Below are 57,671 nucleotides of genomic sequence, written 5' to 3' on the forward strand. Positions count from 1 at the left end.
GGCCGAGCGCGGGGTTCTCCAGGGAGAGGACCAGGGCGTGGCCGATGTACTCGTCACTGGTGGCGCTGCTGCCGAGTTCGGCGGTGGCGAAGAGCTGCTGTCCCCAGTCGACGGGCACCCGGTAGAAGAGCGTCTGGCCGGGCCGGACGTCGGTCCGCCACTCGCCCTGTGTCAGCGAGGTGGCGTCGTGCACGCCGGAGCCGCCCTGGCGCGGCTGCGGGTCTCCCGCCGGCGGCCCGGGCGTGCCGGAGGCCCAGACCTCGGGGAGCTCGGTCGGTCCGGTCTTCTTCAGCACGGGCTCGGACGCGTAGCGGATCTCCAGTTCCCAGTCGTCCGTGCTCGCCTTCGACTCGCGCTCGACGAGGACGTAGAAGGCGCCGGCGCGCTGGCAGCTGGAGCTGTCGGGGTCGACGATGCGGCGGGCGTAGGCGGCGAGCGGGCGGGTGTACTCGCCGGAGGAGAAGTTCGCCTGCTGGTATCCGCATTCGGTGCCGGAGCCGTCCTGCATGCTCACCTTGAAGCCGTCGCCGTACTCGGCCTTGCCTCCGGCCTTGGGGACGGCCACGACGGAGACGTACGCGTTCTGCCGGTCGAGGTCGACCCGGTAGTAGACCTTGCCGTTCCTCTTGAGCGTGTCGCGGTAGGTCTGCCCGGTCTTCAGCTGCACGGCGTCCGAGCTCGAGGCGGCGCCCTGGACGCGCCGGGCCGAGCTGTCGAAGGTGTAGGGCGGGATCGCGCCCCCGGCGGCCGCGGCCGCCGTCTGCCCGGGGAGCGCCACGATCGCTCCCACTGCCGCGGTCGCCGTGATCAGGGCCCCCGCCCTCCGGCCGAGGCCGGCCTGCGTCTTCACGCGCTGCTCCTCTTCACTTAAGCAAGTCAGAAAATTGCTCAGGCAAAGCGAAGCCCCGGCCCGCTCTCGCGCGGCCGGGGCTTCACCCACAGACGGTTTTCGTCTCAGACACCGGAACCTGCGGGCACGGAGTCGGTCGCCTCCGTCCACAGATCCTGCTCGGCGCGATCCGCCTGGATCTGGCGGTACACGAGGAGCCCGCCGATGGCGGCCAGTGCGACCAGGAGAAGCTTCTTCACCGCGCGACCTCGTCTTTCGTTGACGTAGGAGACTTCTGACGCCCACTCTACACATCGACCGATACCGATCGGTGACCTGTACGAGGTTCAAACCTTTCAGAGCCCCCGGACAAACAAATCGACCCGGACGGAGGAACCGTCCGGGTCGATCGATACTGTGGGGCTAACAGGATTTGAACCTGTGGCCTCATCCTTATCAGGGATGCGCTCTAACCAACTGAGCTATAGCCCCGCCGCGCTCTGCGGTGTGTGTCCCGCGCGCTGACTCCTGAACATTAGCGCACAGGGGGGCCAGTCCCAAAATCGGTAACCGACCAGCCCCCTCGCAGGTCACTCGCCCGTCACTCGTCCTCGGCGAGCGTGAGCTCCACGCCACCGACGAAGCCGGCCGACAGGTTGTAGATGAACGCGCCCAGCGTCGCCAGCGCGGTCATCAGGACCACGTCGATCACGGCGATCACCGAGGTGAACATCAGCACCCGCGGCAGCGACAGGAACGACTGCAGGTCGAAGCCGTTGGACTCGTTCGAGCCCGTGGCCTCGCTGATCGTGCCGCCGACGGTCGAGAAGACGCCCATGGCGTCCATGACCATCCACAGCACCGCCGCGGCGACGATCGTGCAGATGCCCAGCGCGATGGAGAGCAGGAAGCTCACCTTCATCACCGACCACGGGTCGGCCTTGGCCACCCGCAGCCGCGCCTTGCGCGTACGGGGCGTCGTGCGGGCCCCCGTACGCGGCCGGCGCACTGCACCGGCCGTGCCGCCCGCCGTACCGCCCGACGCCGGAGCGCCGTACGCCTGCGGCGGGTGGTAGGGCGCCCCCGGCTGCTGCGCACCCGTGCGCTCGCCGGGCAGCGGCCCGTTGTAGGTCTCGTACGAGGGCTGCTGCCCCCGAGTGTCCGTCACCGCAACCCCCTGGGAGTCCGTGGCGGGGCCACGGGCGCCGTTCGCTCCAGCACCAGCAGAAGCTCCGGCAGCCGCCGATCCGGCGCCCGTGGCTCCACTCACGCTCTTACTCCTCGTGCTCCCCGGCCGAGGGCTCCGTGCCCTCGACTGCCTCGGTCTCGACCACGACGGTCTCGACCACCGCTGCCTCGGACGCCTCCACGGCACCCTCGGCGTCGACTGCCTCGTCGATGTCGTCGTCCTCGCTGCCGGCCTCGGCGTTGCGTGCGATGCCGACGACGGCATCACGCTTACCCAGGTTGATCAGCTGGACGCCCATGGTGTCACGGCCGGTCTCCCTGACTTCGTTGACTCGCGTACGAATCACACCGCCGGACAGCGTGATGGCGAGGATCTCATCCGTCTCCTCGACCACCAGCGCGCCCACGAGCGAGCCGCGGTCCTCCACGATCTTGGCGGCCTTGATGCCGAGGCCGCCACGGCCCTGGACGCGGTACTCGTCGACGGGGGTGCGCTTCGCGTACCCGCCGTCGGTCGCGGTGAAGACGAACGTACCGGGCCGGACGACATTCATCGAGAGCAGCTCGTCGTCAGCTCGGAAACTCATCCCCTTGACGCCCGAGGTGGCACGTCCCATCGGACGCAGCGCGTCGTCGGTGGCGGTGAAGCGGATCGACTGCGCCTTCTTGCTGATGAGCAGCAGATCGTCCTCGGCCGAGACCAGCTCGGCCCCGATCAGCTCGTCGTCGCTGCCGTCCTCCGTCTCCCGGAGGTTGATCGCGATGACACCACCGGAACGCGGCGAATCGTAGTCCTTCAGCGCGGTCTTCTTGACCAGACCGGCCTTGGTGGCGAGCACCAGGTACGGCGCGGCCTCGTAGTCGCGGATCGCCAGGATCTGGGCGATCTGCTCGTCCGGCTGGAAGGCCAGCAGGTTGGCCACGTGCTGGCCGCGGGCGTCCCGGCCGGCGTCGGGCAGCTCGTACGCCTTGACGCGGTAGACCCGGCCCTTGTTGGTGAAGAAGAGCAGCCAGTGGTGGGTGGTGGAGACGAAGAAGTGGTCGACGATGTCGTCCTGCTTCAGCTTCGTGCCCCGCACGCCCTTGCCGCCGCGCTTCTGCGAGCGGTAGTCCTCGGTCTTCGTCCGCTTCACGTAGCCACCGCGCGAGATGGTGACGACGATGTCCTCCTCGGCGATCAGGTCCTCGATGGACATGTCACCGTCGAAGGGCACGAGCTTGGACCGACGGTCGTCGCCGAACTTCTCGACGAGCGCGGCCAGTTCCTCGCTGACGATCCCGCGCTGGCGCTCGGGCGAGGCCAGGATCGCGTTGTACTCGTTGATCTTCGCCTGGAGTTCGTCGTGCTCGGCGACGATCTTCTGGCGCTCAAGGGCGGCGAGCCGGCGGAGCTGCATCTCCAGGATCGCGTTGGCCTGGATCTCGTCGATCTGGAGGAGGTCCATCAGGCCCCCGCGCGCGATCTCGACCGTGTCGCTGCGCCGGATGAGCGCGATGACCTCGTCGATCGCGTCGAGCGCCTTGAGCAGACCGCGCAGGATGTGGGCGCGCTCCTCGGCCTTGCGCAGCCGGAACTTCGTCCGGCGGACGATGACCTCGATCTGGTGCGTCACCCAGTGGCGGATGAACGCGTCGAGCGAGAGGGTGCGCGGCACGCCGTCGACGAGCGCCAGCATGTTCGCGCCGAAGTTCGTCTGCAGATCGGTGTGCTTGTAGAGGTTGTTGAGGACGACCTTGGCGACGGCGTCGCGCTTGAGCACGATGACGAGGCGCTGGCCGGTCCGGGACGAGGTCTCGTCGCGGACGTCGGCGATGCCGCCGACCTTGCCGTCCTTGACCAGGTCGGCGATCTTCTGCGCGAGGTTGTCCGGGTTGGTCTGGTACGGAAGTTCCGTGACCACCAGGCACTGGCGGTTCTGGATCTCCTCGACCTCGACGACCGCGCGCATCGTGATCGAGCCACGGCCGGTGCGGTACGCCTCCTCGATGCCCTTGCGGCCGACGACGAGCGCGCCGGTGGGGAAGTCCGGGCCCTTGATCCGCTCGATCAGCGCGTCGAGGAGTTCCTCGTGGCTGGCGTCGGGGTGCTCGAGCGCCCACTGCGCACCGGCCGCGACCTCGCGGAGGTTGTGCGGCGGGATGTTGGTGGCCATACCGACGGCGATGCCGGCGCTGCCGTTGATCAGCAGGTTCGGGAAGCGCGACGGCAGGACCGTCGGCTCCTGGTTGCGGCCGTCGTAGTTGTCCTGGAAGTCGACGGTCTCCTCGTCGATGTCCCGGAGCATCTCCATCGACAGCGTCATGAGCTTGCACTCGGTGTAACGCATGGCGGCGGCCGGGTCGTTGCCGGGGGAGCCGAAGTTGCCGTTGGAGTCGACGAGCGGCATGCGCATCGACCAGGGCTGGGCGAGGCGGACGAGCGCGTCGTAGATCGAGGAGTCGCCGTGCGGGTGGTACGTACCCATGACGTCACCGACGACGCGGGCGCACTTGTAGAAGCCCTTCTCGGGCCGGTAGCCGCCGTCGTACATCGCGTACAGCACGCGACGGTGGACGGGCTTGAGGCCGTCCCGTACGTCGGGCAGCGCGCGGGACACGATGACGGACATCGCGTAGTCGAGGTACGAGCGCTGCATCTCGGTCTCGAGCCCGACGGGCTCGATCCGCAGCACGGGCTCTTCTTCGGTGGTCCCGGTCGGGGTGGTTTCGTCGGCCATTGCTGGTCGTCAGTCCTTTCGTACGGTCAGCTGAGACCGACTCAGATGTCGAGGAAGCGAACGTCCTTGGCGTTGCGCTGGATGAACGAGCGGCGTGCCTCGACGTCCTCGCCCATCAGCACCGAGAACAGGTCGTCGGCCTGCGCGGCGTCGTCCAGGGTGACCTGGCCGAGTACGCGGTGCTCGACGTCCATGGTGGTGACGCGCAGCTCCTCGGCGTTCATCTCGCCGAGACCCTTGAAGCGCTGGATCGAGTCTTCCTTGATCCGCTTGCCGCTCTGCTTGCCCAGCTCGACGAGCGCGTCCCGCTCCCGGTCCGAGTACGCGTACTCGAAGTCGTCCCGGCCCCACTTGATCTTGTAGAGCGGCGGGCGGGAGAGGTAGACGTGCCCGGCCTCGACCAGCGGCCGCATGAAGCGGAAGAGGAAGGTCAGCAGCAGGGTGTTGATGTGCTGGCCGTCGACGTCGGCGTCCGCCATCAGGATGATCTTGTGATAGCGGAGCTTCTCGATGTCGAAGTCCTCGTGCACACCGGTGCCGAAGGCCGAGATGAGCGCCTGGACCTCGGTGTTCTGCAGGATCTTGTCGATCCGGGCCTTCTCGACGTTCAGGATCTTGCCGCGGATCGGCAGGATGGCCTGGTACATCGGGTTGCGGCCGGACTTGGCCGAGCCGCCGGCGGAGTCACCCTCGACGATGAAGATCTCGCACTTGGCCGGGTCGTTCGACTGGCAGTCGGACAGCTTGCCCGGCAGCGACGCCGACTCCAGCAGGCCCTTGCGACGGGTCAGGTCGCGCGCCTTGCGCGCGGCCACGCGCGCGGTGGCGGCCTGGATCGACTTGCGGATGATGTCCGCGGCCTCGATCGGGTTGCGGTCGAGCCAGTCGTTGAGGTGCTCGTAGACCGCCCTCTGGACGAAGGTCTTGACCTCCGTGTTGCCCAGCTTGGTCTTGGTCTGGCCCTCGAACTGCGGCTCGCTCAGCTTGACCGAGATGATCGCGGTCAGACCCTCGCGGATGTCGTCGCCCGTGAGGTTGTCGTCCTTCTCGCGGAGCAGCTTCTTGTCGCGCGCGTACTTGTTGATCAGCGAGGTCAGCGCAGCGCGGAAGCCCTCCTCGTGCGTGCCGCCCTCGTGGGTGTGGATGATGTTGGCGAAGGAGTACACGCCCTCGCTGTAGCCGCTGTTCCACTGCATCGCGACCTCGAGGGACAGGGCCTTGTCCTTGTCCTCCGCCTCGAGGTCGATGACGGTGGGGTGGACCAGCTCGCCCTTGCGCGAGTTGAGGTACTTCACGAAGTCGACGATGCCGCCCTCGTAGTGGTACTTCACCGTGCGCGCGGCTGGCTCGGCGGCGGCCTCGGCGTCCGGGTCGTCGGCGCCGACCGTGGCCTTGGCGGACTCGCGCTCGTCGGTGAGCGTGATCGTCAGGCCCTTGTTGAGGAAGGCCATCTCCTGGAAGCGGCGCGAGAGCGTCTCGAAGGAGTACTCGGTCGTCTCGAAGATGTCCGGGTCGGCCCAGAACGTGACCGAGGTGCCGGTCTCGTCGGTCGCCTCGTGCTGTGCGAGGGGCGCGGTCGGGGCGCCCATCTTGTAGTCCTGCGTCCAGCGGTGGCCGTCCGTCTTGATCTCGACGGAGATCTTGGTGGACAGGGCGTTCACCACGGACACACCGACGCCGTGCAGACCGCCGGAGACGGCGTAGCCGCCGCCGCCGAACTTTCCGCCCGCGTGGAGCACGGTGAGCACGACCTCGACGGCGGGCTTGCCCTCGGAGGCCACGATGCCCACCGGGATGCCTCGGCCGTTGTCGACGACGCGCACGGCGCCGTCGGCCAGGATCGTCACGTCGATGGTGTCGGCGTGGCCGGCCAGGGCTTCGTCGACCGAGTTGTCGACGACCTCCTGCACCATGTGGTGCAGACCGCGCTCGCCGGTCGAGCCGATGTACATGCCAGGGCGCTTGCGCACGGCATCCAGGCCTTCGAGGACCTGGATGTTGCTGGCGGTGTACTGGTTGTTCTCGTTGGGGTCGCCGGAATCGGCCACGAAGCGCCCTTTCTGGCACAGCACAGGCCGTTCTCCGGGCATACGGGAGCGGCTGCGTCGTTCGACTTGTTCCGCAGGGTGGCGGGATTGTCTCCCAGTCTACCGGTAGCGCCGACAGTCATGGGGGTTTGCCGGTGCCTGAGTCCGCATGTGCCGCCCTGAGCGGGAGCCAAACGACTCCCCATATCCGGACAGGGGCTTCAGAGCCCTCTGACGGCCACCCAGCGCTTCGACCCGTAGCGCGTTGTGGGGATGCCCGGCGCCCTCGTCGTGGGCATGCGTCGCACCGGGGCGGCGGGGGTCCCCGGACGGGGTCGGGAGAAGGGTGGGCACCGCGTCGGCCGCGCGGCGCCCTCTGCCGGAACCGGGCGCCGAGCGCGCGCTCCCCACGGCCGGGGAACCCGGCACTGCCGAGCGCCCGCTCCCCACGGCCGCGGAACCCGGCGCTCCAGGTCCTGTCGTCGTGGGGCAGGCGGGAGTTCGACGACAGGGTCTAGCCGTACGTGTCTCCGGGGCCGACGCTGCCGGGCGCCCTGAGGGGCCCGTACCCGCGCCGCGGCGCCCCCGGCCCCAGCACCTTGATCATGCGCACGGTGCCGTGACCGAGGTCCTCGTTGAGCCGCGCCACCAGCGTCGGCGCGAGCAGCCGCAGCTGCGTGGCCCACGCAGTGGAGTCGCACTGCACGGTCAGCACCCGTGCGTCGGGCTCGTCGTCGAACTTCACCGGTACACAGTGCTTGGCCAGGTCCTCGCCGACGATCTGCGGCCAGCGGCCCATGACCCCGCCGACCGCCGCGGGCGTCTCCCAGCCCCGCTCGGTGATCAGCCGGTTGATCGCGGCGCCGAGCGCCATCGGGTCGCGCCCGTCGGCGCGCGCGCCGGAGCGCAGGCCGCCACCGCGCCGGGCCTGCTTCTTCTGCTGGGCGGCGGCACCCTTGGCCTTCGCCTGTTCCTTGGCGGCGCGCAGCGCGACCCGTGCGAGATCCACGCCGGAGGGTTCGGGAACGGACGGCGTCGCGGGAGTATCCACAGGCTGGGGAAGGTTTTCCTCGCTCATACGCGTTCCACCGTCCCTCCGGCCACCCGGTACCGCGTCCCCGCGAGGACCGCCGGTACGTCGTCGTCCACGGCGGCCGTCACCAGGACCTGCTCGCCGCCCGCCACGAGCTCGGCGAGCCGCTCACGCCGCCGCGCGTCCAGCTCGGCGAAGACGTCGTCGAGGACGAGGACGGGCTCGTTGCCCTCGGACCGCAGCAGGTCGTACGAGGCGAGCCGCAGCGCCAGCGCGTACGACCAGGACTCGCCGTGGCTGGCGTACCCCTTCGCCGGCAGTTCGCCGAGCTTGAGGAGCAGCTCGTCGCGGTGGGGTCCGACGAGGGTGACGCCCCGCTCGATCTCCTGCTTGCGCACCTCGGCCAGCGCGGCGATCAGCTGCTCGTACAGCTCCTCGCGGGTGTGCCCGGTGCCCGGCGCGGAGGGCCGGTACTCCAGCAGAATCGGTCCGCCGCCGGGCGCGAGCTGTTCGTACGCCTTGTCCGTGAGCGGCTGCAGTACGGCGATCAGGTCGAGCCGCTGGGCGAGCAGCTCGGCCCCGGCCCGTGCCAGGTGCTGGTCCCAGACGTCGAGGGTGGACAGGTCCATGCCGCGGCCGCCGTGGCGGCGGGCCATCGCAGCGGACTTCAGGAGCGTGTTGCGCTGCTTGAGCACGCGCTCGTAGTCGGAGCGCACGCCCGCCATGCGCGGCGTGCGCGCCGTGATCAGCTCGTCGAGGAAACGCCGGCGCTCGCCGGGGTCGCCCTTCACCAGGGCGAGGTCCTCGGGTGCGAACAGCACCGTCCGTACGATTCCGAGCACGTCACGCGGCCTGACCTGCGAGGACCTGTTGATACGGGCACGGTTGGCCCGGCCCGGGTTGAGCTCGAGCTCGATCAGCTGGGAGCGCTCGCCCTGGGTGACGGCGGCGCGGACGACCGCGCGTTCCGCGCCCATCCGGACGAGCGGGGCGTCGGAGGCGACGCGATGGCTGGAGAGGGTCGCGAGATAGCCGACGGCCTCGACCAGATTGGTCTTGCCCTGGCCGTTCGCGCCCACGAAAGCGGTGACGCCCGGGTCGAGCGGGACCTCGACCCGGGCGTAGGAGCGGAAGTCGGCCAGCGACAGATGCGTGACGTGCATGGTTGGGCGCCGACCTTCTTCCCCCGGCGGCTGTGCACCGCGGGGTGCACAGCCTGTGGATTACTTCTTCGTCTCGACCGCGTGGCCACCGAACTGGTTGCGCAGCGCGGCGATCATCTTCATCTGCGGGGAGTCGTCCTGGCGGGAGGCGAACCGCGCGAACAGCGAGGCGGTGATCGCCGGCAGCGGCACGGCGTTGTCGATGGCGGCCTCGACCGTCCACCGGCCCTCGCCGGAGTCCGACGCGTAGCCGCGCAGCTTGTCCAGGTGCTCGTCCTCGTCCAGCGCGTTGACCGCGAGGTCGAGGAGCCAGGAGCGGATGACCGTGCCCTCCTGCCAGGAGCGGAAGACCTCGCGCACGTCGGTGACGGAGTCGACCTTCTCCAGGAGCTCCCAGCCCTCGGCGTAGGCCTGCATCATCGCGTACTCGATGCCGTTGTGGACCATCTTCGCGAAGTGGCCGGCGCCGACCTTGCCGGCGTGCACGGAGCCGAACTCGCCCTCGGGCTTGAGCGCGTCGAAGATCGGCTGGACCCTCGCGACGTCCTCGGCGGAGCCGCCGTACATCAGCGCGTAGCCGTTCTCCAGGCCCCAGACGCCACCGGAGACGCCGCAGTCGACGAAGCCGATGCCCTTGGCAGCCAGCTCCTCGGCGTGCTTCTCGTCGTCGGTCCAGCGGGAGTTGCCGCCGTCGACGACGATGTCGCCGGGGGAGAGCAGTTCGGCCAGCTCGTCGATGGTGGACTGGGTCGCGGCACCGGCCGGAACCATGACCCACACGACGCGGGGCCCCTTGAGCTTGCCCACAAGCTCCTCGAGGCTGTGGACATCGGCGAGGTCCGGATTGCGGTCGTATCCGATGACGGTGTGGCCTGCGCGGCGGATGCGCTCACGCATGTTGCCGCCCATCTTGCCGAGACCGACGAGACCGAGCTCCATCAGAGATTCCTTTAGCGTCGTGTGCGGTTTACCCGGATCCGAGCCTACGCCCGGACCCGGGTGCACACCTGTGGGGTCAGCCGCTCAGGCGATGCCCCGAAAAGACCGGCGTCGGCCGGCTCAGCCGCTGAGGCGCACCGGCATGATCAGGTACTTGTACGCCTCGTCCGCCTCGGCGTCCACGGCCGGCTTGCCGCTCAGCAGCGCCGGCTTGGTGGAGGTCGTGAAGGAGAGCTGGGCGACCGGGGAGTCGATCGCGCTCAGGCCGTCCAGCAGGAAGGTCGGGTTGAAGGCGATCGAGATGTCGTCGCCCTCGAGCTGCGCGTCGACGCGCTCCACAGCCTGTGCGTCGTCGCTGGAACCGGCCTCCAGGATCAGCACGCCCTGCTCGAAGCTCAGCCGGACCGGAGTGTTGCGCTCGGCCACCAGGGCCACGCGCTTGACGGCCTCGACGAACGGCGCGGTCTCGATGACCGCGACCGAGTTGAACTCGGTGGGGAAGAGCGTCCGGTACTTCGGCAGGTCGCCCTCGAGGAGACGGGTGGTGGTGCGGCGGCCCGCGCCCTCGAAGCCGATGAGGCCCTCGCCCTTGCCGGAGCCCGAGAGCGCCAGGGTGACCGTGTCGCCGCTCGTGAGCGCCTTGGCGGTGTCCAGGAGGGTCTTCGCGGGCACCAGGGCGACCGCGGAGGCGTCCGGGGACTCCGGCTTCCACAGGAACTCGCGGACCGCGAAGCGGTAGCGGTCGGTGGAGGCCAGGGTGACCGTGTCGCCCTCGATCTCGATGCGCACACCGGTGAGCACGGGCAGCGTGTCGTCACGGCCGGCGGCGATGGCCACCTGCGCGGCGGCGGAGGCGAAGACCTCACCGGGGACGGTGCCGGTCGCGGTGGGCATCTCCGGCAGCGCCGGGTACTCCTCCACAGGCAGGGTGTGGAGGGTGAAGCGGGAAGAGCCGCAGACCACGGTCGCCCGTACACCGTCTGTGGAAATCTCCACCGGCCGGTTGGGGAGAGCGCGGCAGATGTCGGCGAGAAGTCGGCCGGAGACCAGGACGGTGCCGTCCTCCTCGACCTCCGCCTCGACGGAGACACGGGCCGAGACCTCGTAGTCGAAGCTCGAGAAGCTCAGCGCGCCGTCCTCGGCCTTCAGCAGAAGGCCCGCGAGCACCGGAGCCGGCGGACGGGCCGGGAGGCTGCGGGCCACCCAGGCCACCGCCTCGGCAAGTACGTCGCGCTCCACCCGGATCTTCACCGGAACCGCCTCCTGCTTGTTGCTGGCTCTTCGTCGACTGCGGGAACCAGTCTGACGTACGCCGCCGACACTCGGTGCTGCTCGGGGTCAAGTCGCGACAAGAGCGCGCCGGAGCTCCGGCGCCGAGTTGTGCACAGGTCCCACTTCGAAGCGGATTCCTAGCTAACTCTATGTGGGAGTAGTAGTAGGGCCTGTGGAAACGGTGGATAACGTCGTTTTCGCAGGTCAGGCCCAGTTTTTTGTCCACCGCGCCTGTGGGTGGAGCCGGTGGACAACTGGGGTTCTCTGTGGACACCCGAAAGTTCTGCACACCCGGTACACAGGCCATGGGGAGTTCTCCCCAGCGCTGTCCCCAGCTTTACCCACGTTCCCCACAGCCCAACCGTCCTCCTTGGTGTGACGGCTTTCACTCGACGCGGTGAGAGGGGGTGATTCGTTGCCGAACAGTGGACAGGGGTGTGGAGAAGCTGTGGGCAACGGACCCCTCCCTGTGGGCAGCCGGTGGACAACCTTCGGGAGCTCCTGTGGACGAAAGCTCTGTCCACAGCCTGTGGAGATCTTTTACCAACAATTCCACAAGGGTCTGACCTGGGGTGATGATCTGTCAGCAGTCCGGCCTGTGGACACAATCCGGATAACTCGACAGTCCCCACCCTGTGGACGGGAGATCATCCCGCAATCTGTGGAGAACCCGCCACCGGAACGGAGTAATCGAACAGCCCGTCCCCCGGAAGGGGTCCCGGCGGGCGGTCGCGAGCGCTCCGGGAGGGCTCCGCGAGGGCTCTTGGAGCGCTCTTCGGCGTCTCCCGGCGCGCTCGCGACGGCTTTCCCAGGGTCCTGGGGACAGGCTTACGACGGCTCCAGGAGAACTCCGGGCGAGCCGGAAGACCTCGTCGGGACCGCGCGAAGGCCTGCCCGTCACCGTGCCCGGGGTCACCTCAGGGGTGCCTCAGGGGCGTCAGAGCCGCCTCACGGCCGCCTCAGGACGGCCTCGGAGCCGCGTCAGGGCCGGTGCTCAGAGTCGCCTCAGTGCCGACTCAGGGAGTCCCGGGGGTGCCGGGGAATGCGGGGAATGCCGAAGGGCGCCCCGGGAGGTGTCCCGGGGCGCCCTTCGGAGGTCGGCAGCAGCCGCCCGTCAGCCGTTCTTGATGCGGTTGGTGAGCTCGGTGACCTGGTTGTAGATGGAGCGCCGCTCCGCCATCAGCGCGCGGATCTTCCGGTCCGCGTGCATCACCGTCGTATGGTCACGACCGCCGAACTGCGCGCCGATCTTCGGCAGCGACAGGTCCGTGAGCTCGCGGCACAGGTACATGGCGATCTGCCGGGCCGTCACCAGGACGCGGCTGCGCGAGGATCCGCAGAGGTCCTCCACCGTCAGACCGAAGTAGTCGGCGGTGGCCGCCATGATGGCCGGCGCCGTGATCTCCGGCGACGAGTCCTCGCCGCCCGGGATCAGGTCCTTGAGGACGATCTCGGTGAGCCCGAGGTCCACCGGCTGCCGGTTGAGGCTCGCGAAGGCCGTCACCCGGATCAGCGCGCCCTCCAGCTCACGGATGTTCCGCGAGATCCGGGAGGCGATGAACTCCAGTACCTCCGGCGGGGCGTTCAGCTGGTCCTGCACCGCCTTCTTGCGGAGGATCGCGATACGCGTCTCCAGCTCGGGCGGCTGCACATCGGTGGTGAGGCCCCACTCGAAGCGATTGCGGAGCCGGTCCTCCAGGGTCACCAGCTGCCGGGGCGGCCGGTCCGAGGAGAGCACGATCTGCTTGTTGGCGTTGTGGAGGGTGTTGAAGGTGTGGAAGAACTCCTCCTGCGTCGACTCCTTGCTCGCGAGGAACTGGATGTCGTCGACGAGCAGGATGTCCACATCGCGGTAGCGCTTGCGGAAGGCGTCGCCCTTGCCGTCGCGGATCGAGTTGATGAACTCGTTCGTGAACTCCTCGGAACTCACGTACCGCACGCGCGTCCCCGGGTAGAGGCTCCGCGCGTAGTGTCCGATCGCGTGCAGCAGGTGCGTCTTGCCGAGGCCCGACTCCCCGTAGATGAAGAGCGGGTTGTACGCCTTCGCCGGCGCCTCGGCCACCGCGACCGCCGCCGCGTGCGCGAAGCGGTTCGAGGAACCGATGACGAAGGTGTCGAAGAGGTACTTGGGGTTCAGCCGGGCGTGCTGCTCACCGGGCGCGCCGGAGCCCTGCGCGGAGGAGGAACCGTGGCCGCCGCCCGGGCCGCCGCCCCCCGGACCGCCGGGCCTGGGACCGGGTCGGGCGCCGTGGTTCTGCGGGTCGGGCAGCTCGGCGCGCTCGGGCCGCTGCTGCTCGTAGCCGCGGGGCGGTTCGTCGTACCGCGACGGCCGGGACTGCTCGGGGCCGGTCGGGCCGGTGTACGGAGCCCGCTCCTGGTAGCCGCCCAGCCGCGGCTGCTGCCAGGAGAGGTCCTCCTGGGTGCGCGGCCAGGCGCCGGGGTCGGGGCGCTGCTGCGAGTAGTCCGGGTAGGCCGGGCGGGCGGTGGGCAGCCCGTCGTCGGGCATCGGCCGGTGGCCGTAGCCGCCGTCGTACTTCTCGTAGGGCTCGTGCTGCTGGCGCTCGTCGTAGCGGGGCTGCTGCGACTGCTGGAGCGGGGGCGCCGGCGGGGTCGGCTCGCCGACGGAGTCGTCGACGGTGATCGCGATCCGGATCGGGCGACCGCACTCACGGCTGAGGGTCTCGCTGATCAGCGGGGCGAGCCGGCCCTCGAGGACGCGCTTGCCCCACTCGTTGGGTACGGCGAGGAGCGCCGTGTCGGCGACCAGGGCGAGGGGCTGGCAGCGTTCGATCCACTGCTTGTCCTTGGGCTCGATCCCCTGCTGGCCCTCCGAGAGGAGATGCTCGAGGACGCGTGGCCACACTGCGGCAAGATCAGCAGGTACGTCAGCCACGGGGCACGCTTTCTCGCAGGTCCCACGATGGTGTGGTTCTCGGGGGACGGTGGGTCGATGTCCGTGAGGACGGACCCGTGAGGACAGGTAAGGACAGAACGGAAAAGAATGTGGAGTCCAACCACGGTAGTCGCGGCGGCTGACGTGGTTCAAGTTGTTGTCCACAGCCTGTGCACAATGGGAGGTGGCGACAGGTCGGTTTGACCGGATGGCGTAGCCGCGCGTACCGTAACCAGGTCGAGTTGTCGATGGCTGCTGCCGCCTGCCTCCGATGGGCAAAGATCACGGTCTGTGATCGTGAAGCGGTGCACTCGGGCGTATTGCGAGCTACTCGTGGGCGCACGGTGACAGCCAGGCGATGTCCCGCCATCTACGAATCATTTCTGGAGCCCCCGAGTGAGCAAGCGCACCTTCCAGCCGAACAACCGTCGTCGCGCCAAGACCCACGGCTTCCGCCTGCGGATGCGTACGCGTGCCGGTCGAGCCATCCTTGCGAACCGCCGTTCCAAGGGTCGCTCTGAGCTGTCCGCCTGATCCGCTTAAACAGGTCATGACGTGCTGCCTACCGAGAATCGGCTGAGGCGGCGCGAGGACTTCGCAACCGCGGTACGCCGAGGTCGCCGGGCTGGTCGCCCGCTCCTCGTCGTCCACCTACGCAGCGGTGCAACGAACCCGCACGCGCCTGGGGAGAGCGCTCCCCCGGCACGTGCGGGTTTCGTCGTGAGCAAGGCAGTGGGTGGTGCGGTCGTACGCAACCAAGTGAAGCGTCGTCTGCGCCACCTCGTCCGCGACCGGCTCACCGAGCTGCCCCCCGGTAGCCTGGTGGTCGTACGGGCGTTGCCCGGAGCCGGCGACGCCGAACACGCACAGCTGTCCCGAGACCTGGACGCCGCTCTTCAGCGGCTGCTGGGAGGGGGCGCGCGATGAAGTACCCGCTGCTGGCTCTCATCAAGCTGTACCAGTGGACGATCAGCCCGCTTCTCGGGCCCGTCTGCCGGTACTACCCGTCGTGTTCCCACTACGGATTCACGGCCATCGACCGGCATGGCGCGATCAAGGGCACAGCCCTGACCGCCTGGCGCATCCTGCGGTGCAACCCGTGGTCGCCCGGCGGCGTGGATCATGTCCCCCCGCGTAAGCGCCCCCGCTGGCACGAAATGCTGAGGAACGCGCTGCGCGGCGACAAGGGCGGGTCCACCGCCGAGACGAGCCCGGCCGCAGAGACCTCGCCCAATGCTCAAGGAGCCTGATTAGTGGACACGATTGCCAGTCTGTTCAGCTTCATCACCTGGCCCGTTTCCTGGGTCATCGTCCAGTTCCACAAGGTGTACGGGGCGATCTTCGGCCCGGACACAGGCTGGGCCTGGGGCCTGTCGATCGTGTCCCTTGTGGTGCTGATCCGGATCTGTCTGATCCCGCTGTTCGTCAAGCAGATCAAGTCGACCCGGAACATGCAGGCGCTCCAGCCGAAGATGAAGGCGATCCAGGAGCGCTACAAGAGCGACAAGCAGCGTCAGTCCGAAGAGATGATGAAGCTGTACAAGGAGACGGGTACCAACCCGCTCTCCTCGTGCCTTCCCATCCTGGCGCAGTCGCCGTTCTTCTTCGCCCTTTACCACGTGCTCTCCTCGATCGCCTCGGGCAAGGAGATCGGCGTCATCGACGGCCCGCTGCTCGCCAGCGCCCGTCAGGCCCACATCTTCGGTGCCCCGCTCGCGTCGAAGTTCACGGACTCCGCCGCCGAGGTCGCCGCTCTCGACGCCTCGCTGACCTCGGTCCGCATCGTCACCGCGATCATGATCGTCATGATGTCGGCCTCGCAGTTCTTCACCCAGCGCCAGCTGATGATGAAGAACGTCGACCTCTCGGTGAAGACCCCGTACATGCAGCAGCAGAAGATGCTCATGTACATCTTCCCGGTGATCTTCGCCGTCATGGGTATCAACTTCCCCGTCGGTGTCCTCGTCTACTGGCTGACCACCAACGTGTGGACCATGGGCCAGCAGATGTACGTGATCAACCAGAACCCGACCCCGGGCAGCAAGGCGCAGGACTCCTACCTCCAGCGCCTGCTGAAGAGCATCACGCAGCACGAAGAGGTCCGCGGCCGTCGCCGGAAGACCATCGTCAAGGTCATCGTCGCCAAGGGCAGCGACCGCAACGAGAACGAGCGCCGCTTCTTCGCGGGTCTGACCAAGGCCGGCTTCGCCGCCCAGGCCGACGGCACCGTGATCAAGAGCGACACGATCGTGGCCGACGCCGAGGGCGGTCCCGCCGCCAGGCGCCAGCAGCCCAAGCGCCAGACCAAGGCCCAGCGCCAGGCCGCCCAGCACGCCGCAGTGAAGGACTCCGAGGAGGCTTCCGAGCCGGCCGCCGAAGAGGCGCCGACCACCTCGCTCGAGAAGAAGCCCCAGGGTCCGGCCAAGACCGCCGCGAAGGAAGAGCCGAAGGGCGAGGCGCAGGGCGACAAGTCCGCGCGTCCCCGCGCCAACTCCGGAGGGTCCCGTCAGCAGGGCAAGTCCGGTCAGCGCAAGGGCCAGCAGCGGCCCAAGCACCCGTCCTCCAAGAAGTAGTCCTCGTCGAAGCAAGAAGGAGTCCATCCGTGACGGAAGGCACCACCTCCGCCGCCGCCGAGGGTGGCGACACCCTGACCCGCCTGGAGCAGGAGGGTGAGATCGCGGCCGACTACCTCGAAGGCCTGCTCGACATCGCCGATCTCGACGGCGACATCGACATGGACGTCGAGGCGGACCGGGCCGCGGTCTCGATCATCAGCGACTCGGCTCGGGAGCTGCAGAAGCTCGTGGGCCGCGACGGCGAGGTCCTGGAGGCGCTCCAGGAGCTGACCCGACTGGCCGTGCACCGGGAGACCGGTGACCGCAGCCGTCTGATGCTCGACATCGCCGGATTCCGCGCCAAGAAGCGTGCCGAGCTCGCCGAGCTGGGCGCCAAGGCCGCGGGCGAAGTGAAGTCCACCGGCCAGCCGGTCAAGCTGGACCCGATGACGCCGTTCGAGCGCAAGGTCGTGCACGACGCGATCGCCGCCGCCGGTCTGCGCAGCGAGTCCGAGGGCGAGGAGCCGCAGCGCTTCGTCGTTGTTCTCCCGGCCTGAACCCTCACGTAGTGTCGGCCCCGTCTGTTCGCAGGCGGGGCCGATCTTTGTCAGCCTGATAGTCAGCCACCACAGTGCGCCCGCACACGATGCGTGCGGTACGGAAGGACGGTTCCCGTGACGGAGGAAGCGGAGCTCCCCGAGGCTCCGGAGCAGGCCCGGACAGTCTTCGGTGAGTACTTCCCGGAGGCCGTACGGTACGCGGAGCTCCTCGCGGACGCGGGTGTGAAGCGCGGTCTGATCGGCCCGCGCGAGGTCCCGCGGCTGTGGGAGCGGCACCTGCTGAACTGTGCGGTTCTCTCCGAGGTCGTCCCCGAGGGTGTCACCGTCTGCGACGTGGGCTCGGGCGCCGGGCTTCCCGGTATCCCCCTGGCGCTGGTGCGGCCCGACCTGAAGATCACGCTCCTGGAGCCGCTTCTCCGCCGGACGAACTTCCTCCAGGAGGTCGTCGAGCTGCTGGGCCTCGACCATGTGACCGTGGTCCGTGGGCGCGCGGAGGAGATGATGGGCAAGATCACGCCCGTGCATGTGGTGACGGCCCGCGCGGTGGCGCCGCTCGACCGGCTGGCCGGCTGGGGAGTTCCCCTGCTGCGTCCGTACGGGGAGATGCTGGCGCTCAAGGGGGATACCGCGGAGGAGGAGATCACCGGGGCTCGCGCCGCGCTCTCCCGTCTCGGTGTGGTGGAGACCTCCGTGCTGCAGGTGGGTGAGGGGATCGTCGATCCGCTGTCCACGGTCGTCCGGGTGGAGGTCGGTGAGAGCCCGGGTGGTGTGCGGTTCGCGGCCAAGCGTGCCAAGGCCGCCCGGACGAGCAAGACCCGTCGGCGCCGCTGAGCGTCGCATTCGTACCATTTCGGAGTGTCGAACGGTCCCGGCCGGGCAGCAGGGGCATGGTGTTTCACGTGAAACGTCGCTCACTGCTGCAGGGGATCATCAGCCGCGGTCGCGCGGCTGCCACGCCCCGGGACCGTAGACCCCGCGTGAACCCGCCCGCGAGGGTTACGGAGATGTCCACAGAGGTGGATTCACCCACAGAACCACCGACCTCGCTGGTTCACGACCCTGAAAGCATGGCAGGCTCTCCTCATCGCGAGCCTGAAGCCGAGGAGAGTGAATCCTTGCGGTCCGACGCCAACATCGCGGGACCGATGACCGATCCGGTCCCCGGTCCCCGAACCGAATCGGTGGGGGAGGATGTTTCACGTGAAACGCCGCCCCCGATGGACGACACCCCCATTGGTCGTGCTGCCCAGCTGGCAGTAGAGGCCCTCGGTCGTGCCGGTGAGGGACTTCCCCGCCCGGCGCAGACGCGCGTGATGGTGGTCGCCAATCAGAAGGGCGGCGTGGGCAAGACGACCACGACGGTCAACCTTGCCGCGTCGCTCGCCCTGCACGGGGCCCGGGTCCTGGTCATCGACCTGGACCCACAGGGCAACGCCTCCACGGCGCTCGGTATCGACCACCATGCCGAGGTCCCCTCGATCTACGACGTTCTCGTGGACAGCAGGCCGCTCTCCGAAGTGGTGCAGCCGGTCATGGATGTCGAGGGCCTGTTCTGCGCCCCCGCGACCATCGACCTTGCCGGCGCGGAGATCGAGCTGGTGTCGCTCGTGGCCCGTGAGAGCCGTCTGCAGCGGGCGATCCAGGCCTACGAGCAGCCGCTCGACTACATCCTGATCGACTGCCCGCCCTCGCTCGGCCTCCTCACGGTCAACGCCATGGTGGCCGGAGCCGAGGTGCTGATCCCGATCCAGTGCGAGTACTACGCACTGGAGGGGCTCGGCCAGCTCCTGCGGAACGTCGACCTGGTCCGGGGGCACCTCAACCCGGCACTCCATGTCTCGACGATCCTGCTCACCATGTACGACGGCCGGACGAGGCTCGCCTCCCAGGTCGCCGACGAGGTGCGCACCCACTTCGCCGAGGAGGTGCTGCGGACCAGCATCCCGAGGTCCGTCCGCATCTCGGAGGCACCGAGCTACGGGCAGACGGTCCTCACCTACGACCCGGGCTCCAGCGGCGCCCTGTCGTACCTCGAAGCGGCACGTGAGATCGCCCTGCGGGGGGCCGCCGTGCACTATGACCCGCAGCACGCCCATGTCGGGCACCAGAACCACCAGCGCAGCATGTCGGAGGGGATCCAGTGAGTGAGCGACGTAGGGGATTGGGGCGTGGGCTCGGTGCGCTGATCCCCGCTGCTCCCCAGGAACGGCAGTCGCCGTCGGGTGGCGTGGGCGTGGCCTCGCCCGGTGTGGCCCCGGCCATGCCTTCGGACCGGGGGGTCGCGGCCGCGAAGCTGGCGTCCCTGCCGCAGAGCGCGCAGTCCCCGGAGTCGGCTCCGTCGTGGAACGACACCGAGCCGGTGGTCCGGCCGGAGCCCCCGGCGGGTGCCTACTTCACCGAGCTTCCGCTCGACGCCATCGTGCCCAACCGGCACCAGCCGCGTGAGGTCTTCGACGAGGACGCCCTGGCGGAACTCGTCGTCTCCATCAAGGAGGTCGGCCTCCTCCAGCCCGTGGTCGTGCGCAAGACCGACGGCGACGGCTACGAGCTGGTCATGGGTGAGCGGCGTCTTCGGGCGTCCAAGGAAGCGGGTCTTGAGCGGATCCCCGCGATCGTCCGGGACACCGACGACGAGAAGATGCTCCTGGACGCGCTCCTGGAGAACCTCCACCGCGCCCAGCTGAACGCGATCGAAGAGGCTCACGCCTACGAGCAGCTGCTCAAGGACTTCGGCTGCACCCACGATCAGCTCGCGGAGCGGATCGGGCGCTCGCGCCCGCAGATCTCCAACACGCTGCGACTGCTGCGGCTCTCCCCGCCGGTGCAGCGCCGGGTCGCCGCCGGAGTGCTCTCCGCCGGCCACGCGCGGGCGCTGCTCGGTGTCGAGGACCCGGAGGCCCAGGACAAGCTGGCGTACCGGATCGTCTCCGAAGGCCTCTCGGTGCGTACCGTCGAGGAGATGGTGAGCCTCATGGGCTCCGAGGAGCCCGACGGTGCGGTCAAGCCGACGAAGCCGCGGGCCGGTGGCCGGGTCTCGCCCGCGCTCACGGACCTCGCCTCCCGTCTTTCGGACCGCTTCGAGACCCGGGTGAAGGTCGACCTCGGTCAGAAGAAGGGAAAGATCGTCGTCGAGTTCGCCTCGGTGGAGGATCTGGACCGGATCCTGGCGACCCTGGCTCCTGGCGAGGGACGGGTCATGGACCAGAAGAACACCGAGAAGGGGGCGGAGGGCTGACGCCTTTCGCTGTCCAAGGCCGCTGAGGGCGGGCCGTGCTCCGGTTTCACCGGAACAGGGCCCGCCCTTTGCCTGTGAGCGGTGTCGTCCCGATCAGCCGATCGATACGATTCCAGAAGGCGTATCCGTGCTCGAACGCGAGGGAAGTGAGGCGCGGCCGTGGGGCGTCGGCTCGTACCGCTCACGCTGGACAACCTTCCGGATCTGCCCAAGCGGTGTCGCTCCTGCGTCTTCTGGGAGCTCGACCCGGTGAGCGGAGAAGCCGCGGTGAAGTCTGGGCGTCCGGAGGCGGAGAAGGAGGCCTGGATCTCGGGGGTTCTCCTGGAGTGGGGCTCGTGCGGCCGGGTCGTCTATGTCGACGATGTGCCGGTCGGCTACGTGCTCTACGCTCCCCCGGCCTATGTGCCGCGTTCCACCGCCTTCCCCACGAGTCCCGTGGCGGCCGATGCCGCGCAGTTGATGACGGCCTGGATCATGCCCGGCTATCAGGGCCAGGGGCTCGGCCGGATGGTCGTACAGACCGTGGCCAAGGATCTGCTGCGGAGGGGCTTCAAGGCCATCGAGGCGTTCGGGGACGCGCGGTGGAAGGAGCCGGCCTGTGTGCTGCCGGCCGATCATCTGCTGGCGGTGGGCTTCAAGACGGTGCGGCCTCATCCGTCGTTCCCCAGGCTGCGGCTGGAGCTTCGGACGACGCTCTCCTGGAAGGAGGACGTCGAGATGGCGCTCGACCGGCTTCTCGGCGCGGTCCAGAAGGAACCCGTCCTGCGCCCTCTGTAGCGTCGGGACAGGAAGTCGGCCCGCTCGGGACACGAGAACGGCCCGCCCCGGAAGGGGCGGGCCGTTCGTCGTTTCACGTGAAACGTTGCTTCTGTTTCACGGTTTCACGTGAAACAGAGCGGGAGCATCAGGCCTTCGACGGCTCGACGAAGCCCTCGAGGTCGCGCAGGATGGCGGCCTTCGGCTTGGCACCGACGATCGTCTTCACGACCTCGCCGCCCTGGTAGACGTTCAGCGTCGGGATGGACATGACGCCGTACTTGGCAGCCGTGGCCGGGTTCTGGTCGATGTTGAGCTTCACGATCTCGATCTCGCCGTGCTCGGCGGCGATGGCCTCCAGCGACGGGGCGATCTGGCGGCACGGGCCGCACCACTCGGCCCAGAAGTCCACCAGGACGGGCTTGTCGCTCTTGAGGACGTCCTCTTCGAAGGAAGCGTCGGTCACAGTCTTCAGGGCCACAGCGGCCTCCTTGATCTCGCGGGGTGTGGGGTGAGGAGAGACGGGGTCAGACCGCGGGGGTCTCGGCCAGCTTCTCGCTGTCGGCGAGGGCGGCCAGGAAGCGCTCGGCGTCCAGCGCGGCGGAGCAGCCGGTGCCGGCGGCCGTGATGGCCTGACGGTAGGTGTGGTCGACGACGTCGCCGGCGCCGAAGACGCCCGTGAGGTTGGTGCGCGTCGACGGGGCGGCGACCTTGAGGTAGCCCTCCTCGTCGAGCTCCAGCTGCCCCTTGAAGAGCTCGGTCCGCGGGTCGTGGCCGACAGCGATGAAGAGGCCGGTGACGGGCAGCTGGCGCGTCTCGCCGGTCTTCGTGTCGCGCAGGGTCAGGCCGCTGAGCTTCTGCTCACCGTGGATCTCGGTGACCTCGCTGTCCCAGGCGAAGGAGATCTTCGGGTCGGCGAAGGCGCGCTCCTGCATGGCCTTCGAGGCACGCAGGCTGTCCCGGCGGTGGACGATGGTGACCGTCTTGGCGAAGCGCGAGAGGAAGGTGGCCTCCTCGATCGCGGTGTCGCCGCCACCGACGACGGCGATGTCCTGGTCCTTGAAGAAGAACCCGTCGCAGGTCGCGCACCAGGAGACGCCGCGGCCGGAGAGCGTGTCCTCATTCGGGAGGCCGAGCTTGCGGTGCTGCGAGCCGGTGGTGACGATGACGGCCTTGGCACGGTGCACGGTGCCGGCGGTGTCGGTGACGGTCTTGATCTCACCGGACAGGTCCACGGAGATGATGTCGTCGGGGACGAGCTCGGCGCCGAAGCGCTCGGCCTGCGCCCGCATGTTGTCCATCAGGTCCGGGCCCATGATGCCGTCACGGAAGCCGGGGAAGTTCTCGACCTCGGTCGTGTTCATGAGTGCGCCACCGGCGGTGACGGCACCTTCGAAGACCAGGGGGTTCAGCGACGCTCGGGCGGTGTAGAGCGCAGCGGTGTAACCCGCGGGCCCGGAGCCGATAATGATCACGTTACGGACGTCGCTCACGGGTTTCTTCCTCGTCTCTGCAGACTGGCACTGCCTACGGGGGCGGTTGTCTCGGTCACTCTCACCCCACCCAACGGATCCTAAGGGGCGTACATTCCCGAAACCGCCGCGCGGCACCGTCGCAGGACGGGGAGAGAGGTCAGGAGCGGGGATACGTCTCGCTGAACAGCAGATCCGCGTCCGCGCTTCCGCTCCCGGCGGTCTGTTCCGCGCAGGAGGCGTCGACCACATAGGCCTGGACCCGCTTGCTGTCCGCGGGATCGGCGAGCACCAGCAGATAGGCGGGCTTCCCCTGGTATTCGCCCTGTTCGTGTTCCAGGACCGCGTCGGAGCGGCCGGTGCCGGCCAGGACACAGCCGGGGACGACGCTGTCCTTGTTCCGTTGGGGCGCCCCGGTCTCGGTTTCGGCGGACATCGATTCCGGTCCGATTCCACGGGGTGTCCCGACGGACTGGTCCTCGCTCAGGAGCGCGCGGACCCGGTCCTCGACCGGGGAGCCGGAGAAGGGGCTCAGGGCGGCCCCGGCGACGGTGTCGGCCTTCTTGGTGTCGCCTGCCTCGCCTCCGGCGGTCACGTTGCCCGCCTGGCTGAGATAGAGGCTCGTGCCGAGGACCACGGCACCGAAGGCGGCGCCGAGCGTCGCGAGCAGGGCGATGCGACGGCGTCGGGGCTTCCCGGCCCGCCCGGGGCCGGTGGCGGCACCGGAGCGACCCGCAGGGCGATCCGTGCCGCGGCCGGCGGGGCGGTCGGTGGCAGGGGCGGGAGAGTCCGCGGGAGCCGCCGCGGGGGTGGCGGGCGATGTTTCACGTGAAACGGGGGTATCGCTCCCCGGCGTGGTGGCGTTGAGGAGGGCCTCCGCGGCGAGGGCGGCATCGATCCGTCCGGCGATCTCCGCGGGCATGCGGGGCGGCCCGGGAAGGGTGCCGAGCAGTCCTCGGATCTCCTCCAGAGAGGTGCGTACGTCCGCGCAGAGGGGGCATCCGTCCACGTGTCGGCGGACAGCGGCCGAGCGGGTCGGTGAGAGGAGCCCCTCGGTCAGATCGGAGATTTCCGAGACGTCCGGGTGCTGTGTGGTGTTGGCCCTGCCGGCCGTGGAAGTCACGTGCGCCCACCTCCGCCCTTCACAGCAGCTGGATCAGTCGGTCCGGTGTCCGTCGGTCCCGGCACCGGTGGGACGGATGTCCCCGGCGTCCGGTTCCTTCCCCCCTCAGGGGCTTCGTTACCCACCGTGTCGGCGCGCAGATGAGTGACCATCGGAAGCAGTCGTGCCCGCCCGCGCGCGCAACGGCTCTTCACCGTGCCGGTGGGAACGCCGAGGATACGGGCCGCCTCGGCGACCGGGTATCCCTGCATGTCGACCAGGACGAGGGCGGCGCGCTGATCGGCGGGGATCGCAGCGAGCGCGGCGAGGACTTCACGGTGGACGTCCTGGCGCTCCACGGGAGCTTCGGCGGACTCGTGGGGTTCGAGGAGCTGTTCGAACCGGTCGTTGTCGTCGACGGGCGAGGTCTTGCGCGAGGCCGCTTTGCGGAGACGGTCGAGACAGGCGTTGACCGTGATGCGGTGGAGCCACGTTGTGACGGCCGACTGGCCGCGGAAGGTGTGGGCGGCCCGGAAGGCCGACAGCAGGGCGTCCTGGACGGCGTCAGCGGCCTCCTCGCGGTCCCCCAGGGTGCGCAGGGCCACCGCCCAGAGCCGGTCGCGGTGGCGCCGTACGAGCTCACCGAAGGCGTCGGGATCTCCGGCGACATGGCGAGCCAGGAGTTCCTGGTCGTCCGTGGCGTCGTCTATCGGTCGGTCCAACGGTGAGCCCCCTCCCCTGCGGTCGTCAGCCCATGATCTTGACTTCGCTCAGCTTGCCCCGGTAGCCCCCGTCGTTGGAGGGCAGTTCGGTCAGCCACACGAGAACGTAGCGGGTCGTGACGGGCTTGGTGAGTTTCAGGGCGACCTGGCTTCCCTGACCCTTCGCCTGGGTGGTGTACGCGTCTGGCTGGGACGGCTGCGACGTCGCGTCGGACGGTGCCGTACGCAGCTCCACCGAGGTGTCGCCGACGAACGACAGGTCGACCTCGCTGATGTTCTGCGCCTTGCCCAGGTCGAGCACGAGGCCCACGCCGGTCTTCAGATTGGCGAACCCGAGGCCGCGGTAGTTCTCGGTGTACCAGTACGTGCTGGGATCGCCGTCGTAGGCGAGGTCTATGGCCTGGGGCTTCTCGGAGCCGTTCCCCAGCGGGTCGAAGTCCTGGGCCGACTCGATGGTGACCGGCTTGAGGGGCGCGGGCTTCTCGTCGACCGTCGGCGTCGGACCCGGAGTCTCCTTCTGCACGGAGTCCGCCGCGAGGAGCCGGTCGGCGATCTGCCAGCTGCCGAGGCCGAGAGCCGCGATCAGGAGGGCGGACACGGCCCACTTCAGAGCCCTGCCGGTACGGCTCTGCAGCGGGGGCGGCGGGACGACCACCGGCTGGGTGGTCGCCGGGTGCACCTGAGGACGCCCGTACGTGCCCTGCTGGTACGTCGTGCGCTGGTACTCCGGCGGAGCGGTGAACTCGGGCTCCGGGGGCCTCACCCGGGGCATCGCGGCCACGGCCTTGGCCAGCTCGTCCGGAGTGGTGCAGGGCGGCTCCTGACGCGAGGCGGTGGCCCCGTCGTTGGCCAGGGCGCGCATGGCGATCTCGGAGAGGCCCCGGTGGACACCGGCGCGGACCTGGTCGGGCGGGAGCAGGCCGACGCCCTTGGGCAGCCCGGAGAGCCCGTAGGCGTCGCTGTCGTACGGCCAGCGCTGGGTGAGCGCGGCGTACAGGAGCGCGCCGATGGCCTCCGTGTCGTTGCGCTGCGGACGCTCGGCGGTGATGCCGCGCAGGGCGGCGTTCACGGCCAGGCCGCGGATCCGGTACTGGCCGGTGGAGCTGCGCAGGACGGCACTCGGCGTGAGCCGGAGGTGGGCGAGGCCTTCGCGGTGGGCGGCGGCCATGGCCTGGGAGACCTGGCTGACGAGCTGGTAGGCGTCGTGGGGTTCCAGCGGGCCGGCCGCCAGTAGCGCGGTCAGCTCGGTGGAGTCGGGCAGCCACTCGTGCACGACGTACACGAGGTCGTTCTCCTCGACGGCGTCGAGGACCTGCACGAAGCGGGGGTCGCCGAGGAGGGCCGAGGAGCGGGCCGCGGCCAGGACCGAACGGGCTCTCGGGTGGTCGGCGGGCAGCAGGTGGACCCCGACGGCACGCCGTAGTTTCTCGTCGACGGCACGCCAGCTGCTGAACCCGTCCAGACGGGTGACGCACTCCTCCAGCCGGTAGCGTCGGGCCAGTTTGTGGCCGCTGTGCAGTTCCGGAGCCGTGATGGAGGGCTGTTCGCCGCTCTGTCGTTCGACCGCCTTCTTGTCCGTGGCCTCGGCGGATTGCTCCGCCGCCTTCTTCTTGTCCGCCACCCCGTCGGTCGCGGCCGTGTCCGCCTTGGCGGTCAGCGGGTCGTCACCGCTGTTGTCGGCCACGTCGACGGCAGCCGTGCTACGTTCCGCCACCGTCGTTCCTGCCTCCCCATCCGTTGCGCCACATCCAACAGCCAAGCCAATTGTGCCCACAGTCGGACGCTATGCACGACACGCGGTTCCCCCCGATGGTTGTGCGGGAGCTGCAGACTCAGCGTCCCAGGCGTCCGCGCACCATCCCGACCAGGGTGTTCAGCTCCGCGATCCGCATGCGCTTGGCCGCGACGAAGAAGACACCGAGGAGCACTGCGCCGCCGATGACCAGGGCGACCAGCGAACCCAACGCCCCCTCGCCGAGGAGCTTCAGCAGGCCGAAGCCGACAGCGCCGGAGACGATGGCGGCGGGCACGGAGGCCATGCAGAGGCGGGCATAGGTCCGCATCACGTGGGTGCCGTCCAGGTCGCCGCCCAGGCGCTTGCGGAGGCGGCGCCAGGCGATGCCGACGCCGACGGCGTAGGCGAGGCCGTACGAGGCGGCCATGCCGACGACGGCCCACTGGGCGGGCAGCACGACGTAACAGATCGCGGAGGCAGCCGCGTTGACGGCGGCGACGATGACGGTGTTGTAGAAGGGCGTCCGGGTGTCCTCGTAGGCGTAGAAGCCTCGGAGCACGACGTACTGGACGGAGTAGGGGATCAGACCGAGGCCGAAGGCCATCAGGATGAAGCCCATGCCCTGGGCCGCCTCGACGCCGCTGGAGGCGTAGAGCAGGGTGCACATCGGGACGCCGAGCGCCAGGAAGGCGAAGGAGACCGGGACGATCGCGACGGCCGAGTTGCGCAGCCCCTGCGAGATGTCGTCCCGGACGGCGCCCGGGTCGCCGTCGTGGGCGGCGCGGGAGATCCGCGGGAGCAGCGCGGCCATGACGGAGACCGTGATGATGGCCTGCGGCATGCCCCAGATCAGCTGGGCGTTGGAGTAGGCGAGGAAGCCCGCACCGTTCTTCCCGGACTCCTCACCGGCCGCCGTGGCGAGCTGGGTGACGACCAGCACGCCCGCCTGGTTGGCGAGGACGAAGAGCACGGTCCACTTGGCGAGCTTGACCGTCTTGCCGAGCCCGTGGCCCTTCCAGTCGAAGCGGGGGCGGAAGCGGAAGCCGGTTTCCCGGAGGTACGGGATCATCGCCAGGGCCTGGACGACGAGTCCGAGCAGCGTGCCGATGCCGAGCAGGCGGATGCCCTCGTCGGGGATGGTCTGCACACCCATGTGGGACTCGGCGGAGGTGCCGTAGACCCAGATGAACAGGCCGAAGGTGACGATCATGACGATGTTGTTGAGGACCGGGGTCCACATCATCGCGCCGAACTTGCCGCGGGCGTTGAGGATCTGACCCATCACCACATGTACGCCCATGAAGAAGATCGTGGGCAGGCAGTAGCGGGCGAAGGTGACGGCCACGCTGTTGGCGGCGGCGTCGTCGGCGATGGTGTTCGACATCAGCCGGATGAGCAGCGGTGCCGCGAAGACGGCCAGGACCACGATCGCGCCGAGCGCCACCATCACCAGGGTGAGCAGGCGGTTGGCGTAGGCGTCGCCGCCGTCCTCGTCGTTCTTCATCGAGCGGACGAGCTGCGGGACGAAGACCGAGTTGAGGCCGCCGCCGACGGTGAGGATGTAGATCATCGTCGGCAGGGTGTAGGCGATGGTGAAGGTGTCACCGAGCAGGGCGGCGCCGAGCGCACCGGTGATCACCAGGCTGCGGACGAAGCCGGTGAGCCGGGAGACCAGGGTGCCGGCGGCCATCACCGCGCTCGACTTCAGCAGCCCCGACGCGCGGCCGGACTTCTTGGGGGCGGGGGCGGGCATGGGATCCGGCTCCGGGGCGGGCGGGGGTACCTGGCCGGGCGTCTGCTGGTCCCGGTAGAGGTGCGCGAAGGCGTCCGGCTCGGGTTCCTCCTGGCCGGCCCGGGTCACCAGGTCGTCGACGCCGGTGAACTGGACGGTGCGCGCGTCGTCGCCGTACGGCAGGTGGCGGGAGGAGCCCTCGGGCTCCGGTGCCGGGGTCTGGGCCCACACCCGGGGGTCGGGGGCGTGGTGGGGTGCGGCCGGCTGCTGGTAGAGCGGCTGCGGCTCCTGGTACGTGCCGGGCGGGGGCGGCGGATGCGCGGCGCGGTCGTAGAGCGCCTCGGTCACCGGGTCCTGCGCGGACAGGTCCTGGGCCCGGTACGGGTCGTGGGTGAAGACGTCCTGGACGTAGGGGTCCTGGGCGTACGGGTTCTGCTGGTAGCCGTCCTGCGCGTAGCCGTCCGGCGCGTAGGGGGCGTGACCCTGGGCGCCGGGAGTCCCGGGCGGCGGGGGCGGCACCGGCGGGTGGCCGGAGCCGGGGGGTGCCGCGGGCGTCCCACCGGACGGCGGGGTGCCGCCCGCACCCTCGCCGCGGTCACCGTCGTACGGCGCGTTCATGGTTACCCCACCTCATCGTCCCCGGCCGACCGGCCACGACATCGCTCAACGGTCCACTTTCTCACCCGGGCCCGACGGGTCGCCGCTTTCGGGCCCGGTGTCCGGTGTCGGGTCACTCGGCTGCTCGGGTTCGTCCGCGTCGGGCTCCTCCGCAGGGCCTGCCGACTCCCGTGGCGTGTCCGAGCCGGTATCCGGCCCGGGTTCCGCTCCGGGTTCCGCTCCGGAATCCGGGTGCGGCTCCGTCTCCTCCGGGGCGGTGTCCGTCTCCGCCGCTTCGGCCTCGGCGTTCCGCGCGGCCACCCGCTTGCGCTGGCTGTACATCCGCACGCCGGCCAGGACCAGGAGGAGGACGCCACCGGCGATCACGAGCATCACCGTGGCGGTGATCTCGGAGACCTTCACGGTGAACGTCATCGGCTGCCCGTAGGGCGTGCCGTCCTCGGTGTAGAGCTGGGCCGTCATCGGCACCTGGCCGTTGACGTTCGCGGAGGCGGAGAACTTCACCGACTGGCTGTGGCCGCCGCTGATCTTCACGGGCAGCTCTTTGTACCTCTCGCCGCTCAGGTTGAGGCGGTTCTTGCTGCCGGAGGTGAGCCGCAGCACGAGATGCACGTCCTGCAGCAGCTTGTTCTGGACGGTCACCGGGATCGTCGCGCTGCGGCCGGAGAGGGTGAGGTCGGACTTGTCGACCAGCTGGACCCCCTCGGTGAGGGTCTGCAGATACTCCAGGACGTTGATCCGGTAGAGCGCCGCGGCTCGGGCCTGCCCCCGCCACGACGTCGACATCTCGCGGTTGATCGCGTTGGTGAACGGGGGCACGACGCGGTCCTGTGCGGTGAGGATGACCTTGAAGTCGTCCAGCTCGTCGCGCGTGGTCTTCATGTCGCGGAAGGCCTGGACCGGAAGCTCCCGGTCGCGCAGCTTCTTCGGATACCGGGAGCCGGCGGGCACCGTGGTGGAGGCGTCGGGGTCCGGCTTGGCCGCTGCGGCCGCCAGGAGGTCGCTGGGCTGGCTCCACCGCTTGGCGGAGAGCCCGCGCAGGGCGGTCGCCATGCTCTGCGCCTGCGAGACGGTCGGTACCCGCTGCGGGGCGACCACGATGCTGCGCTGGTCCTCCGGCTGTTCCAGGGTGATCGCGAGGGACTGGGCGAGGAACTCCTGGACCGCGAGGGTCGAGTTCTCCGTCCGGACCATGTCTCCCTCGAAGGCCGTGGACAGGAGCGCGTCGCTCACCACCGCGGTGGTGCCGTTGCTGAAGGGGCGGGCCGCGGTGGGCGTGTAGGAGAGGTCGTCGCGGACGCTGTCGCTGCGGGCGATCACCTTGTCGGCACCGGCCGAGGTCGCCACCGCCATGATGGACGGATCGACGGCTCCGTCGACGGGCCAGGCGAAGTCGGTGGCGGGCTGGACGTGGAGGATCGTGTCGACCGTCGTCCCGGCGAGGGCGGTCGCCGACTGGAGGTGGCCCAGCGAGCCGGGGACGTCCTTGCCGCGGTGGGCGAGGGAGGCCAGGTCGGGGTCGGCGAACGGCAGGGCGACGACCTTGTGGCCCTGGACGGCCTTCTCCAGCGAGCCCAGCCACCGCTCGGCGACGGCCTGGTGCTTGCCGGGGACGGGCAGGGCGCCGTCCTTGACGCGGTAGCCGTTCGCCATGGCGTCGACGGAGGCCAGCAGATCCGGGTCGACCACCCAGGTGACCGGGAGGTCCTTGCCCAGCGAGACGAGTTCGTCGAGCCTTCCGCCCGGCTTCAGCTCGGCCGCCAGGGTGTCGTCCTCGAACACCGGGGTCTGCTGGACGTCGGTGGCCGTCTCGGCCGACACATGGGCCGAGGAGATCAGCGGCCAGAGGTAGGTGAGCTGGGTCCTCTTGTCGGTGGCCTCGGGCTGGTACGGCACGAAGGTCCGCTCGATACCGAGCACCCGGTCGTAGCGGTGGTCCGAGGTCTGCCCGGTGAGCGAGACGCCCAGCTGGTAGACGCCCGCCTCGTCGAGTCCGAGGTCGGAGACCGGCACGGAGAGGGAGAAGTCCGCGCTGAGGCCGGGGCCCAGCCGGGGGATCTTGATCGTGGGCGCGTCGTCGAGAGGGGGGGGATCGCTGTAGGGCCGGAAACCGGTGCGCCCCGTCACCTGCTCGATCTCGCTGCGGCTCGTCATCTGCGGCCCGACCCGCAGGTCCACCTCGGCGTCGGTCACCGTCTTCTTGCCCCGGTTGGTCACCGTGCCGGAGATGGTGACCGTGTCCCCCTCGACGGGCGCGCTCGGCGCCAGCGTGTCGAGAGACACATCGACCGTCTTCGATCCGGGGGCGTCCTCGGCGGCGAACGCCGGGGAGGAGGTGGCCGGGGCCTGAAGGAGGCCGGCCAGGAGCGGTGCCCCGAAGGCGACGGTGATCGTGCGCCGCAGCCATCGGCGGGCAGGTGAGGGACCGGTCCCCTGGATGTCTGCCGCCTCGGCCACGCGTTCGCCCGTCCTCGTCGTTGTCTCTGGTGTCAGTGGTGTGGATGGTTCCCGGTTGCTGTGTCCAGGCATGGTAACGAGGCACGCTGGGAGCAAGTGCCGGGGACTGCTCCAGGCGATCTTCGACGGGGCCGGTGCGACGGCTCCCGGTGCACCGACCACGGGAAAACGAGGACGTCGGCGCGGGCCGGGGCACGTACCCTTTTCTGTTGTGCCGAACGCCAACGAAGACACCCCGACTGCACTGAGCCAGGTGCAACGCCGCGCGGTCAGTGAACTGCTGCGTGTGTCCCCTGTCGCCGACGACCTCGCCCGCCGTTTCCAGGAGGCCGGGTTCAGCCTCGCGCTGGTCGGCGGATCGGTACGGGACGCGTTGCTCGGCCGGCTCGGCAACGACCTGGACTTCACCACCGACGCCCGCCCCGAGGACGTACTGAAGATCGTCCGCCCGTGGGCCGACGCGGTGTGGGAGGTCGGCATCGCCTTCGGGACCGTCGGCTGCCAGAAGGAGGCCCGCGTCGGAGACGTCGATCAGAGTTATCAGATCGAGGTCACCACGTACCGCTCGGAGGCCTACGACCGGACCTCGCGCAAGCCCGAGGTCTCCTACGGCGACTCCATCGACGAGGACCTCGTCCGGCGTGACTTCACCGTCAACGCCATGGCCGTGGCGCTCCCGGAGAAGGAGTTCATCGACCCGTACGGCGGCCTGGAGGACCTCGCCGCCCGCGTGCTGCGCACGCCGGGCACCCCGGAGGCGTCCTTCTCCGACGACCCGCTGCGCATGATGCGGGCCGCGCGCTTCGCCGCTCAGCTGGACTTCGAGGTGGCCCCCGAGGTCGTCACGGCGATGAAGGAGATGTCCGGCCGGATCGAGATCGTCTCCGCCGAGCGGGTCCGTGACGAGCTCAACAAGCTGCTGCTCTCCTCCCACCCCAGGAAGGGCCTCGGGCTCCTCGTGGACACGGGCCTCGCCGACCATGTGCTCCCCGAGCTGCCGGCGCTGCGGCTGGAGAGCGATGAGCACCACCGGCACAAGGACGTCTACGAGCACTCGCTGACCGTGCTCGACCAGGCCATCGACCTGGAGGAGGACGGTCCGGACCTGGTGCTGCGCATCGCGGCCCTGCTCCACGACATCGGCAAGCCGCGTACCCGCCGCTTCGAGAAGGACGGCCGGGTCTCCTTCCACCACCACGAGGTGGTGGGCGCGAAGATGACCAAGAAGCGCATGACCGCGCTCAAGTACTCCAACGAGATGATCAAGGACGTCTCGCGGCTCGTGGAGCTGCATCTTCGCTTCCACGGCTACGGGACCGGGGAGTGGACCGACTCGGCCGTGCGTCGCTACGTCCGGGACGCCGGCCCGATGCTCTCGCGGCTGCACAAGCTGACCCGCTCGGACTGCACCACCCGCAACAAGCGCAAGGCGGGCGCGCTCTCTCGTGCCTACGACGGCCTGGAGGACCGCATCGCCCAGCTCCAGGAGCAGGAGGAGCTCGACTCGATCCGCCCCGACCTCGACGGCAACCAGATCCAGGAGATCCTGGGCATCGGCCCCGGTCCCGCCATCGGGCAGGCGTACAAGTTCCTGCTGGAGCTGCGGCTGGAGAACGGGCCGACGGAGCATGACCAGGCCGTGGCCGCGCTCAAGGAGTGGTGGGCCTCGCAGGGCTGACCTTCGTCCGCACGGGCCCATGTTTCACGTGAAACATGGGCCCGTGCGCAGGCCCATGCGGTAGTCGGGGGGTGATGTTTCACGTGAAACATCACCCCTCCGCGCGTTCCCCTCGCAAGGCCAGTGCGATCGCCGCGTAGATCACGGCCACCAGCACGACCAGTAGTGCGGAACGGCCGTCGGGCGGCAGCATCAGGGCCGCGACCCCCGCCGCGGCCACGAAGGCCACGTTGAACAGCACGTCGTAGAGGGCGAAGATCCGGCCTCGGTAGGCATCGTCCACGGAGGTCTGCACCACCGTGTCCGTGGCGATCTTGGATCCCTGGGTGGTGAGTCCGAGCACGAAGGCGGCGACGAAGAAGGGCATCGGGGCGAAGGTCAGGCCCAGCACCGGTTCGAGCACGGCGGCCGTCGCCGCGCACACCGTCATCCAGCCGAAGGGTCCGAGCCGTCCCACCGCCCAGGGGGAGAGCAGGGCCGCCGCGAAGAATCCCGCGCCCGAGGCGCCGACGGCGATCCCGAGGAGTCCGAGCCCCTCGGACTCCGTGGAGCTCCATTCGTAGCGGCAGAGCATGAGCACGGTGACGAGCAGGGCGCCGTAACAGAAGCGCATGAGGCCCACCGCGACGAGGGCACGAGCGGCGGGCCGCCGCTCCGCGAGGTGGCGCAGTCCCTCGCCCAGTCCCCGGGCCGTGGAGGCCAGCGCGGAGCTGAGCCGCTGGGGCACGAGGGCCGGATCGGGGCCCAGGAGCTCCCGGGACATCCGTAGCGAGGCGAGGGCGGCGCAGAGGTACAGGACGGCGCCGAAGGCCACCACGGCCGCGTCGGACTTGTCGGCGATCAGCTGGATGCCGAACGCGAGTCCGCCCCCCGCGGTCGCGGCGAGGGTGCCGGCGGTGGGGGAGAGCGAGTTCGCCACGACCAGCCGGTCTTCGTCGACGACGTGCGGGAGCGAGGCCGAGAGCCCCGCGAGGACGAAGCGGTTGACGGCCGTGACGGAGAGCGCGGAGGCGTAGAAGAGCCAGTCGGGGACGGAGGCCAGGACGAGCACGGCGGTTCCGCCGGCGAGGAGGGCCCGCAGGAGGTTGCCGTACAGGAAGACCTGGCGGCGCTGCCAGCGGTCGAGGAGCACCCCGGCGAAGGGACCGACGAGCGAGTAGGGCAGCAGGAGCACCGCCATGGCGGAGGCGATCGCGGCGGGGGAGGTCTGTTTCTCGGGGGAGAACACGACGTACGTGGCCAGGGCCACCTGGTAGACGCCGTCGGCGCACTGGGAGAGCAGCCGGACGGCGAGCAGGCGTCGGAAGTTCGTCAGGCGCAGGAGTACGCGCAGATCACGTACGACGGACATGGCAGCAAGACTCACATACGAAGAGGGCCCCCGGGCAGTGCCGCGGGGACCCTCGATCGACAAGCGTCGGGCGCTTTAGCGCTCGACCTCACCCTTGATGAACTTCTCGACGTTGGCCAGGGCCTCGTCGTCGAAGTACTGGACCGGCGGGCTCTTCATGAAGTAGCTCGACGCGGAGAGGATGGGGCCGCCGATGCCGCGGTCCTTGGCGATCTTCGCGGCGCGCAGGGCGTCGATGATGACACCGGCCGAGTTCGGGGAGTCCCACACCTCGAGCTTGTACTCGAGGTTCAGCGGAACGTCGCCGAAGGCGCGGCCCTCGAGGCGCACGTACGCCCACTTGCGGTCGTCCAGCCAGGCCACGTAGTCCGAGGGACCGATGTGGACGTTCTTCTCGCCCAGCTCGCGGTCGGGGATCTGCGAGGTGACGGCCTGCGTCTTGGAGATCTTCTTGGACTCGAGGCGGTCGCGCTCGAGCATGTTCTTGAAGTCCATGTTGCCGCCGACGTTGAGCTGCATCGTGCGCTCAAGACGGACACCGCGGTCCTCGAACAGCTTCGCCATCACGCGGTGCGTGATGGTCGCGCCGACCTGCGACTTGATGTCGTCGCCGACGATCGGGACGCCCGCCTCGGTGAACTTGTCAGCCCACTCCTTGGTGCCGGCGATGAAGACCGGAAGGGCGTTGACGAAGGCGACCTTGGCGTCGATGGCGCACTGGGCGTAGAACTTCGCGGCAGCCTCGGAGCCCACCGGCAGGTAGCAGATGAGAACGTCGACCTCGCGGTCCTTGAGGACCTGGACGACGTCCACCGGCTCCTCGGCGGACTCCTCGATGGTCAGGCGGTAGTACTTGCCGAGACCGTCGAGCGTGTGACCGCGCTGGACCGTGACGCCCGCGTTCGGGACGTCGCAGATCTTGATGGTGTTGTTCTCGCTGGCGCCGATGGCGTCCGAGAGGTCGAGGCCGACCTTCTTCGCGTCGACGTCGAAGGCCGCGACGAAGTCGATGTCACGGACGTGGTAGTCGCCGAACTGAACGTGCATCAGGCCGGGGACCTTGGCCGCCGGGTCGGCGTCCTTGTAGTACTCGACGCCCTGAACCAGCGAGGCGGCGCAGTTGCCCACGCCGACGATGGCTACGCGAACCGAACCCATTCCGGTTGCTCCCTGTGTGATCGTGGAAGCCCTGCTGTGCGCAGGGTTTCACTTGGCGGTGTCGTCGGACGGATCCGGCCGGGTACTGCCCCCGTGCCGGGGCAGGCCGCCCGTTTCTCCAGAATCGTTGTCGTGCAGAGCGGGGGCGTCGGGGCCGGATCGCTGATCCCGCCCTGCCCGCTCGCTCTCGATGAGCTCGTTCAGCCAGCGCACTTCGCGCTCCACGGACTCCATACCGTGGCGCTGCAGCTCAAGCGTGTAGTCGTCGAGGCGTTCCCGGGTCCGGGCCAGAGAGGCGCGCATCTTCTCCAGGCGCTCCTCCAGCCGACTGCGGCGGCCCTCGAGGACCCGCATCCGCACCTCGCGCTCGGTCTGCCCGAAGAAGGCGAAGCGTGCGGCGAAGTGCTCGTCCTCCCAGGCGTCCGGGCCGGTGTGGGACAGGAGCTCCTCGAAGTGCTCCTTACCCGCGGCCGTCAACCGGTAGACGATCTTGGCTCGGCGTCCTGCGAGTGAAGCGGCGAGAGCCTCTTCGGGAGCGCTGCCCGGTTCCTCGATCAACCAGCCGTTGGCGACCAGCGTCTTGAGGCAGGGATACAGCGTTCCGTAGCTGAAGGCCCGGAAGACGCCCAGCGAGGTGTTGAGGCGCTTCCGCAGCTCGTACCCGTGCATCGGAGCCTCGCGCAGCAGGCCGAGGACGGCGAACTCGAGGATGCCGGAGCGTCTGCTCATGCGTCGCCTCCTCCTCCGCCGTCGGGCTCTTTATGCCGTGCTGATGTATCGACTCGATACATCAGCACGATAGAACGGCCCGAAGGTCCCGACAAGTGGGCCCGCCGTGACCGGCGTCACATCGTCAATTCACAGCGTTCGACTTGCCTGATTTGGGGTGAACTCCGGCCCTAGGTGGGTTTTGGCCGTGCGTAGGCTGTGCGGCATGCAGAACACCGGGAACCGAGCGCTGCCGTGGGGCGTCAGTGCTCCGGGTGACCGGCTGCGATACGGAGGGACCTCCGATGGGGTTCCGGCCGTTCGCATTTCGGGGGGACCGGAACTCAACTGCCGCTTCCAGGCGTTCGCGCCTGCCCGAGGAGTAGTCGTTCGATGAGCGAGCATCGTCGCAAAATGCCGCCGCAGCAGCCGCCGACGGGCGGTCGCGCGGCGGCACGGCGCGCTGCCCAGCAGCCGGTGGGCCGCAGGTCGGCCCCGGCCCAAGACGTCGGTACGGGGGCCCCGTCGGCCTCGTACGGGCCTGCTTCCTCCCCCGGGGAGGAACAGCGGCCCTACGGAGGTCGCGCGGAGGCCCGGAGGGCCGCCCAGCGCGGAAGCCGCCGGAGGGGAGCCGAGACCGGCCCCGGAGGCCCTGGTGGTCCTGGAGGCGGACGGCGCGGTGGCGGTGGTGGCGGCCGCGGCAGCGGCCCCGGCCGTGGCTCCGACGGACCTCCGCCGGGCAAGAAACGGATCATCGACTATCCCCGTTACGGAAAGTACGGCTGGCGTCGCTGGATGCCGTCGTGGAAGCTCGTGACGGGTACGTTCCTGTTCTTCGTGGCCAGCCTGATGGGCGCGGGCGCGATCGCGTACACGCAGGTGGAGATCCCCAACGAGGCGCTGACCGCGAAGTCGCAGAACAACATCTACTACTGGTCGGACAAGACCCGGATGGTCGCGACGGGCAGCGGTACGAACCGCCAGATCGTCCCGTTCGACAAGATCCCGAAGTCGATGCAGAACGCCGTGATCTCGGCGGAGAACAAGACCTTCTGGGACGACTCCGGCATCGACCCCATGGGCATCGGCCGCGCCGTGTGGAACATGGCCAAGGGCGGCGAGACCCAGGGTGGCTCGACGATCACCCAGCAGTACGTGAAGAACAACCGCCTCGACGACCAGTCGCAGACCCTCAGCCGGAAGGTGAAGGAACTCTTCATCTCCATGAAGGTGGGCGGCGAGGTCGACAAGCCGGAGATCCTCGCCGGCTATCTGAACACCGCCTACTACGGCCGCGGTGCCTACGGTGTCCAGGCGGCGGCCCGCGCGTACTTCAACGTCGACGCGGAGAAGCTCAACCCCAGCCAGTCGGCACTGCTCGCCGCGGTGCTCAAGGGCGCGACGTACTACGACCCGGCCGGCTACCCGGAGATCGACTCCGAGGCCACGCCCGAGAAGAACACCGAGCGGGCCACGCTCCGCTGGTCGTGGATCCTGGACGAGATGCAGAAGGACGGGCACCTGCCGGCCGCGGAGCGTGCGAAGTACACGACGTTCCCCAAGGTCGAGAAGCCCAAGAAGAGCGCCAACCTCAGCGGTCAGATCGGCTATCTGGTCACCACCGCGAAGGCCAACATCAAGGCCCAGTTCGGCATCACCGAGCAGGACCTGGAGCGCGGCGGCTACGAGATCTACACCACCTTCGAGAAGAAGAAGGTGGACGCCCTCGAGGACTCGGTCACGAAGATCCTCGACGAGTACATCGACCCGAAGAAGCGCCCCAAGACGGACACGAACGTGCAGTTCGGCGGCGCCTCGGTCGACACGGCGACCGGGAAGATCGTCGCGCTCTACGGCGGTGTCGACGCGACCAAGCACTTCCGGAGCAACGCCGACAACACCGGCGCCCAGGTCGGATCGACGTTCAAGCCGTTCGTCCTCGCCGCGGCGATGAGGGACGGGGTCCGGCAGAAGGACCTGGGCGAGGTCCAGGACGCCTCCACCCGCACGATCGTGGACCCGGACAAGAGCCGCTACTCCGGCAAGAACGAGCTGAAGATCCGCAAGTACAACGGTGAGATCTGGCACAACGAGAAGGGCGAGGAGTGGCTCCAGACCAATGACGACGACGCGAGCTACAAGGACATGACCCTGCGTCGCGCCATGGTCAAGTCGGCGAACTCGCCGTACGTGCAGCTCGGCATGGACGTCGGCATCGACACGGTCCGCAAGGCCGCCGTCGACTCGGGTCTGCGTCCCGACTCGCTCGTCGGGGGCGAGGTGCCCTCCTTCTCCCTCGGCATCTCCAGCCCGAGCGCCATCCGCATGGCCGGCGCCTACGCGACCTTCGCCAACGAGGGCAAGCAGAACGACCCCTACTCGGTGGAGAGCGTGAAGAAGGAGGGCGTCGTCATCCACCAGCACAAGGGGGAGACGAAGAGCCCCTTCAGCCCGGCCGTCGCCAACAACGTCACCGACGTCCTCCGTTCCGTCGTGGACGACGACGAGGGCACCGGCAAGAAGGCCCGGATCCCGGGCCGCGAGGTCGCCGGAAAGACCGGTACCACCGACGGCAACAAGTCGGCCTGGTTCGTCGGATACACCCCGCAGCTGTCGACCGCGATCGACATGTACCGGTTCGACGACGACGAGACGAAGAAGGACCGCAAGTTCGAGGAGATGTACGGCACGGGTGACCAGCCGAAGATCCACGGTTCGTCGTTCCCGTCGCGGATCTGGCAGGACTACATGACCGAGGCCGTGAAGGCCTACCCGGTCAAGTCCTTCCCGGAGGCGGACAAGCTGGAGGGCGCCGAGGCCGTCTTCGGCGGTGGCGCCGCGAGCCCGACGCCGACCCCGACGGCCACCCCGACGCCCACCGAGACCTCGGCCACGCCGACGACGAGCGCGCCGACCACCACGCCGCCGCCGACGACGACTCCCCCGCCGACGACGCGGACGCCGAAGCCGGACAAGACGACCTGTGGCGTCTGGGGCTGGGGCTGCACGGACGAACCGGGCGATCCCGGCGGCAACACCGGGGAGCCCACCACCACGCCGCCCACCACCGACACACCGACCGAGACCGGCACACCGACGGACGACGGAAACGGTCCGGGCGGAGGGAACGGCAAACCCGGCAACGGGGCCTTCGCCCCCTGATCCTCCGCCGGGGGCATGCCCCGGGTCCCTGCCGACGTGTGAGACGAGGGCCGTCGCGTCCGATCCGTACCTTCCGTACGGGCCGGCCGCGGCGGCCCTCGCCGTTTTCCCGGAGCCGTACGGCAGGATGTCCCCCATGCCGAGCCTCCAGAAGACGAGCGCGCCGCAGGACCGGCCCAAGGGCCGCTCGCAGACGGTCAGCCCCACCCACCGGGACAAGGTGGCCGCCGCGGGCAGCGAACTGATCGGCGGCCCCTACGGCCGCCGGGCGCGGGCCGGCACCGGGCAGATCACGCCGGTGCGGGTGATCGCCCTCGTGGCCATCGGCATGTTCGCCCTCGGCATGGTGCAGAAGCTGCCCTGCTACAACTGGGCCTGGTTCCGGGGCACGACCTCCCAGTACACCCACGCCTGCTACTCGGACATCCCGCACCTCTTCACCGGGCGGGGCTTCGCCGAGGGCCTGGTGCCCTACTTCGACCGGCTGAGCGGCGACATACCGTTCCTCGAGTACCCGGTCCTGACCGGGCTCTTCATGGAGGTCGCGGCCTGGCTGACGCCGGGCGGCGGCGACACCATGCAGCGCGAGCAGTCGTACTGGCTCGCCAACGCGGGGCTGCTGATGGTCTGCGCGGCCGTCCTCGCGGTCTGTGTGGCCCGGACGCACCGTCTGCGGCCCTGGGACGGGCTGCTCGTCGCCCTGGCGCCCTCGATCGCGCTGACCGCGACGATCAACTGGGACATACTGGCCGTCGCGCTGACGGCCGCTGCGATCCTGATGTGGTCGCGCGAACGGCCGCTGGCCTTCGGCATCCTGCTCGGCCTGGCCACCGCCGCGAAGTTCTACCCGATACTGCTCCTCTGCCCCCTGCTGCTGCTCTGCTGGCGGGCCGGGAAGTGGCGGGAGTACGGGACGGCGGTGCTGGCAGCGGGCGGCGCGTGGCTGCTGGTGAACCTGCCCGTGATGCTGCTCGCACCCGAGGGCTGGAAGCAGTTCTACCTCTTCAGCCGGGACCGGAACGTCGACTTCGGTTCGATCTGGCTGCTGGTCAGCCAGCGGACGGGCAGCGCCATCACGCCGGGCCAGGCCAACCTGTACGCGCTGCTGCTGATGCTGGCGGCGATCGCCGGGCTCGCCTATCTCGCGTTCACGGCGCCCCGCAGGCCCCGCTTCGTCCAGCTGGCGTTCCTGATCGTCGCCGCGTTCGTCCTGACCAACAAGGTCTACTCACCGCAGTACGTGCTGTGGCTGGTGCCGCTGGCGGCGCTCGCCCGGCCGCGCTGGCGCGACTTCCTGATCTGGCAGGCGTGCGAGGTCATGTACTTCGTCGGCGTCTGGATGTACCTGGCGTTCACGACCAGCGGCAACAAGCAGGGTCTGCCGGTGGACGGCTACCAGTTCGCGATCGTGCTGCACCTGCTCGGAACCCTGTACCTGTGCGTGATGGTCGTACGCGACATCCTCGCGCCCGAGAAGGACCCGGTCCGGCAGGACGGCGCGGACGACCCGTCCGGAGGCGTCCTGGACGGTGCCGAGGACGTCTTCGTGGCGGGCAGGGCAGCCCATCCCGCCCGGCACGCGGCCCCGGCCGCCGAGGACGGGCCGCTGGTGGAATGGGGAACCCCCGGGAGCTGAACGACACCGTTGGCGAATAGGGGGCGAGCGTGACGTCGGCCTTCACGACCCGTTGTGGTCGTGAAGGCCGATGTTGTGTCTGGGGAGGGTGTCGGTGTCGCTGCACGCGAGGAAGATCGAGGGGGTGCCCGAGGAGACGGCCCGGGTGGCGCGGTCCGCGTTCCCGAAGGGCAGCCTGGCCATGCGGATCCGGGACGAGCTGGGCGAGCTGTTCACGGACGAGGACTTCGCCGGCCTCTATCCGAGCAGGGGGAAGCCAGCGTGGTCGCCGGGCCGGCTGGCGCTGGTGTCGGTCATGCAGTTCGCCGAGGGGTTGTCGGACCGGCAGGCCGCCGACGCGGTGCGCGGGCGGCTGGACTGGAAGTACCTGCTGGGGCTGGAGCTGGCCGATGCGGGCTTCGACCACTCGGTGCTCACCGAGTTCAGGGACCGGCTGATCGAGGGCGACGCCGGGATCGAGCTCCTGGACCGGGTCCTCGGCGCCGCCGCGGAGCGCGGCCTGCTCAAGGCCGGTGGCCGTGCGCGCACGGACTCCACGATCGTGCTGTCCGCCGCGCGGCAGATCAACGGGCTGGTACGGCTCAGTGAAACCCTGCGGGCCGCGTTGAACAGCGTGGCCGCCCGCGAGCCGGAGTGGCTGGCCGACTGGGCCCCGTCCGACTGGTTCGACCGGTACGCGATCCGGTTCGAAGACACCCGCCTGCCCAAGGGGAAGGCGAAGCAGACCGAGCTGATCGACCAGATCGGGGCCGACGGGCTGAGTCTGCTGGCGGCCCTGAACGCCCCGGAAGCCCCTGCATCCCTACGGCTGCTCGATCGGGTCCAGACGCTGCGGCAGATGTGGATCCAGCAGTACTTCGTCGACGACGGGCAGGTCCGCCGCCGCGACCTCAAGGACCGCCCGCCGGGCGCGGAACGGCTGGTCACGCCCTATGACACCGACGCGCGAGGCAGCGTGAAGCGCGGCACCTTCTGGGACGGCTACAAGGTCCACCTCACCGAGACCTGCGAGCCGGACCGCCCGAACTTGATCACGCACGTCGCCACCACCGACTCCACCGTCCAGGACGTACGGCTGGTCGCCCCGATCCACGCTCATCTCGCTGAGCGCGCCCTGCTGCCAGACCGGCACCTGGTCGACGCGGGCTATGCGACGGCCCGCGAAGTGGTCACCGCCCGCCGGGACCACGGTGTCGGCCTGGTGGGGCCGATCCTCGCGTCGACCAGCTGGCAGACCAAGGACAGCGGCGGCTTCTCGCAGGCCGACTTCACCATCGACTGGGACAGCCAGCGGGTGACCTGCCCCAACGGCATCACCACCAGCAACTGGCGGGAAGACCGCTCCCAATACGGGGCGGCAGTGGTCCGGGCACGGTTCCCGACGGCTGCCTGCCGGCCCTGCAAAGCGCGAGAGCAGTGCACCCGTTCCAACAACAAGTCGGACATGGGCCGCCGAATCACCCTCCGCCCGCAGGCGGAGCAGGAGGTGATCCAGCAGGCACGGGCCCAGGAAGACACCCCGGAGTGGAAGGAGCAGTACGCACACCGGGCCGGTGTCGAAGGCACGATCTCCCAGGGAGTACGAGCCTTCGGCCTGCGGCGATGCCGGTATCACGGCCTGCCCAAGGCCCGGCTGCAACACCAGCTCACCGCGACCGCGATGAACTTCCACCGCCTCAACGCATGGTGGACCGACACCCCACGAGCCCGGACCCGCACATCCCATCTTGCAGCTCTCCGGCCTGCCCATTTGACACAGCAGGCCTGCGTCCAACAGGGGCCGGGGGCCGTCAGTCCCACGAGTTGAAGAGTGTTGCGCCAAGGGTCTCCGGTCGCCAGTGCTTGATCTGACGCCACTCCGTCGCAGACAGAGCAGAGGTGTCCGACTCCGTCAGCGGCAACAGGAGCTGTGCTGCGCTCAGGAGGACAAAGCCGATGTCGGTGAGGACGGTGGCCCAAGTGGGAGGTTCCTGGAACTCGTCGGTGTACCAGTAGCGCCGGTCTCCGACGAAGGCGATCAACGGGTAGTGAGCGTGGAACAGCGCGATGTGGGCGCCGTCCCGATCGCTGATCGTGGCGCTGTGGAAGTTCTGCGGGTACTCCTGTTCCGTGAAGTCCTCGACCTGCCCGCCCGCAGCCCGCGCCGCGGCATACCAGGCGGCACGGCACGTCTGGGGATCGGTACTCGGCAGGGGCGGGTCACCCCGGTCGCGGAACCCGGTTACGCCCAGCTCCAAGCGGAAGGTGACCTGCGAGTCCTCCACGTTCACCCCTCCGAGCAGCCGTTCAACTTTGATGGCACAAACCTAGTGATCACCAACCTCCGTTAGCACAGGACATTCGCCAACGGTGTCGCTGAACTCCCGGGGGTGAGGGGCGATCGGCCGGCTCAGCGCTCGACGAGCCGGTCGAACTGCGTCGTGGTGTGGCGCAGATGCGCCACGAGCTCGTCGCCCACCCGGGGCTCCTGGGCGTCGGCCGGCACGAACAGGATCGACACCTGCATGTGCGGCGGCTCGGCGAACCAGCGCTGCTTCCCGGCCCAGACGAAGGGCGAAAGGTTCCGGTTGACGGTCGCGAGACCGGCCCGTGCGACCCCCTTGGCGCGCGGCATGACGCCGTGCATGGCCTTGGGGGCCTCCAGCCCCACACCGTGCGAGGTGCCGCCGGCGACGACGACCAGCCAGCCGTCCGACGCGGCCTTCTGCTGGCGGTAGCCGAACCGGTCGCCCTTGGCGACCCGGGTCACGTCGAGGACCGCACCCCGGTACTCCGTGGCCTCGTGGTCGCCCAGCCACAGCCGGGTGCCGATGCGGGCGCGGAAGCGCGTCTGCGGGAACTGCTGCTGGAGCCGCGCCTGCTCCTCGGCCCGCAGGTGGCTGACGAACATGGTGTGCAGCGGCAGCCGGGCGGCCCGCAGCCGGTCCATCCAGCCGATGACCTCCTCGACGGCGTCGGTGCCGTCCGGGCGGTCCAGCGGGAGGTGGAGGGCGAAGCCCTCCAGGCGGACGTCCTCGATGGCGGAGTGGAGCTGCTGGAGCTCCTCCTCACGCACGCCGTGCCGCTTCATCGAGCTCATGCACTCGATGACGACGCGGGCCCCCACCAGGGCGTGGACGCCGTCCACGGAGGACACGGAACGGATGACCCGGTCGGGCAGCGGAACCGGTTCTTCACCCCGGCGGAAGGGGGTGAGGACCAGCAGATCCCCGCTGAACCAGTCCTTGATCCGCGCGGCCTCGTACGTGGTGCCCACGGCGAGGATGTCGGCGCCGAACCGGGCCGCCTCGTCCGCGAGGCGTTCGTGGCCGAAGCCGTAGCCGTTGCCCTTGCAGACCGGGATGACACCGGGGAACTGGTCGATGACGGTCTTCTGGTGCGCGCGCCAGCGAGCGGTGTCGACGTAGAGGGAGAGCGCCATGGCCGGCCCGGAACCTTTCTGATGGCAGCGGTGTGTCAAAGGTATGTACGAGACTACGGAAACGTCGGCGAAGCGGCACGGGGCTGCGGCGGCGACGACACCGATCAGCGGCGCGACATGTAGATGTCGAGCGCCTTGTGCAGCAGCTTGTTCAGCGGGAAGTCCCACTCGCCGACGTACTCGACGGCCTCGCCGCCCGTGCCCACCTTGAACTGGATGAGCCCGAAGAGGTGGTCGGTCTCGTCGAGCGAGTCCGAGATGCCCCGCAGGTCGTAGACGGTCGCGCCCATCGCGTAGGCGTCGCGCAGCATGCGCCACTGCATCGCGTTCGAGGGCCGGACCTCACGGCCGATGTTGTCGGAGGCACCGTAGGAGTACCAGACGTGGCCGCCGACGACGAGCATCGTCGCCGCGGAGAGGTTCACGCCGTTGTGGCGGGCGAAGTAGAGCCGCATGCGGTTGGGGTCCTCGCTGTTGAGGACCGTCCACATGCGCTGGAAGTACGAGAGCGGGCGCGGCCGGAAGTGGTCACGGACCGCCGTGATCTCGTACAGCCGCTGCCACTCGGCCAGGTCCTCGTAGCCGCCCTGGACGACCTCGACACCGGCCTTCTCGGCCTTCTTGATGTTGCGGCGCCACAGCTGGTTGAAGCCCTTGAGGACGTCGTCGAGCGAGCGGTTCGCGAGCGGGACCTGGAAGACGTAGCGGGGCTGCACGTCGCCGAAGCCGGCGCCGCCGTCCTCGGCCTGCTGCCAGCCCATCTTCCGCAGCCGGTCCGCGACTTCGAAGGCGCGGGGCTCGATGTGGGTGGCCTCGACGTCCTTGAGGCGCTTGACGTCCGGGTCCTGGATGCCGGACTTGATGGCGGCCGAGTCCCAGCGCCGGATGACGACCGGCGGGCCCATCTTCACGGAGAAGGCGCCCTGCTGCTTGAGGTGCGCCAGCATCGGGTTCAGCCAGTCGTCGAGGTTGGGCGCGTGCCAGTTGATGACCGGGCCCTCGGGCAGATAGGCCAGGTAGCGCTTGATCTTCGGGAGCTGGCGGTAGAGCACGAGGCCGGCGCCGACGAGTTCGCCGTTCTTGTCGAACCAACCGAGGTTCTCCGAGCGCCACTCGGTCTTCACATCAGCCCACGCCGGGACCTGGCAGTGGCTCGCCGCAGGCTGGCTCTGGATGTACGCCAGATGCTGCTCACGGCTGATGGTCCTCAGGGTCAGGCTCATGCGGGGCGCTCCTCGGCAGGTGTGTCCCCATCGGTCAGGGGCTCCGGCTCTCGCGCCGAAGCCTACTGTGACCGGGGAGCGCCCCGAATGGCTGTGTGCGTCCTGACGTGCCCCTGGGCTCAGCTGATGACCCCGCCGAAGAGCCCGCCGTGCGCCATGCCGAGGTAGAACCCGAACGCCGACGCGCCCAGTCCGAGGATCAGCAGGAAGCGCTCGCGTGTCGTCACGGAGATGAACTGTCCGTAGGCACCGGTCAGGATGCCGATCAGGCCCGCCCAGGAGCTCAGCAGGTGCAGGCTGTGGAACTGTGCCGTGACGAAGGCGAGGACACCGAGGACCAGGGTCACCCCGACCAGGGTGTCCTGGATGGGGTGCGGTTTGCCGTCGGTGGCGAAGAGGGAGTGGCCGGGGTCGGGTCGCATTGCCTGTGCCATGGGGCACCTCCTGGCGTAGCTGCCGGAAGGCGGCGCATCGTAGCGCCGCCGACATCCGTTGTGTACAGATTGCGTCCCCTCACCAGTGAATTTCAACCGGAGGGCGGTGAGCGGGTACTCTGTACGGTCTGCACCGGTGTCTGCCCTGGTCCGTCTGGATCCCGGCAGTGCCCCTCGCTCGCCGAGGGGGACTGTCAGTGGTGGCGGATACCGTTGCTTACGCATCACGACCCTCCTGCCACGGAACGACCGTGGCCGCTGAGTCCAAAGGAGGTGGGTTCCACATGCGTCACTACGAAGTGATGGTCATCCTCGACCCCGATCTCGAGGAGCGCGCTGTCTCCCCGCTGATCGAGAACTTCCTTTCCGTCGTCCGTGAGGGCAACGGAAAGGTCGAGAAGGTCGACACCTGGGGCCGTCGTCGTCTCGCCTACGAGATCAAGAAGAAGCCCGAGGGCATCTACTCGGTCATCGACCTGCAGGCCGAGCCTGCGGTCGTCAAGGAGCTCGACCGACAGCTCAACCTGAACGAGTCGGTCCTCCGGACCAAGGTCCTCCGTCCCGAGACCCACTGAGCGTCTAGCTCAGTGGTCTTCGGATCCGAGTAGCAGCAAAGCAGCCAGAAGCAATCCCGCCGAGAGGTTCCCCCATGGCAGGCGAGACCGTCATCACGGTCGTCGGCAATCTTGTCGACGACCCCGAGCTGCGCTTCACCCCGTCCGGTGCGGCGGTCGCGAAGTTCCGTATCGCGTCCACCCCCCGCACCTTCGACCGTCAGACCAACGAGTGGAAGGACGGCGAAAGCCTCTTCCTCACCTGCTCGGTCTGGCGTCAGGCGGCGGAGAACGTCGCGGAGTCGCTTCAGCGAGGCATGCGCGTCGTCGTGCAGGGCCGACTGAAGCAGCGGTCCTACGAGGACCGTGAGGGCGTCAAGCGCACGGTCTACGAGCTGGATGTCGAGGAAGTCGGCCCCAGCCTCAAGAACGCCACGGCCAAGGTCACCAAGACCACCGGTCGAAGCGGCCAGGGCGGTTACGGCGGCGGGGGCGGCGGCGGCCAGCAGGCCGGCGGCGGTGGCAGCTGGGGTGGAAACTCCGGCGGTGGCCAGCAGGGTGGTGGCGGTGCTCCCGCCGACGACCCGTGGGCGACCGGCGGTCCCTCCTCCTCCGGCGGCGGCCAGCAGCAGGGCGGCGGAGGCGGCTGGGGTGGAAACTCCAGCGGCGGCGGCTACTCGGACGAGCCCCCCTTCTAGGCCACGGCCCGGAAGCAGCTCGTACCCCCATTCTTGATCACACAGGAGAAACACCATGGCGAAGCCGCCTGTGCGCAAGCCTAAGAAGAAGGTCTGCGCGTTCTGCAAGGACAAGACCCAGTACGTGGACTACAAGGACACGAACATGCTGCGGAAGTTCATTTCCGACCGCGGCAAGATCCGTGCCCGCCGCGTGACCGGCAACTGCACGCAGCACCAGCGTGACGTCGCCACGGCCGTCAAGAACAGCCGTGAGATGGCGCTGCTGCCCTACACGTCCACCGCGCGATAAGGAAAGGGTGACCGAATAATGAAGATCATCCTGACCCACGAGGTCTCCGGCCTCGGCACCGCCGGCGACGTCGTCGACGTCAAGGACGGCTACGCCCGCAACTACCTGGTCCCGCGTGGCTTCGCCATCCGCTGGACCAAGGGTGGCGAGCAGGACGTGGCGCAGATCCGCCGCGCCCGCAAGATCCACGAGATCGCGACCATCGAGCAGGCCAACGAGATCAAGGCCAAGCTCGAGGGCACGAAGGTGCGCCTGGCCGTTCGCTCCGGCGACGCCGGCCGTCTCTTCGGCTCCGTGACCCCGGCCGACATCGCCTCGGCGATCAAGGCCGCGGGTGGCCCCGACGTCGACAAGCGTCGCGTCGAGCTCGGTTCGCCGATCAAGACCCTGGGCTCGCACCAGGTGTCCGTGCGTCTGCACGCCGACGTTGCCGCGAAGCTCGGCGTCGAGATCGTCGCCGCGTAACGCTGCCGCCGGCGCTCTGCGCTGAGCAGTGAGGAAGGGCCGCACCCCTCGGGGTGCGGCCCTTCCGCTGTGTCGGGGGCTGCGTTCGTTCTGTGGGCTGGGGCTGGGGCTGGGGCTGGGGCTGTGTCGGGGGCTGGAGGGCTGGTTCTCGGCTTCGTTTCACGTGAAACAGGGCGTTTCACGTGAAACATTCAGCGCGTGGCGCCGGTGACGATCCAGCGGCCCGAGCGCGAGCGGAGCCACAGCGTGGCCATCCGGACGGACATCATCAGCGTCATCGCCCACCAGAGCGCCGTGAGTCCGCCGCCGAGCGCCGGGACCAGCAGGGCCACCGGGGCGAAGACGACGAGCGTCAGCAGCATGGCCCAGGCCAGGTAGGGTCCGTCCCCCGCGCCCATCAGGACACCGTCGAGCACGAAGACGACCCCGGAGATCGGCTGCGAGAGCGCGACCACGAGCAGGGCCGGGAGCAGGGTGTCCTGGACGGCCGGGTCGCCGGTGAAGAGCGGGATGAACAGGGGGCGGGCGACGATGAGCAGTGCGCCGAGCGCCACGCCGGAGACGACGCCCCACTGGACCATGCGGCGGCAGACCTGACGGGCGCCCTCGGCGTCGTTCGCGCCGAGGTAGCGGCCGATGATGGCCTGGCCCGCGATCGCGATCGCGTCGAGGGCGAAGGCCATCAGGCTCCACAGGGACAGGATGATCTGGTGGGCCGCGACCTCCGCGTCGCCCATCCGGGCAGCGACGGCCGTGGCGATCATCAGGACCGCGCGGAGCGAGAGCGTACGGACGAGGAGCGGGACTCCGGCCTGGGCGGAGGCGCGTATGCCGGCCGCGTCGGGGCGGAGGGAGGCTCCGTGGCGCCGGGCGCCTCGTACGACCACGACGAGGTAGGCGACGGCCATGCCGTACTGGGCGATCACGGTGCCCCAGGCCGAGCCTGCGATGCCCAGACCGGCGCCGTAGACGAGGCCGACGTTGAGCGCACCGTTGGCCGCGAAGCCGCCGATGGCCACGTAGAGCGGTGTACGGGTGTCCTGGAGGCCGCGCAGGATGCCGGTGGCGGCCAGGACCACCAGCATGGCGGGGATGCCGAGGCTGGAGATCCTGAGGTACGTGACGGCGTAGGGCGTGGCGGTGTCGGAGGCCCCGAAGAGGTCGATGAGCCAGGGCGACGCGGGCAGGGTCAGCGCGACGACGGCGGCGCCGAGAAGGAGGGCGAGCCAGATGCCGTCCATGCCCTGCCGGATCGCGGCCGGGAGGTCGCCGGCGCCGACGCGGCGGGAGACGGCGGCCGTGGTGGCGTAGGCGAGGAAGACGAAGACGCTGACGGCTGTGGACAGCAGTGCGGCGGCGATCGCGAGACCCGCCAGCTGGGGGGTGCCGAGATGGCCGACGATCGCACTGTCGACCATGAGGAAGAGCGGCTCAGCGACGAGCGCGGCGAAGGCCGGCAGGGCGAGGGAGACGATCTCGCGGTCGTGCTGTCGGCGGACGGCCTTGGTCGTCACGGGGGCCTGGGTCATGGGGTCAATCTAATCTTCCACAGGTAAGAGATGCAATGCATCTGTGATCCTTACTTGCGGAGGGCAAGGTGCTTCGGGTGTGGGTCGTTTGTTCTGATCTTGGTCCAGGGGGAAAAGTTTTTCTCCCCCACAGCCCGTGGATGGGGAAAGTGCAGGTCAGGCCGGTGAGGCTGGGGGTCCTATGAGTTTGTCCACATGGCTGTCCCCCGGTCCGTGCACAGGTTCCGGCGAGTTCTCCACAGGCTGGGGCCCTTCACCCACAGGGCCTGTGGATAACCAGATTGGCTGACGCCTCTCGCGGGCCTACCGTGGTCCGGCGCCCGACGCGCCAGAAGCGGTCGCAAAGCCACTCGTTGATCAAGCCCGTGGCGTAAGAAAGAGTGGCACGGCGATGTCCGCGGAGCGGACGGGAGGAGGTGCTTGGTGAGCATTCCCGAGCCCATGGACGACCCTTGGGCCGACAGCGGACCGAGCGACCGACTGCCCACCCGTACCCGCGGCGAGGGGCGCGGCCGTGGCCGCGGTCGGGACGACCAGCACGAGCGGGGCGGCGAGGGCGGCCCCTGGGACGGCGGGCTCTCCGGCTTCGAGCGTGTTCCCCCGCAGGACCTCGACGCCGAGCAGTCCGTCCTCGGCGGCATGCTGCTCTCCAAGGACGCCATCGCGGACGTCGTGGAGATCATCAAGGGCAACGACTTCTACAAGCCCGCCCACGAGACCGTCTACGCCGCGATCCTCGACCTCTATGCCAAGGGCGAGCCGGCCGACCCGATCACGGTCGGCGCCGAGCTCACCAAGCGCGGTGAGATCACCCGTGTCGGTGGTGCCTCCTACCTGCACACCCTGGTCCAGTCGGTACCGACGGCGGCGAACGCCTCGTACTACGCGGAGATCGTCCACGAGCGTGCCGTCCTGCGCCGCCTCGTCGAGGCCGGCACCAAGATCACGCAGATGGGCTACGCGGCCGACGGAGACGTCGACGAGATCGTGAACTCGGCCCAGGCGGAGATCTACGCGGTCACCGAACAGCGGACCACCGAGGACTATCTGCCGCTCGGCGACATCATGGAGGGGGCGCTCGACGAGATCGAGGCGATCGGCTCCCGCAGCGGTGAGATGACCGGTGTGCCCACCGGCTTCACCGACCTGGACTCGCTCACCAACGGTCTACACCCCGGTCAGATGATCATCATCGCGGCGCGTCCCGCCATGGGTAAGTCGACCCTCGCCCTGGACTTCGCGCGGGCGGCGTCCATCAAGCACAACCTGCCCAGCGTCATCTTCTCCCTCGAAATGGGCCGCAACGAGATCGCGATGCGTCTCCTCTCGGCCGAGGCCCGGGTCGCGCTGCACCACATGCGCTCCGGCACGATGACCGACGAGGACTGGACCCGGCTCGCCCGCCGGATGCCGGACGTCTCCCAGGCACCGCTCTACATCGACGACTCCCCGAACCTGTCGATGATGGAGATCCGGGCGAAGTGCCGCCGTCTCAAGCAGCGCAACGGGCTCAAGCTCGTCATCATCGACTACCTGCAGCTGATGCAGTCCGGTGGTTCGAAGCGGCAGGAGAGCCGTCAGCAAGAGGTCTCCGACATGTCGCGAAACCTGAAGCTCCTCGCCAAGGAGCTCGAGCTGCCGGTCATCGCGCTCTCCCAGCTGAACCGTGGTCCCGAGCAGCGAACCGACAAGAAGCCGATGGTCTCCGACCTGCGTGAGTCCGGCTCGATCGAGCAGGACGCGGACATGGTCATCCTGCTGCACCGCGAGGACGCGTACGAGAAGGAGTCACCGCGAGCGGGCGAGGCCGACATCATCGTCGGCAAGCACCGTAACGGCCCGACGGCCACGATCACCGTGGCCTTCCAGGGCCACTACTCCCGTTTCGTGGACATGGCTCAGACCTGACCTCGGACGCGGCCCGTCGTCGGGCGGACGGACCGGCCGGGGCCCAGGAGGCCGGCCGGCCGGGTGTCAGGAAGCCGGGCGCGGCTGCGGGCGGGTCGTGCCCGGGAGGCAGGTGACCGCCGGGTTGTACGTGGTGAACTGGCCCTCGGGGTTCTTCTTCCACAGCCAGAGGTGCAGGGCGTAGTGGACGGGCTGGCCGGGGAAGTTGCCGCGGTTGGGGCCCTTGAAGGGCATCCCGAACATGCTCGGCCGGTCGTCGTCCGTCTTCAGGTTCTGGTCGCGGTCGTAGACCAGCCACTGCACGCCGACGAGACGCTTGCCGCCCTTGCCGTCGTCCTCGTAGAAGAGGGCGGTGGGCTTGGCGGGGTCCGTCGAGTTGTCGTAGGCGTGGTTGAAGTGCGGGTAGCCGAGCGCGCCCGTGCCACCCGCCCGGTCGTAGACGCAGTACTGATCGGGCTTGTAGCCGGCCCGCACCCCGTTCGTGTGCTGCTGGTACGGAGCGGTCACCCGATAGGTGACGGCCTTGTCAGCCGCTGCCCTGCCGGGCTCCGGTCCGGGTCCGGCGACGGCGACGGCGGGCGCCACGGCGAGCGTGGTGGCGCCGACCAGGACCAGGGCGAGCGTGCGGGCCATAAGCGGACTCCTCAACGGCGGCGGGGCTCGGAACGCCCCCTAGGCCTTCCCCCACCCGCCTCATCCGTCCCATGGACGGTCCGGACGGAGGACACCCGGCCGGGCGGCCCCGGTCCCGCCTGCGGCGGGGCAGGCGGGAGTGTGACGACGGGACCCAGCCACGCCCGAGGAGCGCGGGGACGACCTCGTCCCAGACCTCGCGGGGGAACACCTCGTGACCGGTCCGCTCCATGGCGAGGAAGCGGGCGCCGGGGATCTCGGCGGCGAGGGCGCGTCCGTGCTCCAGGGGGACCAGCGAGTCCTCGGTGCCGTGCAGGACGAGCGTCGGGGCCGTGATCGCACCGAGGCGGTCCCGCCAGGGTGCTCCGGCGTCGATCAGGAAGGGGTTGGTGACGAGGAGACCTCACGGCGCACCGCTAATCCGGAGGCCGTCGTCCGGGAGATCACGTTGGATGGGCCCATGACGACAACTTTCGAAGCCCTGTTGCCCGGTACCGAGCGGGCTCTGCTGCATCGCGTGGCGGTCGCCCAGTCCGAGGGGCGGGCGCCCTCCTACGTGGGGGCCGTGGTGCGTGAGGGAGAGCTGGTGTGGAGTGGTTCGCGCAGTTGCGTGGACGGACACGCGCCGGACGCCGACACCCAGTTCAGGATCGGATCGATCACCAAGGTGTTCACCGCCGTGCTGGTGATGCGGCTGCGGGACGAGGGGCTCCTCGGCCTCGACGATCCGCTGGAGCGGCACCTCAAGGGCACGGGTGCCGGAGACGTGACGATCGCTCAGCTCCTCGGACACAGCGGCGGTCTCGCGGCCGAGACGCCCGGGCCGTGGTGGGAGCGTTCGTCCGCCGCGCTGCGGCCGGAGCTCTCGGACGTCCTGGGGGAGCAGCCTTTCCTCCAGGCGCCGGGGCGCCGTCACCACTACTCGAACCCCGGTTACACGCTGCTCGGTGCACTGGTCGAGGCCGTGCGGGGGGTGTCCTGGGAGGAGGCGCTGCGGCGCGAGATCCTGGAACCGCTCGGGATGAGCCGTACGACGCTCGATCCGGTGGCCCCGCACGCGGGTGGCTGGGCGGTGCACCCCTGGGCCGATGTGATGCTGTCCGAGCCGTCCGAGGACCTCGGGCTGATGGCGCCGGCCGGACAGCTCTGGTCGACGGCGGCGGATCTCGCCCGCTTCGCCGCCTTCCTCGCGGCAGGTGACGAGCGGGTGCTCGTCGAGGCCTCCGTGGCGGAGATGCGTGCCCCGGCCGCCGCGGTCGGGGAGGGGGACTGGGAGGGAGGATATGGGCTCGGTCTCCAGCTGGTCCGCAACGACGGCCGGACTCTGGTCGGCCACACCGGGTCGCTCCCCGGTTTCGTCGCCGCCCTCTGGGTGAGCGTGGAGGACGGGCTGGCGGCGATCGCCCTCTCCAATGCCACCTCGGGGCCGCTGACAGCGGTCGTGGCCGCCGATCTCGTACGGATCGTGGCGGAGGCGGAGCCGAGGTTCCCGGAGCCCTGGCGCCCGCTTCCGGAGGCCGAGGCCGACGAGGAGCTGCTGGCTCTGACGGGCCCTTGGTACTGGGGCACGTACGCCTACGGGCTCCGGCTCGGCCCCGAGCGGAGTGTGGTGCTCGAACCCCTGCGCGGAGCCGGGCGGCGGGCCCGCTTCCGGGCGCTGCCCGAGGGTGGCTGGGTCGGGCTGAACGGCTACTACGAGGGGGAGACGCTCCGGGCGGTGCGGCGCGCCGACGGCAGCGTGAGCCATCTCGACCTCGGCTCCTTCGTCTTCACGCGGGAGCCCTACGCGCCGACGGATGTGGTGCCGGGTGGCGTGGACGAGGCGGGCTGGCGCGGCCTCTGAGCCGTTCTGCGGTGTTTCACGTGAAACAACCCTGATCGGCGTGCGTGAAACAACCCTGATCGGCGTGCCGGGACCGCGTCCCGGCACGCCGGTGGAGTACCCCGCCGCCTCAGAGGTTCTTCTTGAAACCCAGGTGAGAGGCCTCGAAGCCGATTCGCTCGTAGAAGCGGTGCGCGTCGGTGCGGGTGACGTCGGAGGTCAACTGGACGAGCCGGCAGCCCTGGCGTCCGGACTCCTCGACGGCCCACTCGATGAGCTGGGTGCCCAGGCCGCTGCCGCGCTCCTCGGCGTGGATGCGGACCCCCTCGATGATCGAGCGGGTGGCACCCCGGCGGGAGAGGCCGGGGATGATCGTCAGCTGGAGGGTGCCGACGACCTTGCCCTCGCGGACGGCCACGACGAGGTGCTGCTGGGGGTCGTTCGCCAGCCGCTCCAGGGCCGCGAGATACGGGCCCAGGTCGTCCGGGGATTCGCGCTGCGCGCCCAGCGGGTCGTCGGCGAGCATCGCGACGATGGCTTCGAGGTCCTCCGCGGTGGCGGGGCGTATCTCAAGATCGCTCATGCCCCGCAGGGTACGCGGGGAGGTCGCCGCATCACCGGTGACGTGCCGCGCGGGTCAGGCGGGCGGTGTGTCAGGCGGGAACGCCCACGCCTTCCACGACCTGGACCAGCGGGGCCAGCTCCGGGTTCCTGGCGGCCTCGTCGAGCGCCTCACGCAGAGCGCTGTCGTTGGTGGGTCGGGCCTCTGTCAGGAGCTTCTGGCCGGCCTCGGTGACATCGGTGTAGATGCCGCGCCGGTCGGTGGCGCAGAGGTACCGGGTGAGCAGGCCCCGGTCCTCGAGCCGGGTGACCAGCCGGGTGGTGGCGCTCTGGCTGAGGACGACCGCGTCGGCGACCTGCTTCATCTGGAGGTGCCCGCCCGGTCCGCTGTGCTGGCGGCTGAGGACGTCGAGGAGCGAGTACTCCCGCACGCTCAGACCGTGCCGTGTCTCCAGGGCGCGCTCGATGTGCGACTCGATCCTGCCGTGCAGCAGGGAGAGGGCGCACCAGCGCTGGGAGAGTGCGGTGAGTGCGGGGTCCGTCGCGGTCATGGGTCGCTCCTCGGTCTCTCCTCGGCACCGGAGTGGTTCTCGACCCAGGGTAAACGATGCGGCGCAATAATGCGCGTGTGCAAGTAAATTTGGAGGGGCCGGACTGCGCCCGGGTGGGGCGGCCGGGCCGCGCCCGCCCTGACGCCGGTGGCCGTCCCCGCCCTGGCGTCGGTGGCCGTCCCCGTCCTGACGCCGGTGGGCCGGGCCCGTGCTACCCGGCCGCGACGGTCAGAGGGGCGAAGCGGCGGCGCCAGTCACCGGGGAGGTCGGGGAGCGAGCGGACCATCACCGCGTTGAAGGCGATCGGGGCGAGGCCGTTCTCCTTCACCCAGCTGAGCAGGGCCGAGTGCCGCACGTCGATGTCCGTGCGCAGCGGGCGGTCGGTGGCGGTGGCGAGGGAGGCGATCAGAGCCTGGGCCGTGGCGGGGTCCCGGGCGATCAGCGGTCCGACGACATGGGTGTCCATGTTGGGCCAGGCCGCCGCGAAGCCGGTGATCTCGCCGTCCACCTCCGCGACCCGGAGATGGTCGGCGAACGCGGGCAGCCGGGTGATCACATGGGTCCGGTCGAGGCCGAAGATCTCGCGGTCCAGGCGCAGGATCGCCTGGAGGTCCTCCGCCGTCGCCGGGCGGACCGGAACGGCCGGGGCGGGTGTGGTGAACGTGAAGCGCCCGCTCACCATCTCCGCGCGGCCCGTCTCCGTGAAGCCCAGCTGCTCGTAGAGGGGTTGGCCGTACGGAGTGGCGTGCAGGGTGAGCGGGGTGTCCCCGGCCTCCGCCAGGACGTGCTCCATCAGCCGGCGTCCCACCCCTCGGCGGGCGTACTGCTCGGCGACGAGCACCATGCCGATCGCGGCGAGCCCGGGGCCGTACGACGTGACCACGGAACAGGTGATCAGCCCGGCTCCGGAAGGGTCGTCGATGCCGTAGCCGGTGCCCGCGGCGAGCAGAAGGCCCCACTTGTGCTCCTCGCGCGGCCAGCCCCGGTTCTCGGAGAGGTCGGCGCAGGCGAGGAGGTCGTCCGTGGTGAGGCGCCGGATGGGGAGCTGGGCGAGCGAGGAGGGGGGAATCGGCATGCTGTCAGGCTGGCCGACGCGGTGATCTTCCGTCCACCGGTTTAGCGGATCTGGTCGATACGTGTGTGGGGTGTGGGGCAGGCGGGACAGGTGGGGAAGCGGGCAGGGCAGTCGGGGAGCCGGTGCGGGGTGGGTACCAGGACGAGGGCGTTGATTTCCGGGTCGTGGGATGGAGACGATGTTTCACGTGAAACAGCGACAGCGACGACTGCACTTCTTCGACCTCGACGGCACCCTGATCCGGGGGTCGGCCGCGGCGGTGGAGATCTCCCGGCAGCTGGGCGTCGACGAGGAGATCGCCGCCCTGGAGAAGAGCTTCCTTCTACAGGGGCTCACCCCGGACGAGTTCGCGGTCCAGGCCCACGCGCTGTGGTCCGCGCTCACCGTGGACCAGGTCGCGGCGGCCTTCGAAGGGGCGCCCTGGCTGCTGGGTATTCGCGAGGTCTGGGCAGACATCCGGGACCGGGGTGACCGCTGCGCGGTCATCTCGCTCTCTCCCGACTTCTTCGTCGAGAGGCTTCTCGACTGGGGCGTCGACACGGTGCACGGGTCGCACTGGCCGACCGTCCCGTTCACCGAGCCGATCCATCGGCCCGGCATCCTCGACGCGCGCGCGAAGGTACGGATCGCACGGGAACTCTGCACGAAGTACGGGGTGGACCCGTCCCACTGCGTCGCCTACGGCGACTCGATGTCCGATGCGGAGCTCTTCACGATCGTGCCGGACACCGTGGCGGTGAACGCGGACCACCACCTGGCCGGGCTCGCCCGCCACAGCTACACCGGAGGGGATCTGCGCGAGGCCTACGCCCTGGTCCGAAACAGCGCAGCTTAGTCAGAAACCCTGCCCTTTGGCCCGAGAACGCCGCTTTCCCTCCGAAGCGGCGCCTCGAGGGAGCATGCTGCGTCCACGGAAGCCGGCCAGCGATAGGCGAGGCACATGATGGATGCTCCGACCACCACGAGGGCAGCGGAGGACGGGGACGGGCCGGAGCGCCCGGTGGGGGGCGGCAACGAGCCCCGCCGCCCGGCGGATGACGGGAACGAGCCCCGAATACCAGCGGAAGCCTCCACCGACGCGGTGCTCGTCCGCCGCACCCTCGCGGAGATCGCGCCGGTCGCCGACCGGGTCACCTCGTACTTCTACGCCCTGCTCTTCATCGGGAACCCTGGGCTGCGCGACATGTTCCCCGCCGCCATGGACACTCAGCGGGACCGGCTTCTGAAGGCCCTGCTCACCGCGGCGGAGCACCTGGACGACACTCCCGTGCTCACCGCGTATCTGCAGAACCTCGGCAGGGGGCACCGCAAGTACGGCACCCGATCCGCCCACTACCCGGCCGTGGGCGAGGCTCTCATCGGCGCGCTCACGCGGTACGCGACGACGACCTGGGACGAGGAGACGCAGGCGGCCTGGGTCCGTACGTACACGACGATCTCCCAGATCATGATCGACGCGGCGGCGGAGGACGAGCGCTCGGCGCCCGCCTGGTGGCAGGCCGAGGTGGTCTCGCACGATCTGCGGACCCCGGACATCGCCGTGGTCACGCTCCGGCCCGACCAGCCGTACTCCTTCCTCGCGGGGCAGTACACGACGCTGGAGACCCCGTGGTGGCCGCGGATATGGCGTCACTACTCGTTCGCCTCGGCGCCCCGGCCCGACGGGCTGCTCTCCCTGCACGTGAAGGCGGTTCCGGCGGGCTGGGTGTCGACCGCGCTGGTCCACCGGGCGCGCCCCGGAGACATCCTGCGCCTCGGCCCCCCGGCGGGTTCCATGACCGTCGACCACGACACGGACACGGGCCTG

The 57,671-nt window shown here is 69.4% G+C and carries 51 protein-coding genes and 1 tRNA gene (2 of these 52 running past the window's edge); 21 read left to right on the forward strand and 31 right to left on the reverse strand.

The genetic code is table 11. The features are described 5' to 3' along the window. The 11 genes from ACZ4XX_RS04555 to dnaA all read right to left on the reverse strand — a co-directional run. Positions 1-850, reverse strand: the 5' portion of a protein-coding gene (locus tag ACZ4XX_RS04555; RefSeq protein ID WP_468506501.1) for a hypothetical protein. 437 nt of this gene lie to the left of the window's left edge; the window shows 850 of its 1,287 coding nt (coding positions 1-850); the start codon lies at positions 848-850; its stop codon lies beyond the left edge, outside the window. Positions 851-954: 104 nt separating this feature from the next. Beyond that, on the reverse strand, positions 955-1,089 hold the full coding sequence (locus ACZ4XX_RS04560) for a DLW-39 family protein (protein ID WP_003958712.1): 135 nt from the start codon (positions 1,087-1,089) through the stop codon (positions 955-957). A 158-nt stretch (positions 1,090-1,247) separates the two neighbouring features. Further along, positions 1,248-1,321, reverse strand: a tRNA-Ile gene (locus ACZ4XX_RS04565). Between the two features lie 109 nt (positions 1,322-1,430). Next, positions 1,431-1,997 (reverse strand): DUF3566 domain-containing protein, encoded by a 567-nt coding sequence (locus tag ACZ4XX_RS04570; RefSeq protein WP_468506502.1) that lies wholly within the window; start codon positions 1,995-1,997, stop codon positions 1,431-1,433. A gap of 106 nt (positions 1,998-2,103) precedes the next feature. Beyond that, positions 2,104-4,734, reverse strand: a complete 2,631-nt coding sequence (gene gyrA, locus ACZ4XX_RS04575; protein ID WP_468506503.1) for a DNA gyrase subunit A — start codon at positions 4,732-4,734, stop codon at positions 2,104-2,106. Between the two features lie 41 nt (positions 4,735-4,775). Continuing rightward, complete coding sequence (gyrB, locus tag ACZ4XX_RS04580) at positions 4,776-6,806, reverse strand: DNA topoisomerase (ATP-hydrolyzing) subunit B (protein ID WP_468506504.1); 2,031 nt, start codon at positions 6,804-6,806, stop codon at positions 4,776-4,778. 469 nt (positions 6,807-7,275) lie between these two features. After that, complete coding sequence (locus ACZ4XX_RS04585; protein ID WP_468506505.1) at positions 7,276-7,839, reverse strand: DciA family protein; 564 nt, start codon at positions 7,837-7,839, stop codon at positions 7,276-7,278. After that, positions 7,836-8,957: a DNA replication/repair protein RecF gene (recF, locus tag ACZ4XX_RS04590; RefSeq protein ID WP_468506506.1), complete on the reverse strand. Its 1,122-nt coding sequence runs from the start codon at positions 8,955-8,957 to the stop codon at positions 7,836-7,838. The genes ACZ4XX_RS04585 and recF overlap by 4 nt, the downstream gene beginning before the upstream one ends. 60 nt (positions 8,958-9,017) lie before the next feature. Continuing rightward, positions 9,018-9,896 carry a phosphogluconate dehydrogenase (NAD(+)-dependent, decarboxylating) gene (gene gnd / locus ACZ4XX_RS04595; RefSeq protein ID WP_055601060.1) on the reverse strand — a complete coding sequence of 293 codons (879 nt, stop codon included), beginning with the start codon at positions 9,894-9,896 and terminating at the stop codon, positions 9,018-9,020. Between the two features lie 120 nt (positions 9,897-10,016). Further along, positions 10,017-11,147: a DNA polymerase III subunit beta gene (gene dnaN, locus ACZ4XX_RS04600; RefSeq protein WP_030205035.1), complete on the reverse strand. Its 1,131-nt coding sequence runs from the start codon at positions 11,145-11,147 to the stop codon at positions 10,017-10,019. Between the two features lie 1,135 nt (positions 11,148-12,282). Next, positions 12,283-14,061: a chromosomal replication initiator protein DnaA gene (dnaA, locus tag ACZ4XX_RS04605; protein WP_468506507.1), complete on the reverse strand. Its 1,779-nt coding sequence runs from the start codon at positions 14,059-14,061 to the stop codon at positions 12,283-12,285. 396 nt (positions 14,062-14,457) lie between these two features. On the opposite strand from dnaA, the gene rpmH reads away from it, so the two are divergent. The 9 genes from rpmH (at position 14,458) to ACZ4XX_RS04650 (ending at position 21,188) form a co-directional block, all read left to right on the forward strand. Then, complete coding sequence (rpmH, locus tag ACZ4XX_RS04610; RefSeq protein ID WP_030205020.1) at positions 14,458-14,595, forward strand: 50S ribosomal protein L34; 138 nt, start codon at positions 14,458-14,460, stop codon at positions 14,593-14,595. Positions 14,596-14,616: 21 nt separating this feature from the next. Continuing rightward, positions 14,617-14,988: a ribonuclease P protein component gene (rnpA, locus tag ACZ4XX_RS04615; RefSeq protein ID WP_073908709.1), complete on the forward strand. Its 372-nt coding sequence runs from the start codon at positions 14,617-14,619 to the stop codon at positions 14,986-14,988. Then, a complete protein-coding gene (gene yidD, locus ACZ4XX_RS04620) occupies positions 14,985-15,311 on the forward strand; it encodes a membrane protein insertion efficiency factor YidD (RefSeq protein ID WP_015034858.1) in 327 nt (108 codons plus the stop codon). The genes rnpA and yidD overlap by 4 nt, the downstream gene beginning before the upstream one ends. A gap of 3 nt (positions 15,312-15,314) precedes the next feature. Next, positions 15,315-16,634: a membrane protein insertase YidC gene (gene yidC, locus ACZ4XX_RS04625; protein ID WP_468506508.1), complete on the forward strand. Its 1,320-nt coding sequence runs from the start codon at positions 15,315-15,317 to the stop codon at positions 16,632-16,634. Between the two features lie 29 nt (positions 16,635-16,663). After that, positions 16,664-17,173: a Jag family protein gene (locus tag ACZ4XX_RS04630; RefSeq protein ID WP_030321234.1), complete on the forward strand. Its 510-nt coding sequence runs from the start codon at positions 16,664-16,666 to the stop codon at positions 17,171-17,173. A 117-nt stretch (positions 17,174-17,290) separates the two neighbouring features. Next, entirely contained in the window at positions 17,291-18,007 is a 717-nt protein-coding gene (rsmG, locus tag ACZ4XX_RS04635; protein WP_468506509.1) for a 16S rRNA (guanine(527)-N(7))-methyltransferase RsmG, read from the forward strand. 236 nt (positions 18,008-18,243) lie between these two features. Next, positions 18,244-19,320, forward strand: a complete 1,077-nt coding sequence (locus ACZ4XX_RS04640; RefSeq protein WP_078944828.1) for a ParA family protein — start codon at positions 18,244-18,246, stop codon at positions 19,318-19,320. After that, on the forward strand, positions 19,317-20,411 hold the full coding sequence (locus tag ACZ4XX_RS04645) for a ParB/RepB/Spo0J family partition protein (RefSeq protein ID WP_468506510.1): 1,095 nt from the start codon (positions 19,317-19,319) through the stop codon (positions 20,409-20,411). Before ACZ4XX_RS04640 ends, ACZ4XX_RS04645 begins: the two co-directional genes overlap by 4 nt. Before the next feature lie 159 nt (positions 20,412-20,570). After that, complete coding sequence (locus tag ACZ4XX_RS04650) at positions 20,571-21,188, forward strand: GNAT family N-acetyltransferase (RefSeq protein WP_468506511.1); 618 nt, start codon at positions 20,571-20,573, stop codon at positions 21,186-21,188. Positions 21,189-21,315: 127 nt separating this feature from the next. Here ACZ4XX_RS04650 and trxA read toward each other — a convergent pair whose 3' ends face one another. From trxA to ACZ4XX_RS04685, 7 genes are all read right to left on the reverse strand, one after another. Next, a complete protein-coding gene (gene trxA, locus ACZ4XX_RS04655) occupies positions 21,316-21,648 on the reverse strand; it encodes a thioredoxin (protein ID WP_329280767.1) in 333 nt (110 codons plus the stop codon). A gap of 46 nt (positions 21,649-21,694) precedes the next feature. Then, positions 21,695-22,660 carry a thioredoxin-disulfide reductase gene (gene trxB / locus ACZ4XX_RS04660; protein WP_468506512.1) on the reverse strand — a complete coding sequence of 322 codons (966 nt, stop codon included), beginning with the start codon at positions 22,658-22,660 and terminating at the stop codon, positions 21,695-21,697. Positions 22,661-22,799: 139 nt separating this feature from the next. Continuing rightward, a complete protein-coding gene (locus ACZ4XX_RS04665) occupies positions 22,800-23,762 on the reverse strand; it encodes an anti-sigma factor (protein WP_468506513.1) in 963 nt (320 codons plus the stop codon). Then, positions 23,759-24,463 (reverse strand): RNA polymerase sigma factor SigM, encoded by a 705-nt coding sequence (sigM, locus tag ACZ4XX_RS04670; protein WP_468506514.1) that lies wholly within the window; start codon positions 24,461-24,463, stop codon positions 23,759-23,761. The genes ACZ4XX_RS04665 and sigM overlap by 4 nt, the downstream gene beginning before the upstream one ends. Before the next feature lie 25 nt (positions 24,464-24,488). After that, positions 24,489-26,177 carry a serine/threonine protein kinase gene (locus ACZ4XX_RS04675; RefSeq protein ID WP_468506515.1) on the reverse strand — a complete coding sequence of 563 codons (1,689 nt, stop codon included), beginning with the start codon at positions 26,175-26,177 and terminating at the stop codon, positions 24,489-24,491. Positions 26,178-26,295: 118 nt separating this feature from the next. Continuing rightward, complete coding sequence (gene murJ / locus ACZ4XX_RS04680) at positions 26,296-28,548, reverse strand: murein biosynthesis integral membrane protein MurJ (RefSeq protein ID WP_468506516.1); 2,253 nt, start codon at positions 28,546-28,548, stop codon at positions 26,296-26,298. A 45-nt stretch (positions 28,549-28,593) separates the two neighbouring features. After that, positions 28,594-31,005 carry a DUF6049 family protein gene (locus ACZ4XX_RS04685; RefSeq protein ID WP_468506517.1) on the reverse strand — a complete coding sequence of 804 codons (2,412 nt, stop codon included), beginning with the start codon at positions 31,003-31,005 and terminating at the stop codon, positions 28,594-28,596. Positions 31,006-31,216: 211 nt separating this feature from the next. Here ACZ4XX_RS04685 and ACZ4XX_RS04690 point away from each other — a divergent pair, with 211 nt between their 5' ends. Continuing rightward, positions 31,217-32,683 carry a CCA tRNA nucleotidyltransferase gene (locus tag ACZ4XX_RS04690; RefSeq protein WP_468506518.1) on the forward strand — a complete coding sequence of 489 codons (1,467 nt, stop codon included), beginning with the start codon at positions 31,217-31,219 and terminating at the stop codon, positions 32,681-32,683. Positions 32,684-32,774: 91 nt separating this feature from the next. On the opposite strand, the gene ACZ4XX_RS04695 is transcribed toward ACZ4XX_RS04690, so the two are convergent. The 3 genes from ACZ4XX_RS04695 to ACZ4XX_RS04705 all read right to left on the reverse strand — a co-directional run bounded on the left by ACZ4XX_RS04695 (position 32,775) and on the right by ACZ4XX_RS04705 (position 35,921). Beyond that, positions 32,775-34,034, reverse strand: a complete 1,260-nt coding sequence (locus tag ACZ4XX_RS04695; protein ID WP_468506519.1) for an MFS transporter — start codon at positions 34,032-34,034, stop codon at positions 32,775-32,777. Between the two features lie 75 nt (positions 34,035-34,109). Then, complete coding sequence (locus tag ACZ4XX_RS04700; RefSeq protein ID WP_468506520.1) at positions 34,110-35,192, reverse strand: inositol-3-phosphate synthase; 1,083 nt, start codon at positions 35,190-35,192, stop codon at positions 34,110-34,112. Between the two features lie 48 nt (positions 35,193-35,240). Next, on the reverse strand, positions 35,241-35,921 hold the full coding sequence (locus ACZ4XX_RS04705) for a PadR family transcriptional regulator (protein WP_189833684.1): 681 nt from the start codon (positions 35,919-35,921) through the stop codon (positions 35,241-35,243). Between the two features lie 372 nt (positions 35,922-36,293). Between ACZ4XX_RS04705 and ACZ4XX_RS04710 the strand changes: the two genes are divergently transcribed. The 3 genes from ACZ4XX_RS04710 to ACZ4XX_RS04720 all read left to right on the forward strand — a co-directional run bounded on the left by ACZ4XX_RS04710 (position 36,294) and on the right by ACZ4XX_RS04720 (position 42,505). After that, a complete protein-coding gene (locus ACZ4XX_RS04710) occupies positions 36,294-39,062 on the forward strand; it encodes a transglycosylase domain-containing protein (RefSeq protein ID WP_468506521.1) in 2,769 nt (922 codons plus the stop codon). Positions 39,063-39,198: 136 nt separating this feature from the next. Then, positions 39,199-40,698, forward strand: a complete 1,500-nt coding sequence (locus ACZ4XX_RS04715) for a glycosyltransferase family 87 protein (protein ID WP_468506522.1) — start codon at positions 39,199-39,201, stop codon at positions 40,696-40,698. 94 nt (positions 40,699-40,792) lie between these two features. Further along, the gene (locus ACZ4XX_RS04720; RefSeq protein WP_328485249.1) at positions 40,793-42,505 is read left to right on the forward strand and encodes an IS1182 family transposase; all 1,713 of its coding nucleotides are present in this window, start codon (positions 40,793-40,795) and stop codon (positions 42,503-42,505) included. On the opposite strand, the gene ACZ4XX_RS04725 is transcribed toward ACZ4XX_RS04720, so the two are convergent. The 4 genes from ACZ4XX_RS04725 to ACZ4XX_RS04740 all read right to left on the reverse strand — a co-directional run bounded on the left by ACZ4XX_RS04725 (position 42,489) and on the right by ACZ4XX_RS04740 (position 45,776). Next, a complete protein-coding gene (locus ACZ4XX_RS04725; RefSeq protein WP_328485248.1) occupies positions 42,489-42,962 on the reverse strand; it encodes a hypothetical protein in 474 nt (157 codons plus the stop codon). The genes ACZ4XX_RS04720 and ACZ4XX_RS04725 overlap by 17 nt on opposite strands. Positions 42,963-43,087: 125 nt before the next feature. Further along, positions 43,088-44,119 (reverse strand): alanine racemase, encoded by a 1,032-nt coding sequence (locus tag ACZ4XX_RS04730; RefSeq protein ID WP_468506523.1) that lies wholly within the window; start codon positions 44,117-44,119, stop codon positions 43,088-43,090. A gap of 104 nt (positions 44,120-44,223) precedes the next feature. After that, positions 44,224-45,342 (reverse strand): lipid II:glycine glycyltransferase FemX, encoded by a 1,119-nt coding sequence (locus ACZ4XX_RS04735; protein ID WP_468506524.1) that lies wholly within the window; start codon positions 45,340-45,342, stop codon positions 44,224-44,226. Between the two features lie 119 nt (positions 45,343-45,461). Further along, entirely contained in the window at positions 45,462-45,776 is a 315-nt protein-coding gene (locus ACZ4XX_RS04740; RefSeq protein WP_468506525.1) for a hypothetical protein, read from the reverse strand. A 284-nt stretch (positions 45,777-46,060) separates the two neighbouring features. Here ACZ4XX_RS04740 and rpsF point away from each other — a divergent pair, with 284 nt between their 5' ends. From rpsF to rplI, 4 genes are all read left to right on the forward strand, one after another. After that, positions 46,061-46,351 (forward strand): 30S ribosomal protein S6, encoded by a 291-nt coding sequence (gene rpsF, locus ACZ4XX_RS04745; RefSeq protein ID WP_015034882.1) that lies wholly within the window; start codon positions 46,061-46,063, stop codon positions 46,349-46,351. Between the two features lie 74 nt (positions 46,352-46,425). Beyond that, on the forward strand, positions 46,426-47,028 hold the full coding sequence (locus ACZ4XX_RS04750) for a single-stranded DNA-binding protein (protein ID WP_468506526.1): 603 nt from the start codon (positions 46,426-46,428) through the stop codon (positions 47,026-47,028). Positions 47,029-47,083: 55 nt separating this feature from the next. After that, complete coding sequence (gene rpsR / locus ACZ4XX_RS04755) at positions 47,084-47,320, forward strand: 30S ribosomal protein S18 (RefSeq protein ID WP_003967857.1); 237 nt, start codon at positions 47,084-47,086, stop codon at positions 47,318-47,320. 18 nt (positions 47,321-47,338) lie between these two features. Further along, positions 47,339-47,785: a 50S ribosomal protein L9 gene (gene rplI, locus ACZ4XX_RS04760; RefSeq protein WP_030317964.1), complete on the forward strand. Its 447-nt coding sequence runs from the start codon at positions 47,339-47,341 to the stop codon at positions 47,783-47,785. Positions 47,786-47,976: 191 nt separating this feature from the next. Here the strand turns inward: rplI and ACZ4XX_RS04765 are convergent, their stop codons facing one another. Beyond that, positions 47,977-49,314 carry an MATE family efflux transporter gene (locus ACZ4XX_RS04765; protein WP_468506527.1) on the reverse strand — a complete coding sequence of 446 codons (1,338 nt, stop codon included), beginning with the start codon at positions 49,312-49,314 and terminating at the stop codon, positions 47,977-47,979. Positions 49,315-49,737: 423 nt separating this feature from the next. On the opposite strand from ACZ4XX_RS04765, the gene dnaB reads away from it, so the two are divergent. Then, positions 49,738-51,222 (forward strand): replicative DNA helicase, encoded by a 1,485-nt coding sequence (dnaB, locus tag ACZ4XX_RS04770; RefSeq protein WP_079041843.1) that lies wholly within the window; start codon positions 49,738-49,740, stop codon positions 51,220-51,222. 66 nt (positions 51,223-51,288) lie between these two features. Here dnaB and ACZ4XX_RS04775 read toward each other — a convergent pair whose 3' ends face one another. Beyond that, positions 51,289-51,855 carry a hypothetical protein gene (locus ACZ4XX_RS04775; RefSeq protein ID WP_468506528.1) on the reverse strand — a complete coding sequence of 189 codons (567 nt, stop codon included), beginning with the start codon at positions 51,853-51,855 and terminating at the stop codon, positions 51,289-51,291. Then, entirely contained in the window at positions 51,749-52,234 is a 486-nt protein-coding gene (locus ACZ4XX_RS04780) for an alpha/beta fold hydrolase (protein WP_468506600.1), read from the reverse strand. Before ACZ4XX_RS04780 ends, ACZ4XX_RS04775 begins: the two co-directional genes overlap by 107 nt. A gap of 81 nt (positions 52,235-52,315) precedes the next feature. Between ACZ4XX_RS04780 and ACZ4XX_RS04785 the strand changes: the two genes are divergently transcribed. Then, a complete protein-coding gene (locus ACZ4XX_RS04785; protein ID WP_468506529.1) occupies positions 52,316-53,698 on the forward strand; it encodes a serine hydrolase domain-containing protein in 1,383 nt (460 codons plus the stop codon). A gap of 109 nt (positions 53,699-53,807) precedes the next feature. Here the strand turns inward: ACZ4XX_RS04785 and ACZ4XX_RS04790 are convergent, their stop codons facing one another. The 3 genes from ACZ4XX_RS04790 to ACZ4XX_RS04800 all read right to left on the reverse strand — a co-directional run bounded on the left by ACZ4XX_RS04790 (position 53,808) and on the right by ACZ4XX_RS04800 (position 55,864). Beyond that, the gene (locus ACZ4XX_RS04790) at positions 53,808-54,260 is read right to left on the reverse strand and encodes a GNAT family N-acetyltransferase (protein WP_468506530.1); all 453 of its coding nucleotides are present in this window, start codon (positions 54,258-54,260) and stop codon (positions 53,808-53,810) included. A gap of 70 nt (positions 54,261-54,330) precedes the next feature. Further along, positions 54,331-54,789: a MarR family winged helix-turn-helix transcriptional regulator gene (locus tag ACZ4XX_RS04795; protein WP_468506531.1), complete on the reverse strand. Its 459-nt coding sequence runs from the start codon at positions 54,787-54,789 to the stop codon at positions 54,331-54,333. 211 nt (positions 54,790-55,000) lie between these two features. Then, positions 55,001-55,864, reverse strand: a complete 864-nt coding sequence (locus ACZ4XX_RS04800; protein ID WP_468506532.1) for a GNAT family N-acetyltransferase — start codon at positions 55,862-55,864, stop codon at positions 55,001-55,003. 178 nt (positions 55,865-56,042) lie between these two features. Here ACZ4XX_RS04800 and ACZ4XX_RS04805 point away from each other — a divergent pair, with 178 nt between their 5' ends. Further along, complete coding sequence (locus ACZ4XX_RS04805) at positions 56,043-56,699, forward strand: HAD family hydrolase (protein WP_468506533.1); 657 nt, start codon at positions 56,043-56,045, stop codon at positions 56,697-56,699. 108 nt (positions 56,700-56,807) lie between these two features. After that, positions 56,808-57,671, forward strand: partial view of a globin domain-containing protein gene (locus ACZ4XX_RS04810; protein ID WP_468506601.1) — the 5' portion only. It continues 426 nt past the right edge of the window; 864 of the gene's 1,290 nt are visible here — the first part of the coding sequence; the start codon lies at positions 56,808-56,810; its stop codon lies off the right edge, out of view.

It is taken from the genome of Streptomyces sp. NPDC029956 (genome assembly GCF_055574655.1).

Coding starts and splice junctions, on each gene's coding strand:
- gyrA (WP_468506503.1), bottom strand. CDS start 4,734: ATGGCCGACGAAACCACCCCGACCGGGACCACCGAAGAAGAGCCCGTG.
- ACZ4XX_RS04585 (WP_468506505.1), bottom strand. CDS start 7,839: ATGAGCGAGGAAAACCTTCCCCAGCCTGTGGATACTCCCGCGACGCCG.
- recF (WP_468506506.1), bottom strand. CDS start 8,957: ATGCACGTCACGCATCTGTCGCTGGCCGACTTCCGCTCCTACGCCCGG.
- gnd (WP_055601060.1), bottom strand. CDS start 9,896: ATGGAGCTCGGTCTCGTCGGTCTCGGCAAGATGGGCGGCAACATGCGT.
- yidD (WP_015034858.1), top strand. CDS start 14,985: ATGAAGTACCCGCTGCTGGCTCTCATCAAGCTGTACCAGTGGACGATC.
- ACZ4XX_RS04640 (WP_078944828.1), top strand. CDS start 18,244: ATGGCAGGCTCTCCTCATCGCGAGCCTGAAGCCGAGGAGAGTGAATCC.
- murJ (WP_468506516.1), bottom strand. CDS start 28,548: ATGAACGCGCCGTACGACGGTGACCGCGGCGAGGGTGCGGGCGGCACC.
- ACZ4XX_RS04695 (WP_468506519.1), bottom strand. CDS start 34,034: ATGTCCGTCGTACGTGATCTGCGCGTACTCCTGCGCCTGACGAACTTC.
- ACZ4XX_RS04700 (WP_468506520.1), bottom strand. CDS start 35,192: ATGGGTTCGGTTCGCGTAGCCATCGTCGGCGTGGGCAACTGCGCCGCC.
- ACZ4XX_RS04705 (WP_189833684.1), bottom strand. CDS start 35,921: ATGAGCAGACGCTCCGGCATCCTCGAGTTCGCCGTCCTCGGCCTGCTG.
- ACZ4XX_RS04710 (WP_468506521.1), top strand. CDS start 36,294: ATGAGCGAGCATCGTCGCAAAATGCCGCCGCAGCAGCCGCCGACGGGC.
- ACZ4XX_RS04715 (WP_468506522.1), top strand. CDS start 39,199: ATGCCGAGCCTCCAGAAGACGAGCGCGCCGCAGGACCGGCCCAAGGGC.
- ACZ4XX_RS04730 (WP_468506523.1), bottom strand. CDS start 44,119: ATGGCGCTCTCCCTCTACGTCGACACCGCTCGCTGGCGCGCGCACCAG.
- ACZ4XX_RS04735 (WP_468506524.1), bottom strand. CDS start 45,342: ATGAGCCTGACCCTGAGGACCATCAGCCGTGAGCAGCATCTGGCGTAC.
- ACZ4XX_RS04740 (WP_468506525.1), bottom strand. CDS start 45,776: ATGGCACAGGCAATGCGACCCGACCCCGGCCACTCCCTCTTCGCCACC.
- rpsF (WP_015034882.1), top strand. CDS start 46,061: ATGCGTCACTACGAAGTGATGGTCATCCTCGACCCCGATCTCGAGGAG.
- ACZ4XX_RS04750 (WP_468506526.1), top strand. CDS start 46,426: ATGGCAGGCGAGACCGTCATCACGGTCGTCGGCAATCTTGTCGACGAC.
- rpsR (WP_003967857.1), top strand. CDS start 47,084: ATGGCGAAGCCGCCTGTGCGCAAGCCTAAGAAGAAGGTCTGCGCGTTC.
- rplI (WP_030317964.1), top strand. CDS start 47,339: ATGAAGATCATCCTGACCCACGAGGTCTCCGGCCTCGGCACCGCCGGC.
- ACZ4XX_RS04765 (WP_468506527.1), bottom strand. CDS start 49,314: ATGACCCAGGCCCCCGTGACGACCAAGGCCGTCCGCCGACAGCACGAC.
- ACZ4XX_RS04775 (WP_468506528.1), bottom strand. CDS start 51,855: ATGGCCCGCACGCTCGCCCTGGTCCTGGTCGGCGCCACCACGCTCGCC.
- ACZ4XX_RS04785 (WP_468506529.1), top strand. CDS start 52,316: ATGACGACAACTTTCGAAGCCCTGTTGCCCGGTACCGAGCGGGCTCTG.
- ACZ4XX_RS04790 (WP_468506530.1), bottom strand. CDS start 54,260: ATGAGCGATCTTGAGATACGCCCCGCCACCGCGGAGGACCTCGAAGCC.
- ACZ4XX_RS04795 (WP_468506531.1), bottom strand. CDS start 54,789: ATGACCGCGACGGACCCCGCACTCACCGCACTCTCCCAGCGCTGGTGC.
- ACZ4XX_RS04800 (WP_468506532.1), bottom strand. CDS start 55,864: ATGCCGATTCCCCCCTCCTCGCTCGCCCAGCTCCCCATCCGGCGCCTC.
- ACZ4XX_RS04805 (WP_468506533.1), top strand. CDS start 56,043: ATGTTTCACGTGAAACAGCGACAGCGACGACTGCACTTCTTCGACCTC.